The organism is Caballeronia arationis (genome assembly GCF_001544975.2).
Classification (GTDB): Bacteria; Pseudomonadota; Gammaproteobacteria; order Burkholderiales; family Burkholderiaceae; genus Caballeronia; species Caballeronia arationis.
The window spans coordinates 112,126-167,087 of the sequence record NZ_FCOG02000007.1 but is presented as its reverse complement, the minus strand read 5'-3'; the positions used below and the strand labels follow the sequence as shown (position 1 = coordinate 167,087).

Annotated in this window: 48 protein-coding genes and 2 pseudogenes (1 of these 50 running past the window's edge); 31 read left to right on the top strand and 19 right to left on the bottom strand. The window is 64.9% G+C overall.

The window, feature by feature from the left end:
• Positions 1-229: 229 nt before the first annotated feature.
• The 9 genes from AWB81_RS44570 (at position 230) to AWB81_RS06520 (ending at position 9,800) form a co-directional block, all read left to right on the top strand.
• Positions 230-709: a hypothetical protein gene (locus AWB81_RS44570; RefSeq protein WP_143753557.1), complete on the top strand. Its 480-nt coding sequence runs from the start codon at positions 230-232 to the stop codon at positions 707-709.
• A gap of 236 nt (positions 710-945) precedes the next feature.
• Positions 946-2,340, top strand: a complete 1,395-nt coding sequence (locus AWB81_RS06555) for an L-serine ammonia-lyase (protein ID WP_062633400.1) — start codon at positions 946-948, stop codon at positions 2,338-2,340.
• Between the two features lie 40 nt (positions 2,341-2,380).
• A complete protein-coding gene (locus AWB81_RS06550; protein ID WP_062633399.1) occupies positions 2,381-3,625 on the top strand; it encodes a sarcosine oxidase subunit beta family protein in 1,245 nt (414 codons plus the stop codon).
• A 22-nt stretch (positions 3,626-3,647) separates the two neighbouring features.
• Entirely contained in the window at positions 3,648-3,947 is a 300-nt protein-coding gene (locus AWB81_RS06545; RefSeq protein ID WP_062633396.1) for a sarcosine oxidase subunit delta, read from the top strand.
• Positions 3,944-6,946: a sarcosine oxidase subunit alpha family protein gene (locus AWB81_RS06540; RefSeq protein ID WP_062633394.1), complete on the top strand. Its 3,003-nt coding sequence runs from the start codon at positions 3,944-3,946 to the stop codon at positions 6,944-6,946. Before AWB81_RS06545 ends, AWB81_RS06540 begins: the two co-directional genes overlap by 4 nt.
• Positions 6,936-7,589: a sarcosine oxidase subunit gamma gene (locus AWB81_RS46795; RefSeq protein WP_062633392.1), complete on the top strand. Its 654-nt coding sequence runs from the start codon at positions 6,936-6,938 to the stop codon at positions 7,587-7,589. The genes AWB81_RS06540 and AWB81_RS46795 overlap by 11 nt, the downstream gene beginning before the upstream one ends.
• 14 nt (positions 7,590-7,603) lie before the next feature.
• Positions 7,604-8,026: a dihydroneopterin aldolase gene (locus AWB81_RS06530; protein WP_062633390.1), complete on the top strand. Its 423-nt coding sequence runs from the start codon at positions 7,604-7,606 to the stop codon at positions 8,024-8,026.
• Positions 8,007-8,267 (top strand): hypothetical protein, encoded by a 261-nt coding sequence (locus AWB81_RS06525; protein ID WP_062633388.1) that lies wholly within the window; start codon positions 8,007-8,009, stop codon positions 8,265-8,267. The genes AWB81_RS06530 and AWB81_RS06525 overlap by 20 nt, the downstream gene beginning before the upstream one ends.
• Before the next feature lie 114 nt (positions 8,268-8,381).
• Complete coding sequence (locus AWB81_RS06520; RefSeq protein ID WP_062633385.1) at positions 8,382-9,800, top strand: MFS transporter; 1,419 nt, start codon at positions 8,382-8,384, stop codon at positions 9,798-9,800.
• 35 nt (positions 9,801-9,835) lie between these two features.
• On the opposite strand, the gene betA is transcribed toward AWB81_RS06520, so the two are convergent.
• From betA to AWB81_RS06500, 4 genes are all read right to left on the bottom strand, one after another.
• On the bottom strand, positions 9,836-11,521 hold the full coding sequence (gene betA / locus AWB81_RS06515) for a choline dehydrogenase (protein ID WP_062633383.1): 1,686 nt from the start codon (positions 11,519-11,521) through the stop codon (positions 9,836-9,838).
• An 11-nt stretch (positions 11,522-11,532) separates the two neighbouring features.
• Entirely contained in the window at positions 11,533-13,002 is a 1,470-nt protein-coding gene (gene betB, locus AWB81_RS06510; protein WP_062633381.1) for a betaine-aldehyde dehydrogenase, read from the bottom strand.
• Positions 13,003-13,037: 35 nt separating this feature from the next.
• Positions 13,038-13,625 carry a transcriptional regulator BetI gene (betI, locus tag AWB81_RS06505; RefSeq protein WP_062633379.1) on the bottom strand — a complete coding sequence of 196 codons (588 nt, stop codon included), beginning with the start codon at positions 13,623-13,625 and terminating at the stop codon, positions 13,038-13,040.
• Between the two features lie 88 nt (positions 13,626-13,713).
• Positions 13,714-13,938, bottom strand: coding sequence for a hypothetical protein (locus AWB81_RS06500; protein ID WP_062633377.1), 225 nt, complete (start codon positions 13,936-13,938; stop codon positions 13,714-13,716).
• A 71-nt stretch (positions 13,939-14,009) separates the two neighbouring features.
• Here AWB81_RS06500 and AWB81_RS06495 point away from each other — a divergent pair, with 71 nt between their 5' ends.
• Positions 14,010-15,674, top strand: a complete 1,665-nt coding sequence (locus AWB81_RS06495) for a trimethylamine N-oxide permease (protein ID WP_062633374.1) — start codon at positions 14,010-14,012, stop codon at positions 15,672-15,674.
• Between the two features lie 127 nt (positions 15,675-15,801).
• Positions 15,802-17,001 carry a formaldehyde dehydrogenase, glutathione-independent gene (gene fdhA / locus AWB81_RS06490; RefSeq protein WP_062633373.1) on the top strand — a complete coding sequence of 400 codons (1,200 nt, stop codon included), beginning with the start codon at positions 15,802-15,804 and terminating at the stop codon, positions 16,999-17,001.
• 48 nt (positions 17,002-17,049) lie between these two features.
• Here fdhA and AWB81_RS06485 read toward each other — a convergent pair whose 3' ends face one another.
• Positions 17,050-17,511 (bottom strand): hypothetical protein, encoded by a 462-nt coding sequence (locus AWB81_RS06485; RefSeq protein ID WP_062633371.1) that lies wholly within the window; start codon positions 17,509-17,511, stop codon positions 17,050-17,052.
• 361 nt (positions 17,512-17,872) lie between these two features.
• Here AWB81_RS06485 and AWB81_RS06480 point away from each other — a divergent pair, with 361 nt between their 5' ends.
• Both AWB81_RS06480 and AWB81_RS06475 read left to right on the top strand, forming a co-directional pair.
• Positions 17,873-18,859 carry a glycosyltransferase family 2 protein gene (locus tag AWB81_RS06480; protein WP_087134832.1) on the top strand — a complete coding sequence of 329 codons (987 nt, stop codon included), beginning with the start codon at positions 17,873-17,875 and terminating at the stop codon, positions 18,857-18,859.
• 238 nt (positions 18,860-19,097) lie between these two features.
• Positions 19,098-21,170, top strand: coding sequence for a tetratricopeptide repeat-containing protein (locus AWB81_RS06475; RefSeq protein WP_062633369.1), 2,073 nt, complete (start codon positions 19,098-19,100; stop codon positions 21,168-21,170).
• A gap of 17 nt (positions 21,171-21,187) precedes the next feature.
• On the opposite strand, the gene hpnA is transcribed toward AWB81_RS06475, so the two are convergent.
• Entirely contained in the window at positions 21,188-22,198 is a 1,011-nt protein-coding gene (hpnA, locus tag AWB81_RS06470) for a hopanoid-associated sugar epimerase (RefSeq protein WP_062633366.1), read from the bottom strand.
• A 173-nt stretch (positions 22,199-22,371) separates the two neighbouring features.
• Here hpnA and AWB81_RS06465 point away from each other — a divergent pair, with 173 nt between their 5' ends.
• The 5 genes from AWB81_RS06465 (at position 22,372) to AWB81_RS06445 (ending at position 28,658) form a co-directional block, all read left to right on the top strand.
• Entirely contained in the window at positions 22,372-25,560 is a 3,189-nt protein-coding gene (locus AWB81_RS06465) for a response regulator (RefSeq protein WP_062633365.1), read from the top strand.
• Positions 25,561-25,658: 98 nt separating this feature from the next.
• Positions 25,659-26,507, top strand: a complete 849-nt coding sequence (locus tag AWB81_RS06460; RefSeq protein WP_087134837.1) for a CheR family methyltransferase — start codon at positions 25,659-25,661, stop codon at positions 26,505-26,507.
• 2 nt (positions 26,508-26,509) lie between these two features.
• Positions 26,510-27,133, top strand: coding sequence for a chemotaxis protein CheB (locus AWB81_RS06455; protein WP_062633364.1), 624 nt, complete (start codon positions 26,510-26,512; stop codon positions 27,131-27,133).
• A complete protein-coding gene (locus AWB81_RS06450; RefSeq protein ID WP_062633363.1) occupies positions 27,130-28,269 on the top strand; it encodes a hybrid sensor histidine kinase/response regulator in 1,140 nt (379 codons plus the stop codon). Before AWB81_RS06455 ends, AWB81_RS06450 begins: the two co-directional genes overlap by 4 nt.
• A 95-nt stretch (positions 28,270-28,364) precedes the next feature.
• The gene (locus tag AWB81_RS06445; RefSeq protein ID WP_062633362.1) at positions 28,365-28,658 is read left to right on the top strand and encodes an acylphosphatase; all 294 of its coding nucleotides are present in this window, start codon (positions 28,365-28,367) and stop codon (positions 28,656-28,658) included.
• A 13-nt stretch (positions 28,659-28,671) separates the two neighbouring features.
• On the opposite strand, the gene egtD is transcribed toward AWB81_RS06445, so the two are convergent.
• Entirely contained in the window at positions 28,672-29,643 is a 972-nt protein-coding gene (gene egtD / locus AWB81_RS06440) for an L-histidine N(alpha)-methyltransferase (RefSeq protein ID WP_062633361.1), read from the bottom strand.
• Between the two features lie 342 nt (positions 29,644-29,985).
• On the opposite strand from egtD, the gene rarD reads away from it, so the two are divergent.
• Complete coding sequence (rarD, locus tag AWB81_RS06435) at positions 29,986-30,957, top strand: EamA family transporter RarD (RefSeq protein ID WP_062633360.1); 972 nt, start codon at positions 29,986-29,988, stop codon at positions 30,955-30,957.
• A gap of 13 nt (positions 30,958-30,970) precedes the next feature.
• Here rarD and AWB81_RS06430 read toward each other — a convergent pair whose 3' ends face one another.
• Positions 30,971-31,489: an Mpo1 family 2-hydroxy fatty acid dioxygenase gene (locus AWB81_RS06430; RefSeq protein ID WP_062633357.1), complete on the bottom strand. Its 519-nt coding sequence runs from the start codon at positions 31,487-31,489 to the stop codon at positions 30,971-30,973.
• A gap of 22 nt (positions 31,490-31,511) precedes the next feature.
• On the bottom strand, positions 31,512-31,691 hold the full coding sequence (locus AWB81_RS44565) for a hypothetical protein (protein ID WP_143753556.1): 180 nt from the start codon (positions 31,689-31,691) through the stop codon (positions 31,512-31,514).
• A 72-nt stretch (positions 31,692-31,763) separates the two neighbouring features.
• Here AWB81_RS44565 and AWB81_RS06425 point away from each other — a divergent pair, with 72 nt between their 5' ends.
• On the top strand, positions 31,764-33,878 hold the full coding sequence (locus tag AWB81_RS06425; RefSeq protein ID WP_062633355.1) for a response regulator: 2,115 nt from the start codon (positions 31,764-31,766) through the stop codon (positions 33,876-33,878).
• Positions 33,879-33,982: 104 nt separating this feature from the next.
• Here AWB81_RS06425 and AWB81_RS06420 read toward each other — a convergent pair whose 3' ends face one another.
• On the bottom strand, positions 33,983-34,603 hold the full coding sequence (locus tag AWB81_RS06420) for a hypothetical protein (protein ID WP_235025730.1): 621 nt from the start codon (positions 34,601-34,603) through the stop codon (positions 33,983-33,985).
• Positions 34,604-34,864: 261 nt separating this feature from the next.
• Between AWB81_RS06420 and AWB81_RS06415 the strand changes: the two genes are divergently transcribed.
• Both AWB81_RS06415 and AWB81_RS06410 read left to right on the top strand, forming a co-directional pair.
• Positions 34,865-35,185 (top strand): hypothetical protein, encoded by a 321-nt coding sequence (locus AWB81_RS06415; RefSeq protein WP_062633352.1) that lies wholly within the window; start codon positions 34,865-34,867, stop codon positions 35,183-35,185.
• A 136-nt stretch (positions 35,186-35,321) separates the two neighbouring features.
• Positions 35,322-35,693 (top strand): hypothetical protein, encoded by a 372-nt coding sequence (locus AWB81_RS06410; RefSeq protein ID WP_062633349.1) that lies wholly within the window; start codon positions 35,322-35,324, stop codon positions 35,691-35,693.
• Between the two features lie 134 nt (positions 35,694-35,827).
• Here the strand turns inward: AWB81_RS06410 and AWB81_RS06405 are convergent, their stop codons facing one another.
• Complete coding sequence (locus AWB81_RS06405) at positions 35,828-36,367, bottom strand: transglycosylase SLT domain-containing protein (RefSeq protein WP_062633427.1); 540 nt, start codon at positions 36,365-36,367, stop codon at positions 35,828-35,830.
• 143 nt (positions 36,368-36,510) lie between these two features.
• Positions 36,511-37,874, bottom strand: a pseudogene (locus AWB81_RS48485) (MFS transporter).
• Between the two features lie 180 nt (positions 37,875-38,054).
• Between AWB81_RS48485 and AWB81_RS06395 the strand changes: the two are divergent.
• From AWB81_RS06395 to AWB81_RS06375, 5 genes are all read left to right on the top strand, one after another.
• Complete coding sequence (locus tag AWB81_RS06395) at positions 38,055-39,059, top strand: GlxA family transcriptional regulator (protein WP_062633347.1); 1,005 nt, start codon at positions 38,055-38,057, stop codon at positions 39,057-39,059.
• Between the two features lie 135 nt (positions 39,060-39,194).
• Positions 39,195-40,406 (top strand): M24 family metallopeptidase, encoded by a 1,212-nt coding sequence (locus AWB81_RS06390; protein ID WP_062633345.1) that lies wholly within the window; start codon positions 39,195-39,197, stop codon positions 40,404-40,406.
• Between the two features lie 61 nt (positions 40,407-40,467).
• Positions 40,468-41,727: a serine hydroxymethyltransferase gene (glyA, locus tag AWB81_RS06385; protein WP_062633344.1), complete on the top strand. Its 1,260-nt coding sequence runs from the start codon at positions 40,468-40,470 to the stop codon at positions 41,725-41,727.
• Between the two features lie 93 nt (positions 41,728-41,820).
• Positions 41,821-43,068, top strand: a complete 1,248-nt coding sequence (locus tag AWB81_RS06380; RefSeq protein ID WP_087134831.1) for a YbfB/YjiJ family MFS transporter — start codon at positions 41,821-41,823, stop codon at positions 43,066-43,068.
• A gap of 814 nt (positions 43,069-43,882) precedes the next feature.
• Complete coding sequence (locus AWB81_RS06375; RefSeq protein ID WP_235025736.1) at positions 43,883-45,127, top strand: MFS transporter; 1,245 nt, start codon at positions 43,883-43,885, stop codon at positions 45,125-45,127.
• Positions 45,128-45,198: 71 nt separating this feature from the next.
• Here the strand turns inward: AWB81_RS06375 and AWB81_RS06370 are convergent, their stop codons facing one another.
• From AWB81_RS06370 to AWB81_RS06355, 4 genes are all read right to left on the bottom strand, one after another.
• Positions 45,199-46,584: an MFS transporter gene (locus AWB81_RS06370; RefSeq protein WP_062633342.1), complete on the bottom strand. Its 1,386-nt coding sequence runs from the start codon at positions 46,582-46,584 to the stop codon at positions 45,199-45,201.
• Positions 46,585-46,689: 105 nt separating this feature from the next.
• Positions 46,690-47,022, bottom strand: a complete 333-nt coding sequence (locus AWB81_RS06365) for an NIPSNAP family protein (protein WP_062633341.1) — start codon at positions 47,020-47,022, stop codon at positions 46,690-46,692.
• Positions 47,019-48,779 carry an FAD-dependent oxidoreductase gene (locus AWB81_RS06360; RefSeq protein ID WP_062633340.1) on the bottom strand — a complete coding sequence of 587 codons (1,761 nt, stop codon included), beginning with the start codon at positions 48,777-48,779 and terminating at the stop codon, positions 47,019-47,021. The genes AWB81_RS06365 and AWB81_RS06360 overlap by 4 nt, the downstream gene beginning before the upstream one ends.
• 47 nt (positions 48,780-48,826) lie before the next feature.
• Positions 48,827-49,657, bottom strand: coding sequence for an SDR family NAD(P)-dependent oxidoreductase (locus tag AWB81_RS06355; protein ID WP_062633338.1), 831 nt, complete (start codon positions 49,655-49,657; stop codon positions 48,827-48,829).
• A 139-nt stretch (positions 49,658-49,796) separates the two neighbouring features.
• Between AWB81_RS06355 and AWB81_RS06350 the strand changes: the two genes are divergently transcribed.
• A complete protein-coding gene (locus AWB81_RS06350; protein ID WP_062633336.1) occupies positions 49,797-50,693 on the top strand; it encodes a helix-turn-helix domain-containing protein in 897 nt (298 codons plus the stop codon).
• Positions 50,694-50,877: 184 nt separating this feature from the next.
• Positions 50,878-52,497 (top strand): annotated as a pseudogene (gene treA, locus AWB81_RS06345) (alpha,alpha-trehalase TreA).
• Here treA and AWB81_RS06340 read toward each other — a convergent pair.
• Positions 52,485-53,090, bottom strand: a complete 606-nt coding sequence (locus tag AWB81_RS06340; RefSeq protein WP_087134830.1) for a phosphonate degradation HD-domain oxygenase — start codon at positions 53,088-53,090, stop codon at positions 52,485-52,487. The pseudogene treA and the gene AWB81_RS06340 overlap by 13 nt on opposite strands.
• A gap of 128 nt (positions 53,091-53,218) precedes the next feature.
• On the opposite strand from AWB81_RS06340, the gene AWB81_RS06335 reads away from it, so the two are divergent.
• Positions 53,219-53,551, top strand: a complete 333-nt coding sequence (locus tag AWB81_RS06335; protein ID WP_062633334.1) for a hypothetical protein — start codon at positions 53,219-53,221, stop codon at positions 53,549-53,551.
• 85 nt (positions 53,552-53,636) lie between these two features.
• On the top strand, positions 53,637-54,248 hold the full coding sequence (locus tag AWB81_RS06330) for a J domain-containing protein (protein WP_062633332.1): 612 nt from the start codon (positions 53,637-53,639) through the stop codon (positions 54,246-54,248).
• A gap of 9 nt (positions 54,249-54,257) precedes the next feature.
• Here the strand turns inward: AWB81_RS06330 and AWB81_RS06325 are convergent, their stop codons facing one another.
• A complete protein-coding gene (locus AWB81_RS06325; RefSeq protein ID WP_062633330.1) occupies positions 54,258-54,509 on the bottom strand; it encodes a hypothetical protein in 252 nt (83 codons plus the stop codon).
• Positions 54,510-54,805: 296 nt separating this feature from the next.
• On the bottom strand, positions 54,806-54,962 hold the end of the coding sequence (locus tag AWB81_RS06320; RefSeq protein WP_062633328.1) for a VOC family protein. It continues 218 nt past the right edge of the window; 157 of the gene's 375 nt are visible here — the last part of the coding sequence; its start codon lies beyond the right edge, outside the window; its stop codon occupies positions 54,806-54,808.

Genomic DNA, 54,962 nt, shown 5'->3' with positions numbered 1-54,962 from the left:
AGGAACCTTGCTCGCACCTCCTACAACTGCCTGAGTTCGAAAAGTACAAGGCCACCTGATGAACGCCCCGAGGCGTCCACGAACAAAACCCAATTTTGCAGGTCCGACTATATAACGGCTTGCATGGCTTGTCACCGCAATGCGGGCCGCACGACGTTCGCGATCTTCATTATCATTCCCGCGCTTTAAATAAACACCCGTCGAGGTGAATCAACCAAAGAGGCCGGTAATGAGAGAGAAACCAGAATTAGAAGAAAAGGACGTCCAGATGCTTTGCGATCGTGCCAAAGCGATAATCATGTCGCACTCCGCTCCGATAGTCCGTTTGTCCCGCGATATCGAGAATGTCGGCCGATTCGACACTCGGTCCGGACCGACGACTCCGCAATTTGACCTGTTGTGTGCCTCGCCGCCTTTCATGGCGGCATCGGCGCAGATCGTGGAAAGGTTCGTGCGCGATTTCGGAGCGGGGCTGTTTCGGCCGCCGTTCAGCTTTCTGCTGCTCGCGCTGGCCGCGACGGGTCCCGTCGCCGCAGCGGAGACGCTGGTGCTGCACGGTCCGTCCGGCCACCAGCACGATACGCTGCGCGGCTTGATCGCCGGACTGGAGACGGTTTTCGCAAGCCATCCGGAGGCATTGTCGATCCCGATACGCCGGGTTCTCGCCCCGTACATGCTTAATCCGCAGAGCCCGACCGGGACCCCCTGATCCTCCGTCGATCACGGCGCGACCAGCGCCTCGCAGGCGGCCCGCCCCCGCCTGCGCACCTTCGCATATGCGTCAATAACCACCGCAAATCCGTCGCCGCCCGCCTTGTACGGGCCGCCTGACGCCGCCATCCCATCCTCTTGCCGTTTTTGTTCTATCGGCCAAAACTCGCCTGCGGTGCAATGGCGTCGTACTGAAACGCAAACCCCAACGCATCGCAACCAGCAAAGGAAGCCATGAACGTCAGCGTCTTCGATCTGTTCAAGATCGGCATCGGACCGTCGAGTTCGCATACTGTCGGTCCGATGATCGCCGCGTGCCGCTTCGCGTCGCACATCGAGGACGCCAACCTGCTCGCGTTCGTGCGCCGCGTCAAGGTCGATCTGTTCGGCTCGCTCGGCGCGACGGGCAAGGGCCACGGCACCGACAAGGCGCTCCTTCTCGGCCTCGAAGGCAACCTGCCCAACCTGATCGATCCTGACCTGATCGAACCGCGCCTTCAGGCCATCCGCGAGACGAAGCAGCTTTCGCTGCTCGGCAAGCATGTCGTGAAGTTCGAGGAGCGCGAGCACATCGGCTTCTTCCGCAAGCTGATGCCGGGCGCACCCGGTTCGAGCGTCGTGCATCCGAACGGCATGCGCTTTCAGGCTTTCGACGAGAACGGCCAGTTGCTCGTCGAGAAAGAGTATTACTCGGTCGGCGGCGGCTTCGTGATCAATCGCGAGGGCGATCGCGTGAACGGCCTGCGCGCGGGCGCAGAAGTGCCGCATCCTTTTCGCACCGGCGACGACCTGATGCGCGTGTGCCGCGAAACCGGCCTCTCGATCGCACAGGTCACGATGAAGAACGAATGCGCATCGCGCACCGAACAGGAAGTGCGCGACGGCATGCTCGCGATCTGGCGCACGATGGCAGCCTGCGTCGAGCGCGGCTGCAAGGTGCGCGGCGAATTGCCCGGCCCGATGAAGGTGAAGCGCCGTGCCGCTGACCTCAGCACGCAATTGCGCTCGCGTTCGGAAGAGTCGCTGCGCGATCCGCTCTCGATGCTCGACTGGGTCAACCTCTACGCGATGGCCGTCAACGAAGAAAACGCGGCGGGCGGGCGCGTCGTCACGGCGCCGACCAACGGCGCGGCGGGCGTGATCCCGGCGGTGCTGCACTACTACGTGAAGTTCATGCACAACGCGAACGACGAAGGCATCGTCACGTTCCTGCTGACCGCCGCTGCGATCGGCATCATCTACAAGGAAACGGCGTCGATCTCGGGCGCGGAAGTCGGCTGCCAGGGCGAGGTCGGGGTTGCGTGCTCGATGGCCGCCGCCGCGCTCGCCGCTGTGATGGGCGGCACGCCGACGCAAGTCGAGAACGCCGCGGAAATCGGCATGGAGCACAACCTCGGCATGACCTGCGATCCGGTCGGCGGGCTCGTGCAGATTCCGTGCATCGAGCGCAACGCAATGGGCGCGATCAAGGCGCTGAACGCCGCGCGCATGGCGATGAAGGGCGACGGCCAGCATTACGTCTCGCTCGACAACGTCATCAAGACGATGCGCGAGACCGGTGCAGACATGAAGACGAAATACAAGGAGACGTCGCGCGGTGGCCTCGCCGTGAACGTCATCGAGTGCTGAAAACGTTGCTACGAAAGTCACGAAGGAAAAGGGAAACATCATGAGCCGCTATTCGATATTCAGCCTGTTGCGCAACGGGATGTCGTATCACGAGAACTGGGAGCGCCAGTGGAAGAGCCCGGAGCCCAAGCGTGAATACGACGTCGTGATCGTCGGCGGCGGCGGGCACGGCCTCGCCACCGCGTATTACCTCGCGAAGGAGCACGGCGTGCGCAACGTCGCGGTGCTGGAGAAGGGCTGGATCGGCGGCGGCAATACGGCGCGCAACACGACCATCGTGCGCTCGAACTACCTGTGGGACGAATCGGCCGCGCTCTACGAGAAGGCGATGAAGCTGTGGGAAGGGCTTTCGCAGGACCTCAACTACAACGTGATGTTCAGCCAGCGCGGCGTGATGAATCTCGCGCATACGCTGCAGGACGTGCGCGATACCGAGCGCCGCGTGAATGCGAACCGGCTGAACGGCGTCGATGCCGAATTCCTCACGCCCGCGCAGATCAAGGAACTCGAACCGACCATCAACCTGAATAGCCGCTATCCGGTGCTCGGCGCGTCGATCCAGCGACGCGGCGGCGTGGCGCGTCACGATGCGGTCGCGTGGGGCTTCGCGCGCGGCGCGGACCAGGCGGGTGTCGATATCGTGCAGAACTGCCAGGTCACGGGCATCCGCCGCGACGGCAGCCAGGTGACGGGCGTCGATACGACGAAGGGTTTCATCAAGGCGAAGAAGGTCGCGATCGTCGCGGCGGGCAATACGTCCACGCTCGCGGACATGGCGGGCATCCGCTTGCCGCTCGAAAGTCATCCGCTGCAGGCGCTCGTCTCCGAGCCGATCAAGCCGGTGGTCAACACGGTCGTGATGTCGAACGCGGTGCACGCTTACATCAGCCAGTCCGACAAGGGCGATCTCGTGATCGGCGCGGGCGTCGATCAGTACACGGGGTTCGGCCAGCGCGGCAGCTTCCAGACCATCGAAGGGACGCTCGAAGCGATCGTCGAAATGTTTCCGGTGTTCTCGCGCGTGCGCATGAACCGCCAGTGGGGCGGCATCGTCGATCTGTCGCCGGACGCCTGCCCGATCATCAGCAAGACCGACGTGAAGGGCCTCTACTTCAACTGCGGCTGGGGCACGGGCGGCTTCAAGGCGACGCCGGGTTCAGGCTGGGCCTATGCGCACACCATCGCGAAGGACGAGCCGCATGCGCTGAACGCGGCCTTCTCGCTCGACCGCTTCTACACCGGTCATCTGATCGACGAGCACGGCGCCGCTGCCGTGGCCCACTGACGCGAACGCACTGGAGATACACATGCTGCTGATCGAATGCCCCTGGTGCGGACCGCGCGCAGAAACCGAATTCTCGTGCGGCGGCGAAGCCGACATCGTACGGCCGCTCGACACCGACAAGCTCACCGACCGCGAATGGGGCGACTACCTTTTCATGCGCAAGAATCCGCGCAGCGTGCATCGCGAGCAATGGATGCACGCACAGGGCTGCCGCCGTTGGTTCAAGGCGCAGCGCGACACGGTGAGCTACGAGATTCAGGGCTACGAGACGTTCGACCGTCCGCTGGCCGTCATGGATAGCAACGAGGGCACGACGAAATGAGCCAGAAAGACCGACTCGCCACGGGCGGACGCATCAACCGCGCAATCCCGCTGACCTTCACGTTCAACGGCCGCACCTATCAGGGCTTTCAGGGCGACACGCTCGCGTCCGCGCTGCTCGCGAACGGGCAGCACTTCGTCGCGCGCAGCTGGAAGTATCACCGGCCGCGCGGCATCGTGACGGCGGGTGTCGAGGAGCCGAACGCCGTCGTCCAGCTGGAAACCGGCGCCTACACGGTGCCGAATGCGCGCGCGACCGAGATCGAGCTGTATCAGGGACTCGTCGCAACGAGCGTGAACGCGAAGCCGAATATCGAGAACGACCGCATGGCGGTCAACCAGAAGATCGCGCGCTTCATTCCCGCGGGCTTCTACTACAAGACCTTCATGTGGCCGCGCAAGTTCTGGCCGAAGTACGAAGAAGTGATCCGCGATGCGGCGGGTCTCGGCCGTGCGCCCGAGCATCTCGATGCGGATCGCTACGACAAGTGCTTCGCGCATTGCGACGTGATGGTGGTTGGCGGCGGCCCGTCAGGGCTGGCGGCGGCGCATGCGGCGGGATTGTCCGGCGCGCGCGTGATTCTCGTCGACGACCAGCCGGAACTCGGCGGTTCGCTCCTGTCCTGCCGCGCGGAGATCGACGGCAAGCCCGCGCTGCAATGGGTGCAACGCATCGAAGCCGAATTGCGCAAGATGCCGGAGGTCAAGATTCTCTCGCGCAGTAACGCTTTTGGTTATCAGGACCACAACCTCGTGACGATCACGCAAAAGCTCACCGAACATCTGCCGGTGTCGCTGCGAAAAGGCACGCGCGAGCTGATGTGGAAGGTGCGCGCAAAGCGCGTGATCCTCGCGACGGGCGCGCACGAGCGGCCCATCGTCTTCGGCAACAACGATCTGCCGGGCATCATGCTGGCGTCCGCCGTGTCCACATACCTGCATCGCTATGCAGTGTTGCCGGGGCGCAATGTCGTCGTGTTCGCAAACAACGACGACGGCTATCAATGCGCGCTCGACCTGAAGGCGGCAGGCGCGCAGGTGACGGTCGTCGATCCGCGCGCTGGCGAGTCGAAGGGCACGCTGCCCGCGCTCGCACGGCGCCACGGCGTCAAGGTGATGACGGGGGCGGTCGTGACGGCGGCGCATGGCAAGCTGCGGGTCGCATCGGTCGACGTGGCCGCGTATTCGAACGGCACGGTCGGCGCGAAACAGGCCGAACTGAATTGCGATCTGGTCGCGATGTCGGGCGGCTGGAGCCCGGTGCTGCATCTGTTCGCGCAGTCGGGCGGCAAGGCACACTGGCACGACGAGAAGGCGTGCTTCGTGCCCGGCAAGGCCATGCAGGCGGAGAGCAGCGTCGGCGCATGTGCGGGTGAATTCACGCTGGCGCGCGGCATCCGCTTTTCGGTCGATGCGGGCGTCGAGGCGGCGCGCGCGGCGGGCTTCATCGTCGCGCGTCCGAATCCGGTGCACGTCGCCGAGATCAGCGAAGCGCCGATGCAGCCGCTGTGGCTCGTCGGCGGACGCGAACTCGCGACGCGCGGTCCGAAGCAGTTCATCGACTACCAGAACGACGTTTCCGCCGCCGATATCTTCCTCGCCGCGCGCGAGGGCTTCGAATCGGTCGAGCACGTGAAGCGCTACACGGCGATGGGCTTCGGCACCGATCAGGGCAAGCTCGGCAACATCAACGGCATGGCGATTCTCGCGCAGGCGCTCGGCAAGACGATTCCCGAGACCGGCACGACGACCTTCCGGCCGAACTACACGCCGGTCACGTTCGGCACGTTCGCGGGCCGCGAACTCGGCGAGTTCCTCGATCCGGTGCGCAAGACGGCGGTCCACGAATGGCACGTCGAGAACGGCGCGGCGTTCGAGGACGTCGGCAACTGGAAGCGTCCGTGGTATTACCCGAAGGCGGGCGAAGACATGCACGCGGCGGTCGCGCGCGAATCGCTCGCGGTGCGGCAGAGCGTCGGCATCCTCGATGCATCGACGCTCGGCAAGATCGACATCCAGGGCCCGGACTCCGCGAAGCTCCTGAACTGGGTCTACACGAATCCGTGGAGCAAGCTGGAAGTCGGCAAGTGCCGCTACGGCCTGATGCTCGACGAGAACGGCATGATCTTCGACGATGGCGTGACCGTGCGCCTCGCCGACCAGCACTACATGATGACGACCACCACGGGCGGCGCGGCGCGCGTCCTGACGTGGCTCGAACGCTGGCTGCAGACGGAATGGCCCGACATGCGCGTGCGTCTCGCCTCGGTGACGGACCACTGGGCCACGTTCGCGGTCGTCGGTCCGAACAGCCGCAAGGTGCTGCAAAAGGTCTGCCGCGACATCGATTTCGCCAATGCCGCCTTTCCGTTCATGAGCTATCGCGAAGGCACGGTCGCGGGTGCGGCATCGCGCGTGATGCGTATCAGCTTCTCGGGCGAACTCGCTTATGAAGTGAACGTGCCGGCGAACGTCGGACGCGCGGTGTGGGAAGCGATCATGGCCGCGGGCGCCGAATTCGACATCACGCCGTACGGCACGGAAACGATGCACGTGCTGCGTGCGGAGAAGGGTTACATCATCGTCGGTCAGGATACGGACGGCTCGATGACGCCTTACGACCTCGGCATGGGCGGGCTCGTCGCGAAGTCGAAGGACTTTCTCGGCAAGCGTTCGCTCACGCGTTCGGACACGTCGAAGGCGGGGCGCAAGCAGTTTGTCGGCCTGCTTACCGACGATCCGGCTCTCGTGGTCCCGGAAGGCTCGCAGATCATCGCGGGTCCCTTGCAGGGCGAGACCGCGCCGATGCTCGGGCACGTCACGTCGAGTTACTACAGCCCGATCCTGAAGCGCTCGATCGCGCTCGCCGTCGTGAAGGGCGGCCTCGACAAGATCGGCGAATCGGTCACGATCCCGCTTGCGAGCGGCAAGCAGATTGCAGCAAAAATCACCAGCTCGGTGTTCTACGACAGCGAAGGAGCACGTCAACATGTGGAATGAAACTAGAGGTTCGTCGACGGTCGTGGACCGCGCCATCGCGGGTCAGGGTGTGTGGCAGGAGTCGCCGCTCGTCGGTACCGATGCGCTCCTGAAGAAGCATCAGGCGACTGCATCGAAAGCGTTTCGTCTGTCCGAGCGGCCGTTTCTCGAACTGGTGATCGTGCGTGGCGACACGCGCGATGCCGCGTTCATGAGCGCGGTGGAAAGCGTGATCGGCTGCCGTCCGCCGGAAAGGCCGAACACGATCGCGCAAGGCAACGGCTACGACGCGCTGTGGCTCGGACCCGACGAGTGGCTCGTGCGTTCGGCGACGGCGCATGACGCGTCGCGGACCGCGCCGCTGCAAGGCAAGCTGATCGCTGCGTTCAAGGGCGTCTTCGCGTCGGCGGTGGATATCGGCAGCGGCTATACGGTGCTCGAAATCGCCGGCACGCGCACGCGCGAAGTGCTGTCGCGCGGCTGTCCGCTCGACCTGCATCCGAAGCTGTTCGGCCGGGGCCAATGCGCGCAGAGCCATTACTTCAAAGCGTCGCTGACGCTCCTGCCCACCGGCGACGATTCGTTCGAACTGGTCGTGCGCCGCAGCTTCGCGGACTACTTCGTGAAGATCATGCTCGACGCGGCCGAGCCGCTGATGTCGTGAAGCCGTTCGAGCCTATGTCGCCGGGGGGACGCGGCTGGCGCATCGTGGTCGATGAGCTGGTCGTGGACACGCGCATCGGTCTTCACGCGCATGAGCATCGTGCGCCTCAGCCGGTTGCGATCGATGCGAGCCTGATCTATCGTGGCGTGCCCGACGAGGCGTGTTCGCATCTGCTCGACTATGAGGCGTGGTGCGAGCGCGTGAGCGCGTTTCTGACTTCCAAGCCGCATACTCGTTTGCTGGAGATGCTGGCCGTGGAGATCGCGGCGCTGTCGTTCGACGAATGGCCCGCGCTCGATGCGATCACGCTGTTGCTCTACAAGCCGAAGATTCGCGAAGGCACGCGGCGGCTGGGTATCGAACTCGACTGGCGGCGGGCGGATTTCGACGCGTGGTCGATGCGGGAGCGTTCACGTCATGCTGTCGACGCGGGTTGAAACTACGAGGCTTTCCGAGCTTGCCTGCAAACAGCGCGATGTGCGTGCGGCGGTGGCTTTGCTCGAACAGAGCATTGCGTTGAAGCATCGGAAGATCGCGCTGATCCGGTATCTTCATGCGCAGTATCTCGGGGCGCCGCTGGAGGAGCGGCATCACGAATATGTGCACAGGGTTGCCGCGCGGCTCAGTCATGAGGCGCTGGCGCGGGTGGCGCGTGCCGCGCGGGCCCGAGTCAGGTGATGTCGCCTGGATACAAGCCGGACGACGCATTTCTTCTATAACCCCCTTTTATGTCGGCATCTACTGAACAGGCCCAACTTGTCCGCGGCGACAGCCCGCAAAAAGGAAAAAGCCATGTCCATTGCCGTACAGCCGCGCGCGAGCGCCGCCGCCCGCCTCGAACGCCTGCCGTTCTCGGGCTATCACCGCACCATCTTCATCATCATCGCCATCGCGTTCTTCTTCGACTCGGTCGACCTCGGCACGATGACCTTCGTCCTCGGTTCGATCAAGACGGAGTTCGGCTTGTCTACCGCGACAGCCGGCCTTGTCGCGAGCGCCAGCTTCTTCGGCATGGTGCTCGGCGCGGCCGTCGCCGGCCTGCTCGCTGATCGCTTCGGACGCCGCCCGGTGTTCCAGTGGAGCATGGTCCTGTGGGGACTTGCGTCGTATCTCTGTTCGACCGCGCACAGCGTCGAATCGCTGATCTTCTTTCGCGTATTGCTCGGCGTCGGAATGGGCATGGAGTTTCCGATCGCGCAGACACTCCTCTCCGAGTTCGTTCCCGCTGCCTCGCGCGGACGACTCATCGCGCTGATGGACGGCTTCTGGCCGCTCGGCTTCATCGCGTCGGGCGTGGTGTCGTACTTCGTGCTGCCGCAGTTCGGCTGGCGCACCGAGTTCGCGCTGCTCGCCATCCCCGCTGTGTTCGTGCTGATCGTGCGGCGGGTCGTGCCGGAATCGCCGCGCTGGCTCGAACATCGCGGACGTCTCGCCGAAGCGGACAAGGTGCTCGCTGAAGTCGAAGCGAAGGTGATGAAAGCGCGCGGCCTGCGCGAACTGCCCGCGCCCGCGATGCTGAGCGAGCCGCCCGCGCCGAAAGGCACCGGCGCGTTCCGCGAGATCTGGAGCGCGGCATACAGGCGGCGCACCGTCATGGTGTGGATGCTGTGGTTCTTCGCGCTGCTCGGCTTCTATGGCCTCACGTCCTGGCTCGGTGCGCTGATGCAACAGGCCGGCTTCGCCGTGACCAAGTCGGTGCTCTACACGGTCCTGATCTCGCTCGGCGGCGTGCCCGGGTTTCTCTGCGCGGCGTGGCTCGTCGAACGCTGGGGACGCAAGCCGACCTGTATCGCGTCGCTCGTCGGCAGCGGCGTGATGGCCTACGTGTACGGACAGACCGCCTTGCACGCGGAAACGCCGACGCTCCTCATCTGCGCGGGCCTCGCGATGCAGTTCTTCCTCTTCGCGATGTGGGCCGTGCTCTACACCTACACGCCGGAGTTGTACGGCACCGGCGCACGCGCGACGGGGTCCGGGTTCGCATCGGCGATCGGGCGCGTGGGTTCGCTGATCGGACCGTATGTGGTGGGGGTCGTGCTGCCCGCGTTCGGGCAGGGCGGCGTGTTCTCGCTCGGCGCGTTGTGCTTCGTGATCGCGGCGGCGGCGGTGTGGGTGCTCGGCATCGAGACACGCGGACTCGCGCTGGAGACGCTCGTATCGGAAGCGGTAGAGTCTGATGGGAACGGCGTGCTGAGTCCGGTGCGCGAATGAAAAAAGAGCCGCTTGGTTAGCGGCTCTTTTCGCATTCAAACTATCGCAAACTCCTTCTTCCTCGCCTTCGCTCCATTCGCGACGAAGTAGGGCGTATCGACGCGGACCAGCGCTTCGCGTCCGCGAATGCAGTCCGCGATCTTCTCGGCGAGCATGATAGTCGGTGCGTTCAGATTGCCCGTGGTGATCTGCGGCATGATCGACGCATCGACGACACGCAGCGCTTCCAGTCCGTGCACGCGCCCTTCGGCATCGACGACGGCCATGTCGTCGTAGCCCATCTTGCACGAGCACGAAGGATGGAAAGCCGTTTCCGCGCGCGCGCGGACAAAGGCGTCGAGCTGATCGTCGCTCGTGAGTTCGGCGCCCGGATGCAGTTCGCGTCCGCGATACTTGTCGAGCGCCGGCTGTCGCATGATCTCGCGCGTGATGCGGATCGCGTCGCGGAATTCGCGCCAGTCGAGCGGGTCGGACATGTAGTTGAACAGGATGCTGGGATGCGCATTCGGATCACGTGACTTGAGCTTCACGCGTCCGCGGCTCGGCGAGCGCATCGAGCCGACATGCGCCTGGAAGCCGTGCATCCTGATCGGATTCGAGCCGTTGTAGTTGATCGCGACCGGCAGGAAGTGATACTGGATGTTCGGCCACGGATCGTCGTCGCGCGTGCGGATGAAGCCGCCCGCCTCGAACTGGTTGCTCGCGCCTGTTCCCGTGCCGTTCAGCATCCATTCAAGGCCGATTGCCGGCTGGTTCCAACATTGCAGCGCCGGATAAAGCGACACCGGTTCCTTGCATTCGTACTGCATGTACATCTCGAGGTGATCCTGCAAGTTCTCACCTACGCCCGGCAAGTCGAGCACGAGCGGGATGTCGAACTCGCGCAGCCACGTCGAGCGTCCGACGCCCGAGCGCTGCAACAGTTGCGGCGAGGCGATCGCGCCGCTGCACACCAGCACTTCGCGCCGAACGTGCGCGGTGATGCGCTCGCCGCCATGCAGGTACGCGACGCCGATGGCGCGCTTGCCCGAGAACAGCACGCGATCCGTGACCGCGTGCGTGACGATGGTGAGGTTCGGCCGCGTTTTCGCGCGATCCAGATAGCCGCGCGCAGTGCTCGCGCGGCGGCCCCTGGCGGTCACGGTGCGGTCCATCGGGCCGAAGCCTTCCTGCTGATAGCCGTTGAGGTCTTCGGTGCGCGGATAGCCCGCCTGCACACCCGCCTCCACCATCGCGGCGAAGAGCGGGTTGTTGCCGGGCTTGCTCGTCGTCACGTGCACGGGGCCGTCGCCGCCGTGATACGCATTCGCACCGACATCGCGCGTCTCCGCCTTGCGGAAATACGGCAGGCAATCCAGATAGGTCCAGTCTTCCAGCCCTTTCTGTTCGGCCCAGTTGTCGTAGTCGAGCGCATTGCCGCGGATATAGCACATGCCGTTGATCAGCGACGATCCGCCAAGCCCCTTGCCGCGCCCGCACTCCATGCGACGGTTGTCCATGTGCGGTTCCGGGTCGGTTTCGTAGGCCCAGTTGTAACGGCGTCCCTGCAGCGGATATGCGAGTGCCGCCGGCATCTGCGTGCGGAAGTCGAAGCGATAGTCGGGGCCGCCGGCTTCGAGCAGCAGCACGGTGACGTCTGCGTCTTCCGTCAGGCGCGTGGCGAGCACGTTGCCCGCCGATCCCGCACCGACGACGATGTAGTCGTATTCGTTCGCGCTCATCGGAAACTCCTTCAGAACACCGGTTGATAAGGGCCGAGCTCGACCTGCACGGACTTGATGCGCGTGTAGTGTTCGAGCGTCGTGATGCCGTTCTCGCGCCCCACGCCCGACTGCTTGTAGCCGCCGACCGGCATCTCCGCGGGCGATTCGCCCCATGTGTTGATCCAGCAGATGCCCGCTTCGAGACGATGAATCACGCGATGCGCACGCGACAGGTTCTCCGTCACGACGCCGGCCGCAAGGCCGTATTCCGTATCGTTGGCGCGCGCGATGGCTTCGTCTTCGTCGTCGAACGCGAGGATGCTCATCACCGGGCCGAAGATCTCTTCGCGCACGATGCGCATGTCGTCGCGGCAATCGGTGAAGACGGTCGGCGCGACGAACTGGCCGCGCGCGAAATCGCCTTCCGTCATGCGTGCGCCGCCCGCGATGAGACGCGCGCCTTCCTGCTTGCCGCTTTCGTTGTAGCCGAGCACCTTCTGCAACTGCGCGGCGCTTGCGAGCGGGCCGAAGTTGGTGGAAGGCTCGGCAGGCGAGCCGACGCGAATGCGCTTCACGCGCTCGACGATCAGCGCTTCGAATCGTGCGAGCACGGAACGTTGCACGAACACGCGCGTGCCGTTGGTGCAGACCTGGCCCGAGCTGAAGAAGTTGGCGCTCATCGCGATGTCGGCGGCGCGTTCGAGGTTCGCGTCGTCGAAGACGACGAGTGGCGACTTGCCGCCGAGTTCCATCGTCACTTCCTTGAGCGACGATCCGCCCGCGAGCGACATCACCTTCTTGCCGGTTTCGACGCCACCCGTGAACGACACCTTCGCGATGCCAGGGTGCGCCGCGAGCATCGCGCCGACGCGCCCGTCGCCCTGCACGACGTTGAAGACGCCGTCGGGTACGCCCGCTTCGGTATAGATTTCGGCGAGCTTGAGGGCCGTGAGCGGTGTGACTTCGCTCGGCTTGAAGATCATCGCGTTGCCGGCGGCGAGCGCTGGCGCGGACTTCCAGCACGCGATCTGGATCGGATAGTTCCACGCGCCGATGCCCGCGCACACGCCGAGCGGCTCGCGACGCGTATAGACGAACGACTCGGGGCGCAGCGGAATCTGCTGGCCTTCGATCGCTGTAGCAAGGCCCGCGTAGTACTCGATCACGTCGGCGCCCGTGACGATATCGACGGCCTTCGTTTCCGCGATCGGCTTGCCGGTGTCGCGCATTTCCAGTTCGGCGAGTTCGTCGTTACGCTCGCGAAGCAGTTCGACCGCGCGCCGCAGGATGCGCGAGCGCTGCATCGCGGTCATCGCGGCCCAGACGCGCTGGCCTTCGCGCGCGGACTGAACCGCGCGATCGATGTCCGCCGCCGATGCCTGCTGCACGGTCGCGAGCGTTTCGCCGGTGGCGGGATCGAGCGTGTCGAAGGTCTCGTTGCTCGTGGCGTCGACATGAGCGCCGCCGAGGTAGAGGCGTTGCAGTTCGTATGCGGGCATCGCGTGCTCCTTGCAGAGGGATTCGGTTGCTCGACTCAGTTGCGTGCTTCGAGCACGAGGTCGATGTATTCGTTGGCGAGACGCATCGCCGCTTTGGTGTCGAACGGCTCGCCGGACAGTGCGCCGCGCAGCCACAGGCCGTCGATCAGCGCGGCAAGGCCGCTTGCGGCCCGCCGTGCGGCGGCGCGCGGCAGCGCCTTCGAAAATTCCGCGCACAGGTTCGAATTGAGGCGCCGCGTGTTCACGTACTGAAGCCGGCGCAATTGCGGCCTGTGCATGCTTTCCGACCAGAACGCGAGCCACGTCTTCATGACAGGGCCGCTCACTTGCGCCGCATCGAAATTCGCCGCGACGACGGCGCGCAGCTTCGAGCGCGGATCGGACTTCGCCGCGCGGCGCCGGCTCGACGTCGCGTTCCACAGGTCGCGCAACACATGGCGCATGGTGGCTTCGAGCAGGCCGTCCTTGTCACCGAAATAGTGGCTGACGATGCCCGTCGAAATGCTCGCGCGCTGCGCCACCGAGGCGAGCGTCGCGCCGCCGAGACCGGCCTGGTCGATGGTCAGGAGCGTGGCGTCGATCAACTGAGCGCGGCGTATCTCGCGCATTCCAAGCTTGGGCATGACGTCGTCCTCCGGCGCGTTTCGTGGTTTCGGGCGGAACAATTTTGCAAATTCGAGATGGCCATGTTAAGGTTTTTATATTGAACGGTCAATCAATAAAAACCGCCGCGGACACCTGCGGCGGCTCGGCCAAAACGAACGACCGGTCAGCGCAGGGAAGGAGACGTCCTCGCGCTCGGCCAATGAGAAGAGCAACCACGCGGATGCACGCCGTCCGCGACAGGCACGTCGGGCCTTCGCGCCAAGCGAAAACCGAATGCGAATCCGGCGGCACTCCTGCCGCACGCTGCACGGGCAATGCATCGATGCCCATGCGGCATTCCTTCGAACTGCCTGCCACGCCACGCACCCCACGCGCGGCGCGCGCCTGAATGGAGACGACCGATGGAGCAAGCGGAACTGCGTGCACGCAGCGACATGATCGAGCACGCTGCGCATCACACCGATCAACCGAGCGGCGCGCTGCGTCGCGGCCTGACATGGAAGGATGCGTTCTGGGTCACGAGCGGCGTGCCGGCCGGCGTGCTGTTCACCATCGGCGGCGTCTGCGCGACGATCGGCCAGCCCGCCTGGGCGATATGGATCGCGTCGATATCGATGGGTCTCATCCAGAGCGCCACTTACGCCGAGATTTCCGGGCTCTTTCCGCACAAGTCCGGCGGCGCGTCGGTGTATGGCGCGATTGGCTGGGTGCGCTACAGCAAGCTGCTCGCGCCGGTCTCGGTGTGGTGCAACTGGCTCGCGTGGTCGCCGATGCTCGCGCTCGGCACGGGTCTTGCCGCGAATTACGCGCTCTCCGCGCTCTTTCCCGCCGATGCCGCGATCAACACCTGGCATCTCAAGCTCGCCGATCTCTCTTTCGTGAAGCAGGGCCTGACGCTGCGCATCAACGCAACGTTCCTGCTGGCCGCCGCGCTCCTCTTGATCACGTTCAGGCTGCAGCACAGCGGCGCATCCAAGGCTGCGAAGACGCAGCGCATTCTTGGCATCGCGTCGCTCACGCCGCTTCTGGTCGTCGGCATCGTGCCGTTCGTGACTGGCGACGTGCCGCTCTCGCATCTATTTCCGCTCCTGCCGCTCGGATACGACGCCGCGGGCAACGCGAGCGCCTCGACCTTTGGCGCATGGAACGGCACCGGCATCACGATGGCGATGGGCGCGATGTTCATGGCGGGCTGGGCGTCGTACGGCTTCGAGACGTCCGTGTGCTACACGCGCGAATTCCGCGATCCGAAGCGCGATACCGCGAAGGCGATCTTCTGGTCGGGTGCGTTGTGTCTCGTCGTGATGACGCTCGTGCCGCTCGCGTTCCAGGGCGTGCTGGGAACGCACGGCATGCTGGACCCGCGCATCGTCGATGGAACCGGGGTCGGCGCGGCGATGGCGCACATGATCGGCGGCGGCGCGTGGGTGGCGAATGCGATCGTCGTGATGCTGATGCTTTCCGTGCTGCTGATCGTGATGACTTCGATGATGGGTTCGTCGCGCACGTTGTACCAGGCGTCCGTCGATGGCTGGCTGCCGCGCTTTCTCTCGCATGTGAACGAGCACGGCGCGCCCACGCGCGCGATGTGGACCGACCTCGGCTTCAACCTCGTCCTCCTGATGATGTCCGATTACATGACGGTCCTGTCGATTTCGAACGTCTGCTACATGATCTTCGTGTTCCTCAATCTGCAGTCGGGCTGGATTCACCGGATGGATCGCGGCAACTGGTCGCGGCCGTTTCGCTGTCCGACGTGGCTGCTCGCGGCGGGCGCGCTGTGCGGCTACGCGAACCTCGCGTTCATCGGCGCGGGCGCGGACCTGCAGGGAGAAGGGACGATGAGGAACGGCCTGATCGCCATGCTGCTGATCGTGCAGGTGTTCGCCTATCGCCACTTCTGGCAGGACAAGGGGCGCTTTCCCGCGCGCATGAAGGAGGACATGGAGCTTGAACCGTCTGCGTCGCGGCGGCGCGGCGTGCGCGACTTGCTGCCTTATGGCGCGCTCGTGCTGGCGGTCGCGGTCGTGTGGATCGCGCATCGGCTCGCGTACGGTTCCCACTGAGCGTGTCGCAATCGTTCAAACCGGTGTCGCGTTGTGCGTGCCTCACAGGGTGCCCGCGGCGCTACGCTCGATAGACGGGGCGTGACGTGCAGTCATGCCAGCCGTCCACGAGACATGGAGACGAACAATGAGCAGCAATCGCGGCGTCGTGTATCTAGGGCAGGGCAAGGTGGAAGTGCAGTCGATCGACTATCCGAAGATGGTCGATCCGCGTGGCCGCGACATCGGCCACGGCGTGATTCTCAAGGTGGTCAGCACCAATATCTGCGGGTCCGACCAGCACATGGTGCGCGGCCGGACCACGGCGGAAGTCGGCCTCGTGCTCGGGCACGAGATCACCGGCGAAGTGATCGAGATCGGGCGCGACGTCGAAACGCTCGCCATCGGCGATCTGGTTTCGGTGCCGTTCAACGTCGCCTGCGGGCGCTGCCCGACGTGCAAGGCGCAGCACACCGGCGTGTGCCTGAACGTGAATCCGTCGCGCGCGGGCGGCGCGTACGGCTATGTCGACATGGGCGGCTGGATCGGCGGGCAGGCCGAATACGTGATGGTTCCGTACGCCGACTTCAATCTGCTGAAGTTTCCCGACCACGCGCAGGCGATGTCGAAGATCCGCGACCTGACGTGCCTCTCCGACATCCTGCCGACGGGCTACCACGGCGCCGTGATGGCGGGCGTCAAGCCGGGCGCGACCGTGTATGTCGCGGGCGCGGGACCGGTCGGGATGGCGGCGGCTGCTTCGGCGCGCCTGCTCGGCGCGGCGTGCACGATCGTCGGCGACATGAACGAGGAGCGTCTCGCGCATGCGCGCAAGATGGGCTTCGAGACCATCGATCTCTCAATGGACGCCACGCTCGGTGAGCAGATCGAGCAGATTCTCGGCAAACCGGAAGTGGACTGCGCGGTGGATTGCGTCGGCTTCGAGGCGCATGGCCACGGCAGCAGCGGACACAACGAGGAAGCGCCGGCGACCGTGCTCAATTCGCTGATGGAAATCACGCGCGCAGCGGGCGCGATCGGCATTCCGGGCCTTTACGTGACCGACGATCCGGGCGCCGCCGACGCCGCCGCGCGTAAAGGAAGCCTGAGCATTCGCTTCGGACTCGGCTGGGCCAAGTCGCATTCGTTCCATACGGGACAGACGCCCGTGATGAAGTACAACCGCAACCTGATGCAGGCGATCCTGTGGGACCGGCTGCCGATCGCGGATATCGTGAACGTTTCGGTGGTGTCGCTCGATGAAGCACCGGAAGGGTACCGGAAGTTCGATGGCGGTGCGCCGCGCAAGTTCGTCATCGATCCGCACGGGCTCCTGAAAGCCGCCTGAGCGGCGCGCGGGCGGCCGCATTCGCGGCGGTCCGCTTGAACGCGCGTCTTAGCGCTTGGTCAGCATCGCGTACATCTCGATGACCGTATCGGGCGAGAACGTAAACGGCACCCAGCCGTGGCCCGTATGACGCAGCACGAGCAGGCGGTCGCCGTTCGACTGCTTCTGCGTCGCCATCGTCGGATTGCGCGTGGCGGCGAAACGCCAGCCCGGCGGCAGGCCGCCGGGCTGTTCCACCGTCATCGAAGCGCGCGCGTTCGAGAGTTCCTCGATCAGCCGCGAAACGCCCTCGGGATTGAGCAGCACCGACTGTCCGCCGATCGACATTTCGATCGCGTCGCGGTCCGGGCGCGACACATTCAGCATCGGCTTTTCGTCGGCGGCAGCTTCGGCCTGTTGTGGCGCGGCTCCGGTTTCTGCGGCGGGTTCGGTATCGAAAGGAGTGTTGGCGGCCTGGAGGAGCTCATCGAGGCTCAACTCCAGCGCGCCGAGCTGGTCTTCTAGTTTCATGCGATTGCCTTGCGTCTCGTGTGCCTTGCTATCCAAGGCCGCGATTTTACCCGCTGCACCCCCGCGCCGTCCCTACACCTTGTGACAAAATGCTCGTAGTGCGTTGATCCGATGCAGTCCTTACACGTAGTCAGGGCAGAACTACCGACCGTCCGCAGCGGCGGTCGCACAATCGGTCGGGCCCCGGATTTGCCTCGCGCGAAGTCGGGGTGTCTGTGCGAAGTCGCACAATGGACGACATACTGATCCGTTAGCCTTTTCTGGTCATCAACCTGCATGCTTCCCTGGTGCAGCCCTGCACGAAGCACGTGGCACGAAAAAGGGCGGCCGGACGGGAAGCTGCGTCGACCGGAGACCGAGATTGCCCAAGCTCATGTCAGTTGTCGTGCCGGCATATAACGTCGAGGGATTCATCACCGCCGCTCTCGATTCGCTTCTGTCGCAACCGAGGGCGGCGGAGGTCGAACTCATCATCGTCGACGACGGCGCCACCGATTCGACCTTCGAGCGCATCGAGGAAGTGCGTTCCCGACATGCCGACAAGGACATCAAGGTAATCCGGCAGAAGAATGGCGGCCTGAGCGTCGCGCGCAATGTCGGCATCGCGGCGGTGACGACGCCCTACATCGGCTATCTCGATGCCGACGACCTGCTGCACCCCGACTTCTGCGAGATCATCCTGCCCCTCGTCGAGCGGCAGGCTGCTGACATCATCGAATTCGATGTCCGCGTGATGAATCTCGCCGGCGAACTCGTCGATCACCTCAAGTTGCTGCCGCCGGGCGCCAAGGGCTTTACGCCCGGCGGCATGCCCGCGCTGATGGAATTCGCGAACGTCTTCCAGAACTTCGCGTTTGCGCGCGTGTATCGCAGCGAACTTTGGGACGGCGTGCCGTTTCCACCCGGCCGTGTGTATGAGGATGTTGCGGTCATTCCTGGCATTTACTCGAAGGCGCGCAGCCTTTATCGCGTGCCGGAAGAGCTTTATGTCTACCGGCGCCGGCGAGACAGCATTACGTATCGGGCGAGCAGTTTCACCGTGCACTGCCTCGGCCTGTGCGCGGAAGAAGCCCTCGAACGCAGCGACGAAGATACGGCGAACGAAGCGTACTGGATGACGATCTTCGACAAGGCGTTTCGCTACATGTGCCTCGAGGCGTCGAAGACGCCGAGCAAGGATCATCGGGAGGCGGAAGCGCGCGTGCGCAGTGTAGCGGACAAGTATCGCGAGCATGCGGCGGGGCGGACGTTGCCGCCGGTCGTCAAGTATCGCCGCCAGTTGTTTCTGGACCGGCGCGTGTTTCAGGCGAAGCAGATCGTGAAGCGCTTCGTGCTGCGGGCTGCGTGAGGGTGCGCGGGGCGCGGGGGCGATTTGTCCAGGGCGGGCGGAACGAGCGACGGGATTTCCGCGCGGCACACGCGTTTTGACGAACAATCAGCCACCCAAAGGCGCATCGCGCATAACAATTGTCTGAGACGACAGGTATTCCTTTACTAGATTACTGCCGAGGCGAGTCGCTCGCCCGCCGCAACGATCGAACCGGCCGATCCCGACACCGGGCGTCAGCGGGGCAAAGGAGTACGACATGCGCGCATTCATCGTTCGCCCCTTCGGCACGAAGCGGGGAATGGACTTCGACCATGTCGGCGAGACGCTGATCGACGCCGCGCTGACCCAATGCGGCATAGAAGGCCGGACGACCTCGGAAATCATGAGCCCCGGCAATATCCGCGAGTCGATGTTCGAGCTGCTCCTGACCGCCGACATCGTCATCGCGGACATGACGCTGCACAACGCGAACGTCTACTACGAACTCGGCATCCGCCACGCGTTGCGCGACCGGATCACGGTCCTGCTGCGCGGCGTCGGCGGCGAGCTTGCCGAGCTGGCGCCCGACGCCGTGCCCTTCGACCTGCTGACCGACCGCTACGTGGCGTACCCGATCGGCAATCCGGCCGAGGCGCTCGACAAACTCGTCGCGGCAATCAGCCAAGGGTCGGCCTCGTCGGTGTCGGACAGCCCCGTCTTCAAGCTCCTGCCGAAACTTCGCGCTCCCTCGCCGGACGACTTCCTTGCGGTGCCGGTCGGCTTCAAGGAATGCGCCGATCGCGCCATCGAGCGGGCGAGCAAGTACGCTGCGACCGGGACGCGCGACCTCTACTGGGGCGACCTCGCGCTGCTGGCCCGCGAAGCGCGTTCGTTTCCGTGGGCGAGGGCGGGCCTGCGCCTGATTGGCCGCAAGCAGTTCGACCATCAGCGGCACGTGGGCGCGAGGGCGACCTGGGAGGCGATTCTTCGCAACGACGAATCCGACCTCGAAGCGAACCTGAAGCTGAGCACTATCTATCAGAAGCTCGGCAACTTCAACGAGTCGAACGATGCAGTCGAGCGCATTCGCTCGCGCACCGACCTGCCGCCTTCGCTGCGTGCCGAAAAGCAGGCGCTGCTCGGCAGCAACCTGAAGGCGCAATGGCTGGAATCGCTCAAGGCTTCGCCGCCCGAATCCACGCTGGAGTCCGGGCTCTTCGCCGATTCGCTCGCCGCGTACGAGGAAGGCTTCAGGGCGGACCGCAACCATTACTACTCGGCGATCAACGCGGTTGCGCTCAGGGTGATCCAGCGCGAACTCGCGCAGCTCTATCCGCAGCAGTGGGAACTCAGTCAACCCGACGACGATAGCCTCGAACCGGCCGAGATGGCCTCCCGCGAACTCAATCGCGTGAAGGAGCGGATCGATAGCCTGAAGGCAGGCGTGGCGCTCGCGCTAGAAAGCGCGGACCAGACTGAAAAGGAGAAAAACGCGGTCTGGCGAGCTTTTACGGCAGCCGATCTGCGCTGCCTCGTGAGCAGCGATCCGAGAAAGGTCGGACTGGGGTACCGGCAGGTCGTCGAGAAGTACAAGGACGTGTCGCCGATCGCGATCAATTCCGCACGGGCGCAACTCATCCTGTTGCAGACGGTCGGCGTGCTGAGGGACAACGTCGCCGCGGGCCTCGCCGCGTTTCCCCCGGTCGATACGGCTCAGGCCGAGGCGCCGGCCGGCGCACGCAGCCGGATCGTCCTGTTCGCGGGACATTGCGTCGACGACGCCGGCCGGAAGAATCCGCGCTTCCCGCGCACGCCCGAAGCGCGCCAGGCGGCGGCGCAAGCCATCGGCAAGCGATTGCAGCGCGTGTGCGAGCGGCCGGGCGGCGTGGAACTGGGAATGGCAAGCGGGCGCAGCGGCGGCGACATCCTCTTCCACGAGGCCTGCAAGGCGAGCGGTGTCGCGACGTGGATGTATCTCGCCCGGCCACGGGCGTCCTTCACGAATCTGGCCGTGCGCCCCGCCGACGACGACTGGCTCGACCGCTTCGACACCTTGTACGACGAACTCGGCGCGACGTGCCGCGTGCTGCTGGACCTCGATCCGGACGCCGACCCGCAGGTGGGCTTGCCCAAATGGTTCGCACAACAGCCGCCCTATGACGTCTGGCATCGGAACAGCGTGTGGATGCTGTTCAACGCGCTAGCTTTCGGCCCCGATCGCGTGACGCTGATCCTGCTCTGGGACAAGGACCCCGCAGGCGACGACCCCGGCGTCACGAAGAAGCTCGTCGATCTTGCGGAGGAGATCGGGGTCGAGGTGGACATCATCGACAGCAAGACCGTGTTCTGATGCGCCCGAGGCCCGCGTCAGCGGGTGAGATAGCCGTTGGCCCGGAACCAGTCGAGCGCGTCGCGCAGGCCTTCGCGGTACGGCCGCGCGCGATAGCCCAGATCGCGCTCCGCTTTCGCGGACGTGAAGTACATCTTGTTCTTCGACATGCGCAGCGCGTCGACGGTCACGAACGGCTCGCGCCCGGTGAACTTCGCCACCAGTTCCGCGCCGACGGCGAGCGGATAGAGCGGGCCGCGCGGCAGCCTGATCGTCGGCGGCTTGCGGCCTGACAGCGCGGCGATGTCGGCGAGCATCTGCTGGAGCGGCAGGTTCTCGCCGCCGAGGATGTAGCGCTCGCCGATCGCCCCGCGTTCGAGGGCAAGGAAATGGCCGGCCGCGACGTCGTCGACGTGCACGAGATTCAGGCCCGTGTCGACGAACGCGGGAATCTTGCCGGTCGCGGCCTCGACGATGATGCGCCCGGTCGGCGTCGGCTTGACGTCGCGCGGGCCGATCGGCGTCGACGGATTCACGATCACCGCCGGCAGCCGGTCGTTCGCGACCATCCGCTCGACGGCGCGCTCGGCAAGCACCTTGCTGCGCTTATACGCGCCGATGGTCTGGCTCGGGTCGGCGGGCTTCGTCTCGTCGACGATCACGCCCGCGCTCGTCACCTTCAGCGTCGCGACGCTGCTCGTGTACACGATCCGCTCGACGCCCTCGGCGAGCGCCGCGCGCATCGTCGCTTCGGTGCCGGTGAGGTTCGAGCGCTCGATCTCGCCCGGGTCCGGCGCCCAGATGCGGTAGTCGGCGGCGACGTGAAACAGGAAGCGCACGCCCTTTAGCGCGGCGCGCATCGACGCTTCGTCGCGCATGTCGCCGAGCACGACTTCGGCGTCGAGCGCTTCGATGTTCTGCCGCGAACTGGTTGTGCGCATCAGCACGCGCACGTCGAAGCCGCGTTCGACGGCGATACGCGCGACCGCCGATCCGACGAACCCGGACGCGCCGGTGACGAGCACGCGGCCCCTTGAAAAATCGGTCATTATTTCCTCTTTTGTGCCTTCGACGAATCGTCTGCGGGTAACATGTGCGGGCCTCCAGTGCGTGTTGAAACGCCCGCGGACCTAGGTGTGACAAGGACTTGCGGGACGTGCTAAGGTCCGTGCCTGCCGCTTCCGAGCCATGCGCGCGGTCCTAAACAAAAAGCCAACAGCCAATGTCCAAAGACAGTCGAAACCTATCCGTCTGGCTCTACTTCGCCATTTCGATCCTGCTCGTCACGGTGTTCCTGATCGACTGGCTCACGCCGATGCGCGTCGCGATCTGGGTGTTTTACGTGCTGCCGGTCGTGATGTGCATGTGGACCGACCGCCCGATCGTGCCGGTCGCGACCGCGAGCGCCGCTTCGGTGCTGATCGTCGCGGGCTATGTGCTCTCGAACAGCAGTGCCGCGGCCAACACCGACGTGCTGTCGATCAACCGCGCGATGGGCATTTTCGTGCTGCTCGTGCTGGGCGCGGTGGCCTACCTCTATATCAAATCGCGGCTGAGCGTACAACGCATCGCGTGGCTCCAGCAAGGCGTCGCGCAGATCGGTCTGCAGATGCGCGGCGAGCAGTCGCCTGCTTCGATCGGCGCGAGCATCCTGCGTTCCCTCGTGCCTTACGTCAATGCGAAAGTCGGCGTGATCTACGGGCTCGACGGCGACGAGCTCACGCGCATCGCGTCCTGGGCGCTGCCGGGCGAAGACGTCGCGCCGCGCACGATCAAGCGGGGCGTCGGGCTCACGGGGCAGATGATCGACGACAAGCGCGCGCTCGAACTGCGCGACGCGTCGGGCCATTATCTCAAGGCGGGTTCGGCGCTCGGCTCGGCGAGCGCGTCGAAGGTCGTGATGGCGCCGCTCTTCGCGGATGGCGAACTGGCGGGCGTGATCGAAGTGGGCTTTCTCGGCGAAGACAACCGTTTCGACGACACGCGCGAAGTGCTGGAAATGGCCTCCGAAGGCATGGGCATGGCGCTGCGCTCCGCGCGCTACCGCTCGCGGCTCGTCGAGCTGCTTGAAGAAACGCAGCGTCAGAGCGAGGAACTGCAGGTTCAGCAGGAAGAACTGCGCGTATCGAACGAGGAACTGGAAGAGCGCGGCCGCGCGCTGATGGACTCGCAGGCTCGGCTCGAAACGCAGGCCGCGGAACTCGAACAGACCAACGTGCAGCTTGAGGAGCACACGCAGCATCTGGAGCGGCAGAAGGCGGAACTGCTGCGGGCGCAGCAGGAACTCTCCGCGAACGCGCTCTCGCTCAAGCGCGCGAGCCAGTACAAGTCCGAGTTTCTCGCGAACATGTCGCACGAGCTGCGCACGCCGCTCAACAGTTCGCTGATTCTCGCGAAGCTCCTGCAGGACAACAAGCACGGCAACCTGAGCGACGAGCAGGTGCGCTACGCCGCGACGATCCATTCGTCGAACAGCGATTTGCTCGCGCTCATCAACGACATCCTCGATCTTTCGAAGGTGGAAGCCGGGCAGATGGACGTGCAGTTCGCGCCCGTCGCCGTCGATTCGATCCTGCAGTCGCTCAGGCAGTCGTTTGCGCCGGTCGCGCAGAACAAGGGCGTCGAATTCGTGACCGAGCACGGCGCGGGCGTGCCGCAGTACTTCGTCACCGACAACCAGCGCCTCTTGCAGGTGCTGCGCAATCTGCTGTCGAATGCGTTCAAGTTCACCGAGCGCGGGCAGGTGACGGTGGCGGTCGAGATGGCCGGCGATGACGCCTTGCGCTTCGACGTGCGCGATACGGGTATCGGCATCGCGCCCGACAAGCAGGACCTGATCTTCCAGGCATTCCAGCAGGCCGACGGCACCACGAGCCGCAAATACGGCGGCAGCGGCCTCGGGCTTTCCATCTCGCGCGAGTTCTCGCGGCTCCTGGGCGGTTCGGTGAAGGTGTCGAGCGAAGTCGGCAAGGGCAGCGTGTTTTCCGTGACGCTGCCGATCGAGGCGCGCGAAGGCATCGTGACCGCGAAGGTCGAATCGATCGGCAATTCGATGCAGCCGGCAGCCGGCGTCACGCAGTCCGCGTCCATCTCGGCGCTCGCGGCCATGGCGCCTCTGCAGGCTCAGGCCGCGCCGGTCCGCGATGCGTCGGCGTGGACGGCGCCGCCGGCGAACGTGGCCGCACCGGCGATGCCCGCGCCGAGCCCCATCGCCGACGACCGCGCGAACCTCAAGCGTCCGGACCGCGTGATCCTCGTGATCGAGGACGACCTGCCGTTCGCGAACATCCTCTACGATCTGGCGCACGAGCTCGACTTCGACTGCGTGCACGCGACCACGGCGACGCAGGGCGTCGAACTCGCGCGCGACCTGCAGCCGAGCGGCATCCTGCTCGACGTCGGCCTGCCGGACCAGTCGGGCCTGACGGTGCTCGAATGGCTGAAGCACGATCCGCTCACGCGCCACATTCCGATCCACATCGTGTCCTCAACCGATCACGCCGACGTCGCGCTGCATCTCGGCGCAATCGGCTATACGCTCAAGCCGAGCGCGCGCGAGACGCTCGCGGGCGCGATCCGCAAGCTGGAGGCGCGCTCGGCGCAGGGCATGCGGCGCGTGCTGGTCGTCGAGGACGATCCGGTGCTGCGCGAGAGCATCCACGCGCTGCTCGCGAGCGAGACGGTGGAGATCGTGGAAGCGGGCACAGTTGCTGGCGCGCTCGACGAAATGGCGCGCGCGGCCTTCGATTGCGTGGTGATGGACCTGGCGCTGCCGGACGGCTCGGGCTACGAGTTGCTGGAGCGTGTGTCGACGAGCGGCGAGCACGCGTCGCCGCCGGTGATCGTCTATACGGGGAGGATGCTTTCGCAGGAAGAGGAGCAGCGTCTGCGGCGATATTCGAAATCGATCATCATCAAGGGTGCGAAGTCGCCGGAGCGTTTGCTCGACGAGGTGACGCTGTTCCTGCACAGCGTCGAGAGCGCCCTGCCGCCGGAGCAGCAGCGGATGCTGCGGGCGGCGCGCCAGCGCGACGACGTCTTCGAGGGGCGCACGATCCTTCTGGCCGAAGACGACGTGCGCAATATTTTTGCGCTGTCGCATGTGATCGAACCGCTGGGCGCGAAGCTGGAAATCGCGCGCAACGGACAGGAGGCGCTCGATTCGCTCGCGCGGCATCCGGATGTCGATCTGGTGCTGATGGATATCATGATGCCGGAAATGGACGGCCTCACCGCGATGACCGAGATCCGCAAGCAGCCGGAGCATGCACGTTTGCCCATCATTGCGCTGACCGCGAAGGCGATGCCTTCGGATCGGCAGAAGTGCCTGGAGGCCGGCGCCGATGACTATATTTCCAAACCTATCGATGTCGACAAGCTGGTTTCGCTATGCCGGGTCTGGCTACGCTGATGCTCGGGAGGATCTGTTGAACACCGTTTGATGTTTCTGCGCATCAAACGATGTTGGACAATCAACCCAATCCCAACCCGAACGCAGCGATCAATCCCGTGTCAGAAAGCCCCCCGTCCGAAGGAACGACGACCTCGTCCACATTCGACATCGAGTTGAAACTCGTGCTGGAAGCCATATACCTTCGCTATCAGCACGATTTCCGGCACTACTCGGTCAGTTCGTTGCGGCGTCGCCTCACGCAGGCTCTCGCGGACCTCGGCATTCCCACGCTCTCGCAACTGCAGGAGCGCATCCTGCGCGATCCGGCGCTCTTCGCGCGCCTGTTCCAGTACCTCACGGTGCAGGTGAGCGAGATGTTTCGCGACCCGCACTACTTCCGCGCCATCCGCGAGCAAGTCGTACCGATTCTGCAGACCTATCCGTCGATCAAGGTCTGGGTCGCGGGCTGCAGCAGCGGCGAGGAACTGTGGTCGCTCGCGGTGCTCTTCGCCGAAGAGAAGATCGCCGATCGCACCGTGTTCTACGCAACCGACATCAACGCCGACGCCCTGCGCCAGGCCGAAAGCGGCATCTATCCGCTCGATCGCCTGGCCCGCTTCAGTCAGAACTATCTGGCCGCAGGCGGCAAGCGCTCGCTGTCGGACTACTATCACGCCGCATACGGAGCCGCGAAGTTCTCGCAGACACTCAAGTCGCGCGTCGTGTTCGCGGACCACAGCCTCGCCACGGACAGCGTGTTCCTCGAAGCGCATCTGGTGTCGTGCCGCAACGTGCTGATCTATTTCGATCGCGCGCTGCAGGACCGCGCGCTCGGGCTCTTCAGCGATTCGCTCGTGCGGCGCGGCTTTCTCGGCCTCGGCAGCAAGGAAAGCCTGCGCTTTTCCAAGCACGCCGCGAACTTCGCGGAGTTCAACGCCCGCGAGCGCATTTACCAGAAGGTGTAGCGATGAGCCCGACATCCGAAGCTTCCGCTTTCGATCCCGCCTCCGTCGAGGCCGTGGTGATCGGCGCATCGGCGGGCGGCATCGACGCGCTCAACCGCCTGCTGCCCGAACTGCCGGCGGGCTTTGGCGCCGCGATGCTCGTCGTCGTGCACATGCGCGCGGACCTGCCGAGCCTCCTGCCGGAACTCTTCGCCTCGCGCTGCAGGCTCACGGTGGTCGAGCCGAACGACAAGGACGCGATCGAACCGGGCACCGTCTACGTGGCACCGCCCGGCTACCACATGCTGGTCGAGCCCGACCGGACGATCGCGCTGTCCATCGATCCGCCCGTGCGCTTTTCGCGGCCGTCGGTGGACGTGCTGTTCGAATCGGCCGCGTATGCCTATAAAGGCGCGCTGCTCGGCATCGTGCTGTCCGGCGCGAACGACGACGGCGCGCGCGGCGCACTCGCCATCCGCGAAGCCGGCGGCCATTGCTGGGTGCAGGACCCCGCGACGGCGGGCGCCCCGGCCATGCCGAACGCCGCGATCGCGAACGGCGCAGCAAACCAAATAATGACGCTCGATGACATGGCGGCGCTTCTTTCCGCCAGCGTCGGGCGCACGCGACCTGGAGCCAACCGATGACGCAACCCATCCACGTCCTGATCGTCGACGACATCCGGAACAACATCACCGCGCTGGAGGCGTCGCTGGCGCGGCCGGACGTTTCGGTGCTCAAGGCGGAATCCGGACCCGCCGCGCTCGAGCTGCTGCTCAAGCACGAAGTCGCGCTCGCGATCCTCGACGTGAACATGCCCGGCATGGACGGCTTCGAACTCGCCGAACTGATGCGCGGCAGCCCGCGCACCGCGCACGTGCCGATCATCTTCCTGACCGCGACCGCGCAGGACACGGGCCGCACGTTCCGCGGCTACGAAGCGGGCGCGGTGGACTTCCTCTACAAGCCCTTCGATTCGCGCATCCTCAATTCGAAGGTCGACGTGTTCATCCAGCTCGAACGCCAGAAACAGCAGCTCGCCACCCAGCTCTCGACCGTGCAGCAACTGCTCGATGCGAACGAAATGCTGATGGCCGTGCTCGGCCACGATCTGCGCACGCCGCTGTCGGCCGTGATCGCGTCGGCGGAGTATCTGTCGCGTTTCGTGCAGGACGAAAACGTCGCGAGCATCGGCACGCGTATCAAGTCGAGCGGCATGCGCATGGTGCGCATGGTCGATCAGCTGCTCAATCTCGCGCGCCTGCGCGGCGGCCGCGTGACGCTGCAGCCGCGGCCGGTGGAACTGATGACGCTCGCGCGGAACATCGTCGACGAATACGAGGCGCGTGTCGGCAAGGGGCGCATCTTCATTTTTCGCGACGGCGACACGCTCCTGCAAGGCGACGGCGACCTGCTCTCGCAAGTGTTTTCGAACCTGATCGGCAACGCGTTGCAGCACGGCCGCGATGGCTCGGCGATCCAGGTGCGGCTCGACGGAAGTGCGGCCGACGAACTCGTGATCAGCGTGCAGAACGCGGGCGAAATCCCCGCCGACGTCCTGCCGACGATCTTCGTGCCGTTTCGCTCGGGGCGTTCGCAGCAGGAATCGGGCGGCCTCGGGCTCGGTCTGTACATCACGCACGAGATCGCGATGATGCACGGCGGCAGCGTGCAGGTCCGCTCGACGAGCGACGCCGGAACGACCTTCGACGTCACGCTGCCACGCGCGCCTCGTCCGCGCACGGGACGCACGGAGCCGGCGCAGCCGTTCAGGCTCAGTTGAGATTGTCAGCGGGGCTGTTGCACGCGGTTGCGCGCCTTGTCTAAAATGCCGCGTTAAAGCGTGACTACGCGACGCAACGACTTGGAGAACGCACTATGCCCCCCGATCTCGACACGAAAATCGAAACCTACTATGTGCACGTGCGCGGTATCGTGCAGGGCGTCGGTTTCCGGCACTACACAGTCCGGCGCGCGCACGCGCTCGGCGTGCGCGGCTGGGTGGTCAACCTCGACGACGGTTCGGTTGAAGCGATGGTCCAGGGACCCGCCAACCAGGTCGACCTGATGCTCGAATGGCTGCGCCGCGGGCCGCCGCATGCCCGCGTCACCGAATTCTTCAGCGAAGAGCGCTTCATCGAAAAGCGCTTCGAGCGCTTCGAGCAGCACTGACCCCGGCCGGCGATCAGGCTCGCGCCACCAGGAGGCTCTCCGCGAATCCCCAGGCGTCGTCGCGCCATTGATGCGCGCAATCGAAGCCCGCGTCGGCGGCAAATGGCGCGACTTCTTCAGCCGCGTACTTGTGGCTGCTTTCGGTCCAGATCGTCTCGCCTTCCCTGAATTCGACCCGCAGGTCCGCCGCCCGCACATGCGCCGTGAGCGGGCGCTTCGCGCGCAAGTGCATCTCGATGCTGCGCGCATCCGGATTGAAGCGCGCGACGTGCTCGAACGCATCGAGCGGGAAATCGCCGCCGAGTTCGCGATTGATCCGCGCGAGCAGGTTCAGGTTGAACGCTGCCGTGACACCGATCGGATCGTCGTAGGCGGAAATCAGCGTCGGCAGCGGCTTCATCAGGTCGGTGCCGAGCAGCAGCGCGTCGCCGGGCTTGAGCATGCCGCGAATCGAGCGCAGGAACCTGGTCGCCGCGAGCCGCGAGAAGTTGCCGATCGTGCTGCCGAGGAACAGCACGAGCAGCACTTCGCCCTCGCGCCGCTTCGCGCTCACTTCCGCGAGGCCGGCCAGATAATCGCGCTCGTAGCCGACGATCGAAATGCGCTCGATGTCGCCGAGTTCGCGATGGCACAACTGCAATGCGGTGCGCGAAATTTCAATCGGGTAGTAATGCGTGGGCTGCTTTTTACAAAGCGCCTCCAGGATGCGGCGCGTCTTGCGCCCGCTGCCGCTGCCGAGTTCCGCGACTTTCACATGCTGCGGCAACGCGGCGACGATGTCGGCGGCGTGGTCCTTCAGCACGCGTTCCTCGGCGCGCGTGACGCCGTATTCGGGCAGCGAAGTGATGACTTCGAAGAGTCCCGAACCGACTTCGTCATACAGATACATCGACGGCAGTTCTTTCTGCGGATGGTGCGTGAGTCCGTCGTGGACGGCTTCGGCAAAGGCGTTGGGGAAATGCGGGGATAGTGCGGGCTGGATCATGACGTCTCCATCGATGCTGCTTTTTTTTCCGGCCGGCGGGGCGAATCGTGGCGATTTGCCCGGCGCACGGCGCGGCGCGGCCTGGTGAACAAACGTGAGTGGCGGCCCGTAGGGCGCCGGCTCGCGGAACGCGGAAGCGGTGAAGCTGCCGCGCAGGACTGATGATTTCCGCCCGCGCTGCCGATGCGGCGGGCGGCCAAAGTCATCCGTTGAAGCAAGAAGCGGGCACGACTTAGCGACGGCTTACAGTTCTGCGCGAAAGACCTCGCGGGACCGTGTGAAGAGAGCGTTTAAAATGGCGGACCTTCGACCCTTCAACTTCCTTCCGGCAACCAACGCGCAATGAATCAACCTGTCCTCGGGCGCGGCATCGCGCTGTCGGTGGCCGCGTCCGCGCTTTTCGCGCTGATGTCCGGCTATTCGACATGGCTCACGCCGCTCGACGGCCTCGACATCTTTGCCTGGCGCATCGTGTGGACGCTGCCCGGCGCGCTCGCCCTTGTTGCGTTGACGAAGCGCTGGCCGACACTATGCGCGCTTCTCGCAAAGCTTGCTCGATCGCCGCTTTCGCTTGCCGGGTTCGGCGGGGCGGCGGCGCTCCTGGGCGTGCAACTGTGGATTTTCCTGTGGGCGCCGCTCCACGGACGCGCGCTCGAAGTCTCGCTCGGCTACTTTCTGCTGCCGCTCGTGATGGTGCTGATCGGGCGCTTCCACTATCGCGAGCCGCTCGACGGCTTCCAGTGGGCGGGCGTCGCCTTCGCTACTCTCGGCGTGATGCATGAACTTGTGATGACGCACGCGTTCTCCTGGCCGACGCTCGTCGTCGCGCTCGGCTATCCGCCGTACTTCATGCTCAGGCGCAAGCTCCACGCGGACCCGCTCGTGTCGTTCGCCATCGAGATGATGCTGCTCGCGCCTTTCGCGTTCGCGATGCTCGCCGTGCGCGATTCGCTGGCCGTCGTCGAGGCGCGGCCGGTGCTGTGGCTGCTGCTGCCGGGACTCGGCGTGTTGAGCACCGTCGCGCTCGGTTCCTATCTGCGTGCCAGCCGCTATCTGCCGATCGCGCTCTTCGGCGTGCTCGGCTATGTCGAGCCGGTGTTGCTGGTGGGCGTCGCGGTGCTGCTGCTCGGTGAGCCGTTCTCGATGCAGCAGATCGGCACCTATGTGCCGATCTGGATCTCGGTGGCGCTGACCGCCGTGCACAGCGCGCGTCTCGTGCGACGCGAACGCGCGCGGCGGCGCGAGCTGCCTGTCGCGGAACAGCACGCGAGCGCCGAACACGAAAGCGGTGCCGTGCTCGAACAGGTGGATTGAAAGGCGGCAGCCGTCAGTCGGAGACGTGCGTCTCGCGTGCGAGCTTCGCCTCGATCGCATCGCGCAACGGCCGCCGCATGCCGAAGCCGAACAGCGCTTCGGCCAGTACAAAGAGCGGCCCGATCAGCAGCCCGACGATATCGTCGACGAACGCGGGCTTGCGATGCTCGTAGCGAATATGTCCGACGAACTGGAGCACCCAGCCCACCACGAAAAGCCCGCTTCCGATGGCGAGCCACAAGGGCGTCGGCTGGGCTGCAGCCCATTGTCCGAACGCCGCGCAGCACGCGGCAAACACGCCCATGCCGATGCCGAGCGGCACGTCGAGCACTAGGTAGTAGAGCGACGCCGCGGCGAAGAGAAGCCACGCCGGCGTCAAGGCAAACGTGCCGCCGAGCGGCCACGACGGCCGCGAGAGCAGCGCGGCGAGCGCGAGCACGATCATCGGAATGCCGACGAAATGCGTCGCGACATTGCGTCGGTCGCGGTGATAGGCGGCGTATTGCGCGAGCTGGTCGGTGAGCGTTCGCATGAAGTCTCCATCCTCATTTTGATTATTTGCTCAGATCATAAGGCAGACGCGCGGCACCTTTAGAACCGTCGCTGCACCGGCGCGTTTTTACATTGTCTTTCCCGCTTTTGCCTGGCGCCGCGCTGCGCACGGACGCCGCGCCTGTTGCCGGCGCGCGGCGCGACAGTTTTCTGTAATGCTGGCGCAATGCTTGCTTGGACAATCGGTTACTCCTGCGGAGCGAAGTCGGAATGATTTCGCGCCGTCTGCCGCCACACCCTGATTCGACTGTTGAATGACCGATTCGTCCAATCCCGAACCCGCGATGGCGCGTCTCGACGCGGACTCGCTCAGCTATTCGCCGACCCAGACTCCGGACGAAGCCGCTTTCGCCGTTCTCGAACCGACTGCCAATACCTCCGTGCGACCGTCTCCGGGCTCGCCGGCGGACCCTGCATTCGACGCGTTCTTTCGCAGCATGCTCAACGGCAGCACCGACTGCATCGAGATATTGCGGCGGGATGGCACGCTGGACTCGATCAACCCGCGCGGCCTGCATCTGAAGGAAATCGACGATTTCACGCCGCTGCGCGGCAAGCCATGGGTATCGCAATGGCCCGACGAGGCGCGCGAACTGGCGCAGAATGCCGCCGATGCCGCGCTTGCCGGCCGTCATTCGCGCTTCGAGGCCGTCTGTCCGACCGCGCGAGGCAATCTGAAGCACTGGGAGGTGACGGTGTCGCCGGTGCCCGACGCGGAGGGCGAAGTCCAATGGCTCGTGTCGGTCGCGCGCGACGTGACGCCGCGCGTGGTCGCGGAGCGCTCGCTCGACGCCGCGGTGCGGGAGCGGGAAACGCAAGCGGGGAGGCGCGATACCCACACGGGGCTCGCGCAATCCGAGAAGATGGAAGCGATCGGCAAGCTCACGGGCGGCGTCGCGCACGACTTCAACAACGTGCTGCAAGTGATCGGCGGCAACCTGCAACTCGCGACGCAGCACGCGCATGACGACGCGAAGCTGATGCGCCGCCTGGAAAGCGCGCACGAAGCCGTCGAACGCGGCGCGATGATCTCCTCGCAGCTGCTCGCGTTCGCGCGGCGCCAGCCGCTTGAGCCGGTCGCCATCGACGTCGGCCGGCTGCTGCACACGAGCACCGATACGTTGCGGCGCGCGCTCGGCGAGTCCATCGAACTCGACATCGCGATTGCGGACGGGCTCTGGAACACGCTCGCCGACCGGAATCATCTGCAAAGCGTGATCGTGAATCTCGCGGTCAACGCGCGCGACGCGATCGACGGCGCCGGCAAGCTCGCGATCGCTGCGTCGAACGCGCATTTCGATGCGGATCGCGCGCTCGGCGACGAACTCATACCGGCGGGCGATTTCGTGATGCTCACCGTGTCGGACAACGGCGCTGGCATGACGCCCGCCGTGCTCGAACGCGCATTCGAGCCCTTCTTCACGACCAAGCCGGACGGACGCGGCACCGGCCTCGGCCTCAGCATGGCGTACGGCTTCCTTCGGCAGACTGGCGGCGCGATTCATCTGGAAAGCGCGATCGAGCGCGGCACGACGGTCACGCTCTATTTGCCGTGCACGCTGGAAGAAGAAACGCTCGCGCTCGATACCGCGAACGAGCCGGTCACGGGCGGCACGGAGACGATTCTCGTCGTCGAGGACGATCCCGACGTGCGCGCGACCGCCGTCGACATGCTCGCGCAGCTTGGCTATCACGTGCGGCAGGCATCCGATGCGCAGAGCGCGCTGACGATGCTCGAATCCGCCGATGCGCGAATCGACTTGCTGTTCTCCGACGTCGTCATGCCCGGACCGGTGACGAGCGTCGAACTCGCGCGGCGCGCGAAGCAAACGATCCCGTCGATCGAAGTGCTCTTCACGTCGGGCTACACGGAGAACGTGATCGTCCACAAGGGGCGGCTCGATCCGGGCGTCGCGCTGATCAGCAAGCCGTACCGGCGCGATGCGCTGGCGCGCAAGGTTCGCGCGATGTTCCGCGACAAGCACGCGCCGCGTGATGAAACGCCTGAGCCACTGCGCGTGCTGATCGTCGAAGACGATGTCAATACGCGCGATGCCACGCGCGAGCTTCTGCAATTGCTCGGCGCGCAGGTGTCGGCGGCGGATAATGCGCAGGCGGCGCTCGCGCTCTTCGATGCGCAGTCGTTCGACGTGCTGCTCACCGACGTGCGCATGCCCGGCATGTCGGGCATCGAACTCGCGCGCGCGGCGAAGCGCGTGCAGCCGGCGTTGCGCGTGGTGTTCGCGTCGGGCTATGGCGCAGGCATCGCAGCCGAACTCGACGACGACATGAGCGGCGCCACGCTGCTGCCCAAACCGTTCGATCTCGACTCGCTCGAAAAGGCCGTCTTCATTCGCGCCGACGCGTGAAAAAGGGCGAGTCGCGAGACTCGCCCCGAGAGGCACATCATGAGCCGCTTCGCGACGCGTGCGATAGCGGCCCGATGTGCGCGATGCGGGTGACGCTCACCCCATTACTTCTTTGCAGCGTCGACCTTCGCATCGGCGGCCGTCTTGTTCGCGTCGCTTTGAGCCTCGACTTTTTCCTTGTCGGCCTTTGCTTGTGCCACATTGGCGTCCTTGGCGGCTTCGTGCTTCTTCTTGTCGGCCTTGGCCTGAGCATCGTGCTTCTTCTTGTTCGCCTTAGTTTGCGCCTTAGCGGCGTCGCCTCGAGCGTCGGAGGCTTCCTCCGGCGTGGTCGCCTTCGCTACCTTCGCGGCTTTCTTGTCGGCGTCGGCCTGTGCCGATGCCTTGTCTTCATTCGCCGACGCCTGCGCCTTGGCGGCGTCGCCCTGCGCTTCGGCCTTCTTCTTGTTGGCCGTTGCCTGCGCTTCACTCATTTCACTGTTGGCCTTCATCTGAGCCTTGCCGGTCTCCGTCGTCGGAGCAGCCGTTTGTGCGAATACCGTAGTAACCAGCATGGCGGATGCGAGAGCAGCGACAATCTTCTTCATGGTTTTAGACTCCTTTGAATGTGCACTGCTTGTGTCAGTGCTGCCCGTATCAACGTCGAACGTTTGACAGGCGTTGACGGTGATCTGGTGACAAAGGGTAACCAGTCGCGACCAATTGAAACGCGGGTCCGGTAAGAACATCCAGCGGGGTGGGAGGGCATGGAACGCGCTTACCGATCGTCTGCCTTGATCATTGGAAAATGATACGGAATCCGAATATATGTCTTGCAGACGATTGGCTAAGACAACGAGTCGGTTTGGACGACATGGTTTCAGGGAAGAACGGACGCGCTTGCGAAATTGTTTCCGCTGAAATGTGCCGTTACCAACTGCTGCAGATATTTCTTCGCGGTCTGCTTAACATCCGCTCCATATCCCGAAGACCGGGATCTGGAGAACAACATGAAACGCGCAGCAGTTGCTTTGTTGATGATCGGGAGTTTGTCGGCGGGAGAGGCGTCCGCGCATGGCCACGGAGGCGGCGACGGTGGCGCTATCGTAGGTGCGCTCATCGGCGGCGCGGTGCTGGGTGCGATCGTCGGATCGGCGGCGAATGCGGCGCCGGTCTACGAGGCGCCCGTCTATGCCCAGCCGGTGTATACGCAACCTGTCTATGCGGAGCCGGCGTATGCGCAGCCTGCGCCGCCGCCGCCCGGGTACTGCTTCGATAACTATCGGCGCGCCTATGTGCCGTGCGGTCCTGCTTACGCGCCGGGCTGGTAAGGAAGCAGTCGTTCTTCATTGGATGCCGTCGGGCAAGCGACAATGCCCCGACGCGGTACGCCGTTTGCAAAGAAGCGAGTACGGGCGTTGCGCCGACCTGGTTGCCGCGCCTGACACGCACACTCTGGAGACTGCAATGAAAGCGACCACGAAGAAGATTCTGATTTCCGCACTCGTGCTGGGCCTGTCGGGCGGCGCCTATGCGCAGGCGGGCGGCGGTGGCGGCACCGGCACGGGCGCAGCAGGCGGCGCGAATACCGGCGGCACGGCGGGCAGCACCGGGGCTCCGGCCGCGGGGATGAACAACGGTGCCGGCATGAACGGCAACGGCATGGGCGGTTCGACGGATGGCACGAGCGGCACGGGATCGGCGAAGAGCGGGATGGGGAACGGCATGGGCAACGATTCGTCGTCGGGAACCATGCAAAGGAAGGCGCCCAATTCGAGCGGCGGGATGAACTCGAACGGAACGAGTGGCACTTCCGGCGGCATGCAGAAGGGCTACTAAGGCCTTAGCTTAGCGCCTTGGCGCTTGTAGAGTAGAAATGCGCGCGCCTTTACTATCCATCGCCGGGTCAAAGCGGCATCGATCTGGATCGGGTGCGCGGTGCAACACATCACGCGTTGGTGTCGACTAAGGCTTTAGTCGGGAGGCGTGCTGTCCGTCGATGCGTCAACGGAAGGGGCGACGGGCTCAAAGCTCTTCGCGCGCACGCTCACCTTCTCCGCATACGCCTTCGATCCGCCGTAGCTTTTCAGCGCGGAATCCACGTCGCCTTGTGCGGACCTCAGATAGCCGTGCAGTATTGCCGATCCCACCTCGATGTTTGCTTCCGGCTCCGTCAGATCGACGTTGTGCACGAGCCGCTTGTGCGCCGCCGGCACGACCTGCATCAGACCCGTGGCGCCGTTTGCGCCTTTGGCCTTCTCCTTGAAGCGCGATTCGATGGAGATGATCGCGAGAAGAAGCGCCGGCGGAAGCGAATATTTCGATGCCGACGACATTACGGCCGCCGAAATCTGCTCGGCCTTTTCCCGTGCCACGCCGAACTTTTGCGAAATGACGCGTGAGATGCGCTCGCTCGCTTTTTGTTCGGTTGGATCGACTTGCGCGTTCTCCTGCGCAGCGACGCCTTGCGTCAGGCTGAGCGAAATGAGCGAAATAAGGAGAAGACGGCGCATGACAATGGGACGGGAAAGCAAAAACGGCATTATACAGACAATAAAATTCCTTGCAAATCATGGGGTTGGTGAGCATCCACCGCTCGTTTTGCCCCGTTCGGCGCAGGGGCCTTCAGGCGCCCGCGCATCCGTTCCTCTAGCGGCTACCGCGTTTCCGTATGGCTCGCGGCCTTGCGGCCCGGCGCCGAGATCCCGGCGCCAGCTTCCGGCGAAAGCCGCGCGAACATCGGCAGTGAGCCGAGCACGATGGCCGCCGTGACCAGGAATCCGCACGCGAGCTGCCAGCGCTCGGCATGCGCGCTACCGGACAGCAGCATCGTGACCTGAATCGTGCCCGCCGCAACGGTTACGCCGACCGCCTTCATCAACTGCTGCGCTGTCCCCTGAAACGAGGTCGCGGCGGCGAGCTTCGGGCGCGGCACGTCGGCGAACGCGAGCGCGCCCATCGTCGCGAGCGACAGCGAGCGGCTAAGGCCGCCGAGCAACAGCAGCGCGAAGATCGCGGCGGCGGGCCACGCCTGCGACATCGTCGAGCAGACGGCGAGCACGACCGCGAAAGAGACGCTCCCCGCGCACAACACGGTTCGCACGGAAAAGCGGCGCAGCGCGAGCGCGGTCATCGGCCGCATGCAGAACGAGCCGAGCGCACTCGCGAACGTGATGAGGCCGCTTGCCGATGCGCTGTAGCCGAAGCCGGTCTGCAGCGTCAGCGGCACGAGAAAGGGCAACGCGCCGGCACCCGCGCGAAACAGGCTGCCCGCGATCGTCGCGGCGTGGAAGGTGGGAATCGAGAGCAGCGAGAAGTCGACTGCCGGGTCCTGCGCGCGTTTGCAATGCCGCACGGCGAGCCAGAAGAGCAGCGCGCCGCACGCGGAAGGAGCCACGGCAGGCCGCCGGGCATGAAGCCGCGTCCGGCGCTTTCGATGCCGATCATGAATAGCGTGAGCGACGCGCCGATCAGCACCATCCCGCGCACGTCGGGCGGCCGCTTGTGTTCGGGATGCGAGGGCGGCAGGAGTCGCCATGTCAGCAGCAATCCCGCGATTCCGACCGGCACGTTGACCCAGAAGATGCTGCGCCACGAAAGCGTATCGGTGAGAAAACCCCCGAGCGGCGGTCCGAGCAGCGGACCGATCAGCGCGGGCATCGTGAGCCAGGTCGTCGCTTGCAGCAGTTCTTCGCGCTTCACGCCGCGAAAGAGAATGAGCCGGCCGACCGGCACCATCATCGCGCCACCGAGGCCCTGCACGATGCGCGCGGCGATGAGCGTCGCGAGACTCGTCGACGCTGCACATGCGATCGATGCCAGCGTAAATGTGGCGATGGCCCACATGAAGACGCGACGCGCGCCGAAGCGGTCCGCGACCCAGCCGCTCGCCGGAATGAACACGGTCAGCGCGACGAGATATGCGGTGATCGCGCTCGACAGATGCACGGGATCGACGTTCAGGTCGCGTGCCATCGACGGGATGGCGGTAGCGACGATCGTGCCGTCCATGTTCTGCATGAAGAGCGCACTCGCGACGACGGCTGCGGTAATGCGGAAGTTTCCTGACTTGTTCACGAGCTTGTAAGTGCGTCGAGCCCATCGACGAATGACGGGCGAAGGCCAGTCTACTGGAACGGGGCGCGAGCCGTACTAGAATGCACGAACCTTTCATCCTCACTCATCCACGCGACCCGCACCGTGTCCCGAGCGCCCGACCTTCCCGCGACGACCGACGGCCTGCACGACCTGCGCGTGACCCGCTACGGCTTTCTGCTTCCCGACGGTTTCTCGCTGATCGCGCTCGCCGCAGCCGTCGATCCGTTGCGCATCGCAAACATGATCGTCGGGCGCAAGGTCTACGAGTACGAACTGATCGGCGTGGCTCACGAGCCCGTGCGTTCGAGCGACGGTATCCGCGTCGTGCCCGATACGGCGATGGCCGACGGCGGCAAGTTCGACGCAGTGTTTGTCGTCGGCCCGAACCCGATTCCGAAGAAGGGCATCGGTGCCGTGCTCGACTGGCTTCGCCTGCAGGCGCGCCATGGCGTGGCGCTCGGCGGACTCGACACGGGCAGCTACTTTCTCGCGCGCGCGGGCCTGCTCAACGGTTATCGCTGCACGATCCACTGGGAAGACCAGGACGCACTCGTCGAGCAGTTTCCGCGCCTGACGGTGTCGAACCGCCTGTATGAAGTCGATCGCGATCGCTATACGTGCAGCGGCGGCATCGCGCCGCTCGACCTGATGGTGCATCTGCTCGGCGCGGTGCCGGGCAGCCGGTCGCTCGCGGCGCGCGTGCTCGAACTGCTCGTCGCGGAGAGGCGCAGCCACGAGCAAAGGCAACGCACGTCGCTGCGCCAGTACATGGGCGCCGAGCACGCCAAGCTCGAAGAAGCGCTGCAGTACATGGAGAACAACGTCGAAGAGGCGATTCCGGTCGCGGAGATCGCGGCCTATCTTCAGGTATCGCAGCGGCAACTCGAACGCTGGTTCAGCGACCGGCTCGGCAAGACGCCCGCGCAGGCGTACATCGAGATTCGTCTGCTGCGCGCGCGGCAGTTGCTGTACCGCACGTCGAAGCCGCTCGAAGAAGTCTGCGCGCGCACGGGCTTCGCATCGACCACGCACTTCGCCACGCGCTACAAGGCCCAGTTCCAGATCTCTCCGAGCGCCGATCGCAGGCGCTACCAGAGCGCGCTTTAGGCTTGCGCACAGCTTCTCCGTAAAAACCCTCGCCGACGATTTCGCAAAGGATGCCGTCGATTCCGGAAATGTTCGGATTCGCCGAATCCCTAACATGGGCTCCATCGAAATCATCTTTTACCCAGGAGCGAGAGAATGAAAATGGAGAACCTGATCCGCATCGAGAACGGCGAGAAAGTCCAGCACACGTTCTCCGATGCCGAATACGCGAACCGCCAGACGAAGCTGCGCGAACTGATGGCGCGCGGCAACATCGATGCAGTGCTGTTCACGTCGTATCACAACATCAACTACTACGCCGATTTCCTGTACTGCTCGTTCGGGCGCAAGTACGGACTCGTCGTGACGCCGAAGAAGGTCGTCTCGATCAGCGCGAACATCGACGGCGGCCAGCCGTGGCGCCGCACGGTCGGCGACTACAACGTCGTCTACACCGACTGGCAGCGCGACAACTTCTTCCGCACGGTGCAAGGCGAGATCGAGAACCGCGGACGCGTGGGCGTCGAGTTCGACCAGATGCCCGTCGAAGTGCTGGCGAAGCTGAAGGCGGCGTTGCCGGATGCAGAGTTCGTCGACATCGGCGCAGACACGATGCGCATGCGCATGATCAAGTCGGCGGAAGAGATCGAGGTCATCAGGAACGGTGCGGCGGTGTGCGACGTCGGCGGCGCGGCGCTCGCGGCGGCCGTGCACGAAGGCGTGCCCGAACACGAGGTCGCGCTTGCATCGACGCAGGCGATGGTGCGCGAGATCGCGCGCCGCTATCCGCATTCCGAGTTGATGGATACGTGGACCTGGTTCCAGTCCGGCATCAACACCGATGGCGCGCACAACCCAGTGACGACGCGCAAGGTACAGAAGGGCGACATCCTGAGCCTGAACTGCTTCTCGATGATCGCGGGCTACTACACGGCGCTCGAGCGCACGATGTTCTTCGATCATTGTTCCGACGAGCATCTGCGTCTCTGGAAGATCAACGTCGAAGTGCACGAGGCGGGGCTGAAGCTCATCAAGCCGGGCGCGCGCTGCTGCGACATCGCGCACGAACTGAACAAGATCTACGCGGAGTATGGCCTGCTCAAGTACCGCACATTCGGCTACGGCCATTCGTTCGGCGTGCTCTCGCACTACTACGGCCGCGAAGCGGGGCTCGAGTTGCGCGAGGACATCGACACCGTGCTGGAAGAGAACATGGTCGTCTCGATGGAGCCGATGATCATGCTGCCGCACGGCTTGCCCGGAGCGGGCGGTTATCGCGAGCACGACATCCTCGTGATCGGCAAGAAGGACGCGACCAACATCACCGGTTTCCCTTATGGTCCGGGGAAGAACATCATCGCGGCCTGAGCCGTCGAACGAAACAGTCTTGCGGCCTCGTGCCGCAAGACGAACCAGCAGGAGACGTGCAATGTTTTCAGCGGGACAAACCATCGCGGGCTTCGATCCGGAACTCGCCGACGCCATGCGCCTCGAGCGACGGCGTCAGGAAGAACATATCGAACTGATCGCATCGGAAAACTACGCGAGCCCGCGCGTGCTCGAAGCGCAAGGCTCGGTGCTGACCAACAAGTACGCGGAGGGATATCCGGGCAAGCGCTACTACGGCGGATGCGAGCACGTGGACGTGGTGGAATCGCTTGCGATCGCGCGCGCCAGGCGCCTGTTCGCCGCCGGTTACGCCAACGTTCAGCCGCACAGCGGATCGCAGGCGAACGCGGCCGTCTACATGGCGCTGTTGAATCCCGGCGACACGATCCTCGGGATGAGCCTCGCGCACGGCGGCCATCTCACGCATGGCGCCAAGGTGTCGTTCTCGGGCAAGGTGTATCGCGCGGTGCAGTATGGCGTCGATACGGCGAGCGGCCTCATCGACTATGACGAAGTCGAGCGGCTGGCAGTGGGACACAAGCCGAAGATGATCGTCGCGGGCTTTTCGGCGTATTCGCGCGTGCTCGACTTCGCACACTTTCGCACAATCGCGGATCGCGTCGGCGCATATCTCTTCGTCGACATGGCGCATGTCGCGGGCCTCGTCGCGGCGGGGCTTTATCCGAATCCGCTGCCTTTCGCGGACGTCGTCACGACGACCACGCACAAGACCTTGCGCGGCCCGCGCGGCGGGCTGATTCTCGCGAAGCCGAACGAGGAGATCGAGAAGAAGCTCAACTCAATGGTCTTTCCCGGCACGCAGGGCGGACCGCTCATGCATGTGATCGCGGCGAAGGCGGTGGCGTTCAGGGAGGCACTCGGCGCGGAATTCGTCGAGTATCAGAAGGCGACGCTCGCCAATGCGCGCGCGATGGTCGCGGTGTTCATCGAACGCGGCTATGACATCGTGTCGGGCGGCACCGACGATCATCTGTTCCTCGTGAACCTGGTTGCGCGCGGGATCACGGGCAAGGATGCAGACGCCGCGCTCGGCTGCGCGCACATCACGGTCAACAAGAACACGGTGCCGAACGATCCGCAGTCGCCGTTCGTCACGAGCGGCATTCGCATCGGCACGCCCGCGATCACGACGCGCGGTTTCACGGAAGACGACGCGGCACTCACGGCGCGCCTCATCTGCGACGTGCTCGACGACATCGGCAACGATCGCGTTCAGCAGCGCGTGCGCGAACAGGTGTCGGCGCTTTGCGCGCGGTATCCGGTGTATGCGGGCCTGTAGCGCGGGACGGTCTTAACGGCGGCGGGTCCTCGCGATACCATAGGCGACAAATCCGCCGTCGCCACGGCGGCGCAACCGCCACCACAAGAACCGATGACCGACGACACCGGCAGCACCGCGCAACGACACGAATCGAAATGGACATCGTCGGATCGCGGGGCGCGTTCTCGCGGAGAGACGCTGGCGCTCGCCGTGTGCCTGTCGCTTGGCAGCGCGATCGCGCTTGGACTCACGCGCTTTTCCTACGCGCTCCTGCTTCCTTCGATGAAGGCCGACCTCGGCTGGACTTTCGCGCAGGCCGGCGCGATGAACACGGCCAACGCGCTCGGCTATCTGCTGGGCGCGCTCGTCTTTCCCCTTTGCTCGCGACGCTGGTCGGCGGGCGTTTCGTTCATTGCGGGCTGTGTCGTCACTGCGATCGTGATGGCGGTGAGCGGCGTGCTCGCCGATACCGGCGCGCTGCTCGCGCAGCGGGTCGCGACGGGCATCAGCAGCGCGTTCATCTTCATCGGCGGGGGCGTGCTGGCGGCGCGCCTCGCGTCGTCTCATCCGCGTGACGCCGGGCTCGTGCTCGGCCTGTACTACGGCGGCGCGGGGTGGGGCATCGTGGTCTCCGCGGTGCTCGTGCCATCGAGCATACGAAGCGGCGCGCATGGCTGGCAACTCGCGTGGTTCGCGCTTGCTCTTGCGTGCGCGGTGTTGTCGGTGTTCGCGGCCGGCGCGGCGCGGCGTATCGAGTCCGGCGATATCGCGCAGGCTGCGGGGCGGGGCGCTCCTCAGGCACCTGCCGATGCGCCTCGCTGGCCGAGTTTCTCTCGCATGCTCGGGGGCTATTTCTTCTTTGGCGTCGGCTATATCGGCTACATGACGTTCATCATCGCGATGCTGCGCAACGACGGCATGAGCGCTTCTGCCGTGACCGCTTTCTATGTGCTGCTCGGACTTGCGACGGTCGTGTCGGCGCGGCTGTGGTCCCGACTCCTCGACCGCATGCACGGCGGGCAGGCGCTTGCCACGCTCAACGGATTGCTCGCGCTGGCTACCATCATGCCCGTGGTTTTTGGCTCGACAGTCGTCGCGTTTTTATCTGGCGTTCTCTTCGGGGCGACCTTCCTGTCGGCCGTCGCATCGACGACGGCATTCGTTCGGCACAACCTGCCGGCGGCGCGCTGGGCCCAGGGGATCAGCGCTTTCACCATCGTGTTCGCGTTCGGGCAGATCGTCGGGCCGATGGTCATCGGGTTGATCTCCGATGGCGCCGGGCTCGCGCGAGGGCTCGTTTATTCCGCGGCGTTGCTCGCTGTGGGGGCGTTGGCTGCCGGGCGGCAGCGGGCGCTTTAGGGCTGCGGTCCGCTTGGAGGGCGTCGTTGTTTCCACCGTCTACGCTTCTGCGCTTTTCTTGAAACTTGCCTTCTTAGTGGTCTATTAGCTCTGCCCCTGTCCGGGGCGGGACTTACTTTCTTTGCTGCTGCAAAGAAAGTAAGCAAAGAAAGCAGCTTTTCTGGCAGCAGTCACAGCACGTCAACGCACTAGCATTACTGAGTGGTGCAGCGCCTAAGTGTCGCCCTCAAAGGACCGACCCGGCTTGGCGCGCGCGCGCACGCACTGACACCCCTCGCACTCCAACAGAGTGGTATGCACTGCGTTCCGGTTCGTCCGCGCTTCGCTCGGACGAAAGGCACAACCGTAAACCATCGCTTTGCTAACGCGCGGCAATGAAATGCCGCCCCGCACAAGGGCGCGCTAGCGACCGCAAACAAATCAGATTCCATCGAGCGCATCAACAGCACCCGGTGTTCAACCAGATCGCTCGGGACGCCAGTGGTAAACCCTTTTCGTCGATTTCGTGCACTCTCGTGTCGATTTCGAAAATTTTCCGATCCCCCGAGCTTCTACCATTTGCTCCATCGAATCCACCGATCGAACAGGAGCGACGTCAATGAACCGCACTAAATCCCGTTAGCGAACACTCGCCGCAAAGCACAACGAAGGCACAGCAATCGCGCACGATTCAAGTTTGGAGAAACGGATGAACTCAACGAAAGCGGTTTCCAGCCAGGCCTCGGGCGCTGGCATCCTCGCGCCATCGGCATACTCGAACCCCGCCTCAACAGCCACCCCAACCGCCGACCCGCGCCTGCTCAAACGCGCCGCCATGGCGAGCTTCATCGGCAACTTCGTCGAATGGTTCGACTACGCGTCCTACGGCTATCTCGCAACCATCATCGCCGTCGTCTTCTTCCCGAAGTCCGATGCCGCAACAGGCCTCCTTGCCGCCTACGCCGTGTTCGCAATCTCGTTCATCGTGCGCCCGATCGGCGGCATCGTCTGGGGACACTTCGGCGACAAGATCGGACGACGCACCGCGCTCTCGCTGTCGATCCTCATCATGTCGTGCTCGACCTTCCTGATCGCGTTCCTGCCCACCTACGCGCAAGTCGGCATCTTCGCGCCGATCCTGCTCCTCGTCGTGCGCCTTGTCCAAGGCTTCTCGGCATCGGGCGAATACGCGGGCGCGTCGGCGTTCCTCGCGGAATACGCCCCGGAAGGCAAGCGCGGCATCTACACGAGCATCGTGCCGGCGAGCACCGCAGCCGGTCTTCTCTTCGGCTCGATCTTCGTCGCGGTCATGCACGCGTTCCTCACGTCCGACCAGCTCCACTCGTTCGGCTGGCGCCTGCCGTTCCTGCTCGCGGCGCCGTTCGGCCTGATCGGACGCTACATCCGCGTGCGGCTGGAAGACACGCCTACCTTCAAGGCGCTCGAAACGTCGCATCAGGTAGCACGCGCCCCCGCCAAGGAACTCCTGATGATGCATCGCGGCAAGATGCTGATCGCGTTCGGCGTGACGTGCCTGAACGCCGTCGCGTTCTACCTCGTGCTGAGCTACATGCCGACGTACCTCTCGACCGAAATGGGCGTCAGCGAGACGGCATCGTTCATCGCGGCCACCATCTCGCTCACCGCGTACATCGGCTTCGTGTTCATCATGGGCGCGCTGTCGGACCGCGTGGGGCGCAAGACGATGCTGATCGGCGCTTCTATCCTCTTCGCGGCGTTGACGGTGCCGCTCTTCAAGGGACTCGTCGGTGCGAGCTTCATGACGATCGTGCTGATCCAGATCGCGTTCGGAGCGCTCCTGACGATGAACGACGGGACGCTGCCCTGCTTCCTCTCGGAGATCTTTCCGACGCGCGTGCGCTATAGCGGCTTCGCGTTCTGCTTCAACGCGGCCAACGCGCTTTTCGGCGGGACGGCGCCGTTTGTCGCGACCTGGCTGATCGGCGCGACCGGCAACAAGCTCGCGCCGGCGTGGTATCTGGTGGGCGCATCGGCCGTCGCGTTGATCGCGATGCTCGCGAGCCGCGAGACATCGCGCAAGCCGCTCGACAACAGCTGATCTCGGAGGCGGCAACGCAAAGGCCGACCGGCATCCGCCGGCCGGCCTTTGTCACGAACGGGCCGCCCCAATCACTCCACAGTAGGCTGCGTGACCGTCGCGACCGCGGCCCGTTGACCCGAAGCATCGCGCCGGCTGAGCGCGCCCAGTGCGAACGCTGCGACCAGAGCCGGCACGGCGAGGAACGTGAACACCGCGCCGAACTGCAGCCCCATGCTCATCATGAGGCCGCCGGTCATCGCCCCGGCGACGGCGCCCATGCGCCCGATGCCGAGCATCCACGCGACGCCGGTTGCCCGGCTGCGCGTCGGATAGAACGCCGCGGCAAGCGCGGACATCGACGTCACCGCGCTCGTCACTGCCGTGCCGGTCAGGAAGATCAAGACGGAGAGCCAGACCTGATCGCCGATGCCGCGTCCGATCGTGAGCACCAGGGCGGCCGCGAACACATAGGCGAATGCGTTCACGCGCCGTGCGTTGAAGCGGTCCATCACCCAGCCGAGACACAGGTTGCCGAGAATGCCGCCAAGCGGAAACAGCGACGTGGTGAGCGCGGCGCGCTCGGCGCTGAAGCCCGCGTCCTTGAAGAGCGTGGGCAGCCAGTTCGTCAGCAGATAGAAGATCATCAGGCCCATGAAATACGCGAGCCAGAGCATCGCGGTGCCGAACCGGTACGGCCGCGAGACGACCAGCGCGAGCGCGGATTTGTCGGCGACGCTGTCGCGCGAATCGGTTGAGCTGAAGACGCAGTCGACGAGACGCGGGTCCGCTGCAATGCGCCGCAGGATGCGCGCGATGCGCTCGGCCGGCCGCTTTCTGACGACCATGAACTGCGCGGACTCGGGCAGCAACAGGATCAGCAGCACCGAGAGCGCGAGCGGTCCGGCGCCGCCTGCGACCAGCACGCTCGGCCAGCCGAAATGCGGGATCATCCACGCCGCGCACAACCCGCCGAGCGACAGACCGACCGAGAAGCCGCAGAACATCGCATTGACTGCGATGGCGCGGATGCGTGCGGGCGCATATTCGGACATCAGCGTGACGGCGTTCGGCATCGCCGCGCCGAGCCCGAGGCCGGTGAGAAAGCGCAGCACGGTAAGCGATTCGATGGACCCCGCATGCGCCGAAGCCAGGCTCCACGCGCCGAAGAAGAACACGGAGAGCACGAGCACGGTTTTGCGTCCGAGCCGGTCCGCGACGGGGCCGGCCGCGAGCGCACCGATGCCGAGTCCGACGAGCGCGGCGCTCATCACGGGGCCGAGCGCGGCGCGGCTCACGCCCCAGTCGCCGATCAGCGACGGCGCAATGAAGCCGACCGCGGCCGTATCGAAGCCATCGGCGGCGACGACAAGAAAGCAGAGAACGAGGATCGTCCATTGATAAAGCGAAAAGCGCTGATCGTCGATGAAGCTCTGGACGTCGATCGTGCGCGGCGGGAGTTTGCGATGCGGGTTCATAACGGTTGTCTCCTGTCGAACCGAGTTAGCGCTTGCTCTGATCCCATGCGCTTATTCGGGTCCCATGCAAGATGGGGGCTGAATGAAGTGCGTGCGCGTTCGCGTCTATCGCACGGTGGCCGAAAGGCTTTTGAACTCCACGCGGCGGATGATGCGGCTCTCCTGAGCCACGATCAGATGCGCCGACGCGTGCAGGTAAGCGGGCCATTCGGGATCGGCGTCGCGGGCGGTGCGGCGCTGCTCGTAATCCGCGATGCTCTCGTAGCCCCAAAGGTGCACGACCTGGTTCAACGCGCCGATGTCGCTCTGATAGAAGCCGACGGGCGCGCTAAGATACTTGAGCTGGATCGGCATTGCGAGGCGGTCGAACACATCGATGAACTCGGCCATGCCGCGCGGTTTGATCGTGTAGATGCGGTGATCGATGAAGGACTTCATGCTGCGCTCCTGAGTTCGGCGCGCTGTCTCTCATGCACATTTCCGCTCTGCGCGATGTGCAACGCGGTGAGATAACCGAAGGTCATGATCGGGCCGAGCGTGATGCCGGCGCCGGGATAGTTGCCGCCCATGATGCTGGCGCGGTCGTTGCCGACGGCGTAGAGGCCGGGGACAGGATCGGCATTCGCGAGAACCTGTCCGGCCGTGTTGGTCGCGATGCCGTCGAAGGTTCCGAGATCGCCCATCACGACCTTCAGCGCGTAGTACGGGCCGTCGCCGACTGGCGCCACGCATGGATTCGGCGTGTGCGCCGGATCGCCGAGATAGCGATTGAACGAAGTCGTGCCGCGGCCGAACTGCGCGTCTTCGTTGCGTTGCGCGCCCGCGTTGTACTCACGCACCGTCGCTTCGAGCGCGGCGGCGTCGATACCGGCGTTGCGCGCGAGTTCGGCGAGCGTGCGGCCCTTCACGAGATAGCCGTTGCGAAGGTGCGACCCGAGCGGCAACGGCGCCGGCTTCGCGAAGCCGAGGCCGTAGCGGCGGATCGTCGCGTGATCGCAGACGAGCCACATCGCCGTCTCGCGTTCGTTCCTGCATGCGTCGATCATCGCGGCGCCGACGTCGTGATAGGAATTCGATTCGTTGGTGAAGCGCCGCCCGTTGCGCGTCACGCCGATGATGCCCGGCTTGTAGCGGTCGAGCAGATGCGGGAACACGCCGAAGCTGCCATCCTTCAGCGGCACGCGCGACACGGGCATCCACGCGGCCGGCTGCGGATAGCGGATCGGCACGCGGCCGCCGGCGCGCTCGGCCATCCTCGCGCCGTCGCCGGTGATGCCTCGCGGCACCGGCGAGACGTGCTCGCCGCCGCGTTGCAGATGCGGATACGCTGCCTTGATCCGGGCGATGTCATGCGAGAAGCCGCCGCACGCGAGCACGACGGCGCGTCGCGCGGTAATGCGCATCTCGCCCCGGTTGCCATTCACGACGGCACCGCACACGCGTCCCTTCTCGACGATCAGTTCCTTCGCGCCGGTATGGGTGTGAATCGGAATGCCGAGATCGAGCGCCGACTTGGCGAGCCGCGCGGCGAGTGCATTGCCGCTCGTCACCTGCACGCCGCGCTTGTAGAGCGCGAGTTCGCGCAGATGGCTCGCGAGGCGCTTCGCCACATACCACGCCGAAGCCAGCGATTTGGTCGCGTTGAAGAAGTGCTTGAGATCCGCGCTCGACGAATTGAACATCATGCCGATGAACGTGATGGTCTTGAGCGGCGGACGCAGGCGCACGAGATCGGCACCGAGCGCGGTTGCGTCGAAGGGCGCGGCGACCACCGAGCGGCCCACGTCTACGCCGCCCGGCGCGTCCGGGTGATAGTCGGGATAGAGCGTCGGCAGGAATTTGACGTCGGTCTCGCGCTCGAAGAAATCGAGCATGCGCGGGCCGGCATCGAGGAACGCTTCGACGGCCGCTTCGTCGTAGAGCGCGCCGGTCTCGTGGTGCATGTAGGTGCGCACGGCGTCGCGATCGTCGGCGATGCCGGCGTCCTTCGCGTGCCGGTTGCCCGGAATCCACAGCACGCCGCCGGAGAAGGCGGTCGTGCCGCCGAAGAACGCTTCCTTCTCGACGACGATCACGTCGAGCCCCTGCTTCTTTGCCGTGATGGCGGTGGAGAGGCCGCCTGCGCCCGAGCCGATCACGAGCAGATCGCAGACGAGGTCGCAGGCATCCCCTGACGACCGGTTGACGGTAGTCATGTCGATACTCCTTTCGAGTGGAGAAGGCGCAGTGGTGCGCCGGAAAATCAGGCGGCCTTCGCGGGCGCCTCGAAGCCGGGACGCGGCACGAGATCCATCAGCATGCTTTCGAGCCCGCCATCGACGACGATCTCCGCGCCATTCACATACGCGGCGCGCTCGCTCGCGAGAAAGGCGGCGACGTTCGCGATATCGTCGGGACGACCGATGCGCCGGCTCGCGGTCATCGCGCTGCGGCGGGCTTCGACGTCTCCTTGCGCGTAGAACGCCTGCGAGAGCGGCGTGCGGATCATGCCGGGGCATACGGTGTTGCTGCGCACGCCACGCGGACCCCATTCGGCGGCGATCTGGCGCGAGAGCATCGCGATGGCCGCCTTGCTCGGGCTGTAGGCGCCGCTATAGGTCTGCGGGTGGTGCGCGGCCACCGAGGCCACATGCACGATGCTGCCCGAGCCGCGCGCGAGCATGCCGCGCGCGAACGCCTGCGAGCAGAGCATGTAGCCGGTGAGGTTCACCGCGAGCATCGCGTTCCAGGCATCGAGCCCGATATCTTCGATCCCGCCCGCGCGCAGAAGTCCCGCGTTGTTGACGAGCACGTCGGCGTGGCCGAGCTTGCGCTCCACCTGCTCGGCGGCGCGATTGACGCTCGCCGGATCGCTGATGTCGCACGCGATCGCGATCGCTTCGATGCCTCGTTCGCGCAGGGCGTTCGCGGCGTCATTGCAGCCAGCTTCATCGCGATCGAGCAGCGCGAGCCGCGCGCCCGCCGAGGCCAGCGTCTCGCCGATCGCGCGTCCGATGCCGCCCGCCGCGCCCGTGACCACGCAAACCCGCGATTCGAGCCCGAGCCAGTGAGGATGTATTGAGTCATGAGTCATGCCTGTCTCCTTGTCCGTGTTTTTGAAGGTCTGCAAAGACGACCTCCGATGTGAAAGCAGTCTATCGACGGCGACTCACGAAAAATTGGACAAAGACCGCAGACGACAGGACAATTTGTGCAGGAGGAGGCGCGACGGCATGAGGAAAATCCCTAACTACAGCCTGTACGGCGAATCGGCGCGGCCGCCTTGGTACGACGCGTTCAACTTCGAATGGATTCCGGAACGCAGCCGTCCGAACGACTGGCACATCGATGCGCATCGTCACGACGCGTTGTTGCAGTTTCTGTTCATCCGCGGCGGAAGCGGGCAGGTGGTGATCGAGAACACCAGGATCCCGATCGAGCCGCCCTGCATTGTGTTACTGCCTGCGCAGACCGTGCATGGCTTCGTGTTTTCGCCGGACGTCGACGGGCTCGTCATCACGGCCGCGCAGCGTTCGCTCGAATCGATATCGAGTGTCGTGTCGCCGGGGCTGATTCCGGTGCTGCAGCGCGCGGCGGTCATTCCGGTGACGGCGCAGGCCGTCGCCGAAAGCGACCTGATGTCGCTGTTCGGTTTGCTCGAACGCGAATTCCGTGCGAACGACCGCGGGCATATCGCGGCGGGCATGTCGCTTCTGATTGCACTTTTCGTGCATGTCGCGCGCTTCGGCGAAAAGGCCGCTGCAGCGCCCGCGGTCGCCACGACCGAGCGGCGCCTGCTACAGATCAAGCGGTTTCGAGAACTCGTGACGGCGCACTTTCGCGAGCACCGGCCGGTCGAGTTCTATGCCGAACAACTCGGTACGACCGTCGCGCAACTCGGGCGCATCTGCCGCGAGGAGCTCGGGAGTTCGCCGCTTGCGATCGTGAACGAGCATCTCGTGCGCGAGGCGCAGCGCGATCTCGTGTACTCGGGGATGTCGGTCAAGCAGATCGCGCATGGACTCGGCTTCGCCGACATCGCGTATTTCAGCCGCTACTTTCGCAAGCAGACGGGCGTCACGCCGACCGATTTCCAGACGCAGGCACACAAGGCGCTGACGCTGGAATAGCGCGCCTGGTGCGTCGCAGCGGCGCACGAGTCGTGCCCGATCCGATCCCGATTTGAAGGTTGCGAACCCCGACGCGCTCATGCGATCCTTCGCCGTCGAACACCGAGAGCGCCCTTGAGGTGCCCGAGCGCCGCGCGCCATGAGCGAGACCAGTCCGGTTCGTGATCCCTTACGAGGAGGAGACATGGTCGTTCCGTCGATGCAACATCACAGGCAAGCCGCGGCGCGCATTCTTGGCGCGCTGATACTGTTTGGAGCAGTGGCGTACGAGGCGCAAGCCGATACGCAGGTCGGCGCGACCTTGCCGCCGCCCCCGAGCGTGCTCTACGGCGATTTGTTCGTCGCCGTGCAGACCGCGCAGGTCTATCCCGACCAGAAGACGTTCGTCGACGCGACACCGAAGGCCGACCCGGCCACCATCGTCGCGTACTACGAGCAGCAGAAGAACAACCCGGGCTTCTCGCTCTCCGCGTTCGTCGCGCAGTACTTCACACCGCCGACGGACCAGGTCATCACGCCGCCGCCGAACCAGACGCTGCGCGAGCATATCGACTGGCTCTGGCCCAGGCTCACGCGCGAGACGACGGCGGCGACCGTGCCCGCCAACAGTTCGCTGATCCCGATGCCGAAGCCCTATGTTGTGCCGGGCGGCCGGTTTCGCGAAGGCTACTACTGGGACACCTATTTCACGATGCTCGGCTTGCAGGAAGCGGGCCGCGAGGATCTCGTCGACAACGTGCTCGACAACTTCGCGTATCTGATCGATACCATCGGCCACATTCCGAACGGCAACCGCACGTATTACGTGAGCCGCTCGCAGCCGCCGTTCTTCTCGTACATGGTGGAACTCGCCGCACAGAAGGAAGGCGGGCGCGTCTATTAAAAGTATCTGCCGCAACTGCGCCGCGAGTACGCGTACTGGATGCAGGGCGCGGGCGCACTCAAGCCGGGCGACGCCGCGCGCAACGTCGTGATGCTGCTGGACCATACGGTGCTCAACCGCTACTGGGACGCTTCCGACACACCGCGCGACGAGTCGTATCTGGAAGACGTGACGACGGCGAAGCAGGTGCCGGGCCGCGCGCCGAACGAGGTCTATCGCGACCTGCGCGCGGCGGCCGAGAGCGGCTGGGACTTCAGTTCGCGCTGGTTCGGCGACAACATGACGCTCGCGACCATCCGCACGACGTCGATCATCCCCGTCGATCTGAACAGCCTGATGTTCCACCTCGAAACGACGATCGCGCGCGGCTGCGGCGAAGCGCGCGACTTCGGCTGCGTGGCGCAGTTCATCGGTCACGCGGCGAAGCGGGCGGTCGGCATCAACAAGTATCTGTGGAACGACAAGGGCTACTACGGCGACTACGACTGGCGGCTCGCGAAGCCGCGCGACAACGTCTCGGCGGCGGCGCTCTATCCGCTCTTCGCGGGCGCGGCATGGCCCGAGCGCGCACACCGCACGGCACGCGCGGTCGAGGCGCAACTGCTCAAGCCCGGCGGCCTCGCGACCACGACCTACACGACGACCCAGCAATGGGACGCACCCAACGGCTGGGCGCCGCTGCACTGGATCGCGATCGAAGGGCTGAAGCGCTACGGACGCAGCGAACTGTCGCAGCCGATCGGCATGCGCTTTCTCGCGGATGTGAAGAACGTCTATGCGAAGCAGCAGAAGCTCGTCGAGAAGTATGTCGTCGAAGGTGCGGGCACGGGTGGCGGCGGTGGCGGCGAATATCCGTTGCAGGACGGCTTCGGCTGGACCAACGGCGTGACGCTCAAGCTGCTCGATCTTTATGGCGAGTGACTGCTCGTTCCGGCCGACGCAGAGCCGGGCGACAGCATCGCTTCGCCTGGCTTCGTGACGCTTTCGGCGATCGCGAGGAAATGCGCGAGCGTGGGTGTCGAACGCGATGCGTCTTTCGCGAGATCGTCCCAGCGGCGCAGGGACAGCGCGTCTTCGGCATAGGGCTGCGAGAGGAATGACTGCGCTTCGTGTTCGCTGAAGACGCCGCCTTGCAACCGGAGACTGCGCACCGAGTCCGCGGAGAGTTTCGCGCGATACGTCGGGTCGATCGCGCACAGGCAGCGCTTCGCATCGACGTGCAGGCGGATCGGTTCGAGCACTGCGTCCGCAAAGAGCGGGCGCAGAAAGGGCAGGGCGTAGTACTGGTGCAGGTCGTCGATGCCGCGTTCGGTCGGCGTCTCGCCCTGCCGGTTCAGCAGATGCCCGAGGTCGTGCAGCAGCGACGCCGTCACGAGTTCTGCGCGTGCGCCCGAGTCTTGCGCGAGCGTCGCTGTCTGCAGGGCATGCTGGAGTTGCGTGACGGGTTCGCCGCTGTAGGCGAGGCCGCCGTATGTATCGAAGAGATGCCGGATGTCGGCGATCGAAAGTGCCATCGTGTCGTCGCGAGATAGGAGCGGGCTGCGGCGCTTGAAGGTCGAGCCGGCTGCGCGGCATCATAACGCTGGCGTGTGTCGATCACGTGTCGCCCGGGCGGCACGGTCAACCGAAGCTGGAGAATTCGATGCCCCCTGCATCCGACGGCAAGCACGCACCGCTCGCGGGCCTCGACCGGGCGTCCAGGCGCACGGTGCGGCGCCTTGCGTGGCATTTCGCGCAACGACACTGGGGACTGCATCTGCCCGCCATCGTGTGGATTGCGCTCGTCGTCGCGCACACGTGGTACGGCGTGCTGCCGGAGCGCCACGAGTATCTCGTCGCGACTGTCGCGCTGTTCGCGGTGGCGGTGCTCAACATCAGGCTGCATATCCGCCGCCAGCTTCCGGCGGCGCGCGCCGTGTTCGACCGGCTCGGTGCCGAGGGCGTTCGCAACATCACGGGGCGTCGGATGCCGTGACGCGCGGTCATGCGTCGCCCCGTCGCGAGACTGCACTTTTCGCATGTTACGATGGTCCGCGACCCGAACACGAACCGAATGCACGATGGCAACGCTATACGAAACGCTGGGCGTCGACGAGCACGCCTCCGACGAAGAAATCAAACGCGCCTACCGCAAGGCCGCAATGCGCTGTCACCCGGATCGCAACGTCGGAAGCGAGGACACCGCGCGCGCTGCGTTCCAGGAGATAAAGGAAGCGTACGCGATCCTTTCCGACCCGGCGCAGCGGCAGGTCTACGATTCGATCTTCGCGGAAGAGATGCGCCGCTGGGAAGAGCAGCGGCAGCAGGAAGAGGCCGAGGAAGCCGAGCGCCGCGCGGCCGCGCAGGCGGCGGCCCAGGGGGAATATGCGGAGCGCGTGGCGCTCGCGATGCACTTTGCCACGCAAGGCTACAACCGCGATGTAGTTTTCGGCGTGCTGCTCGGCCAGCGATGCGACGCGCAAACCGCAGGCCATATCGCCGACAGCGCAATTGCGCTGCATGCCTCGCGGCAGGAACAGATGGCAGGAGAACAGAAAGAAGCGCAGACGGTGACGGAAGAGGCCGTCCGGTCAGACGAGAAGGATACGGAAAAGGAGAAGGAGCCGTCGTCTGCGCACGCCCATCATCTGGGCGCGCTGTGGTTCCAGTTTCTCAACGGCCTGAAATTCTAGCCGGGCAATTCAGGCAGCGAGCCTTTCGACATGCATCTTCGCGCGATCACTGTCGGGCGGGAAGACGCACCAGTAGCCGTCGTCGTGGCGAAAGAAAAAGAGTGAGCGCGTGCCGGTGGGCTGCGAAGTCTCGACGCGCACGTACCGCCTGTGGCCGACCCGCGTACGGCTGAATTCCATCACGTGAACCGGCGCAGTAGACCCGGGCGCAAGCCACTTTTCGACCTGGTACCGCAGGGACTGCTCACTCGTGCTTTTCATTTCCACTCTCCGTCTCACCGGTTGCTGCCGCCTTGCGCGGACTGCGCGCATCGCGTAACCGAACCGGCTGCCGCGTCGCACCACACACTTGAGAAAGCACTTTAACTCTACGCTTCGAAAGCTTCGGTGTGCGGTTTTTGGCGAAATAGCAACAGCCGGATACTTTCTTTCGATGCGTGCCTTCAGCGTGCGCGCGGGCGCAGCGAGGGTCTGTGCGCCATCGTTCATATGAATCGAGAACGTCGCGGGAAAGATCCTTGACGGAGATGAAGCGAAACTCGTGCCCGGGAAGTTTGCTATGAACCGAGCGGACGCGCGAAGCTGAGTTCGTGGCCGTCCGGATCGCTGACGTGGAAGTAGCGCTCGTTCCAGGGCGCATCGCGCGGAGCGAACGAAGGCTTGATTCCCGCCGCCATCAGCTTCCTATAGAGCGCGTCCACGTCGGACACATAG

What these genes read in the sequence shown, in the direction of transcription:
- AWB81_RS06380 (WP_087134831.1), top strand. Translation starts at nt 41,821, where the DNA reads ATGACCGACGACACCGGCAGCACCGCGCAACGACACGAATCGAAATGG.
- egtD (WP_062633361.1), bottom strand. Translation starts at nt 29,643, where the DNA reads ATGATCCAGCCCGCACTATCCCCGCATTTCCCCAACGCCTTTGCCGAA.
- betI (WP_062633379.1), bottom strand. Translation starts at nt 13,625, where the DNA reads ATGCCCAAGCTTGGAATGCGCGAGATACGCCGCGCTCAGTTGATCGAC.
- AWB81_RS06355 (WP_062633338.1), bottom strand. Translation starts at nt 49,657, where the DNA reads ATGACTCATGACTCAATACATCCTCACTGGCTCGGGCTCGAATCGCGG.
- AWB81_RS06330 (WP_062633332.1), top strand. Translation starts at nt 53,637, where the DNA reads ATGGCAACGCTATACGAAACGCTGGGCGTCGACGAGCACGCCTCCGAC.
- AWB81_RS06525 (WP_062633388.1), top strand. Translation starts at nt 8,007, where the DNA reads ATGCTGTCGACGCGGGTTGAAACTACGAGGCTTTCCGAGCTTGCCTGC.
- AWB81_RS06360 (WP_062633340.1), bottom strand. Translation starts at nt 48,779, where the DNA reads ATGACTACCGTCAACCGGTCGTCAGGGGATGCCTGCGACCTCGTCTGC.
- AWB81_RS06455 (WP_062633364.1), top strand. Translation starts at nt 26,510, where the DNA reads ATGAGCCCGACATCCGAAGCTTCCGCTTTCGATCCCGCCTCCGTCGAG.
- AWB81_RS06495 (WP_062633374.1), top strand. Translation starts at nt 14,010, where the DNA reads ATGGAGCAAGCGGAACTGCGTGCACGCAGCGACATGATCGAGCACGCT.
- AWB81_RS06370 (WP_062633342.1), bottom strand. Translation starts at nt 46,584, where the DNA reads ATGAACCCGCATCGCAAACTCCCGCCGCGCACGATCGACGTCCAGAGC.
- AWB81_RS06325 (WP_062633330.1), bottom strand. Translation starts at nt 54,509, where the DNA reads ATGAAAAGCACGAGTGAGCAGTCCCTGCGGTACCAGGTCGAAAAGTGG.
- AWB81_RS06465 (WP_062633365.1), top strand. Translation starts at nt 22,372, where the DNA reads ATGTCCAAAGACAGTCGAAACCTATCCGTCTGGCTCTACTTCGCCATT.
- AWB81_RS06425 (WP_062633355.1), top strand. Translation starts at nt 31,764, where the DNA reads ATGACCGATTCGTCCAATCCCGAACCCGCGATGGCGCGTCTCGACGCG.
- glyA (WP_062633344.1), top strand. Translation starts at nt 40,468, where the DNA reads ATGTTTTCAGCGGGACAAACCATCGCGGGCTTCGATCCGGAACTCGCC.
- AWB81_RS06540 (WP_062633394.1), top strand. Translation starts at nt 3,944, where the DNA reads ATGAGCCAGAAAGACCGACTCGCCACGGGCGGACGCATCAACCGCGCA.
- AWB81_RS06420 (WP_235025730.1), bottom strand. Translation starts at nt 34,603, where the DNA reads ATGTTCTTACCGGACCCGCGTTTCAATTGGTCGCGACTGGTTACCCTT.
- AWB81_RS06350 (WP_062633336.1), top strand. Translation starts at nt 49,797, where the DNA reads ATGAGGAAAATCCCTAACTACAGCCTGTACGGCGAATCGGCGCGGCCG.
- betA (WP_062633383.1), bottom strand. Translation starts at nt 11,521, where the DNA reads ATGAGCGCGAACGAATACGACTACATCGTCGTCGGTGCGGGATCGGCG.
- AWB81_RS06485 (WP_062633371.1), bottom strand. Translation starts at nt 17,511, where the DNA reads ATGAAACTAGAAGACCAGCTCGGCGCGCTGGAGTTGAGCCTCGATGAG.
- fdhA (WP_062633373.1), top strand. Translation starts at nt 15,802, where the DNA reads ATGAGCAGCAATCGCGGCGTCGTGTATCTAGGGCAGGGCAAGGTGGAA.
- AWB81_RS06340 (WP_087134830.1), bottom strand. Translation starts at nt 53,090, where the DNA reads ATGGCACTTTCGATCGCCGACATCCGGCATCTCTTCGATACATACGGC.
- AWB81_RS06415 (WP_062633352.1), top strand. Translation starts at nt 34,865, where the DNA reads ATGAAACGCGCAGCAGTTGCTTTGTTGATGATCGGGAGTTTGTCGGCG.
- AWB81_RS06365 (WP_062633341.1), bottom strand. Translation starts at nt 47,022, where the DNA reads ATGAAGTCCTTCATCGATCACCGCATCTACACGATCAAACCGCGCGGC.
- AWB81_RS06390 (WP_062633345.1), top strand. Translation starts at nt 39,195, where the DNA reads ATGAAAATGGAGAACCTGATCCGCATCGAGAACGGCGAGAAAGTCCAG.
- AWB81_RS44570 (WP_143753557.1), top strand. Translation starts at nt 230, where the DNA reads ATGAGAGAGAAACCAGAATTAGAAGAAAAGGACGTCCAGATGCTTTGC.
- AWB81_RS06450 (WP_062633363.1), top strand. Translation starts at nt 27,130, where the DNA reads ATGACGCAACCCATCCACGTCCTGATCGTCGACGACATCCGGAACAAC.
- AWB81_RS06550 (WP_062633399.1), top strand. Translation starts at nt 2,381, where the DNA reads ATGAGCCGCTATTCGATATTCAGCCTGTTGCGCAACGGGATGTCGTAT.
- AWB81_RS06520 (WP_062633385.1), top strand. Translation starts at nt 8,382, where the DNA reads ATGTCCATTGCCGTACAGCCGCGCGCGAGCGCCGCCGCCCGCCTCGAA.
- AWB81_RS06410 (WP_062633349.1), top strand. Translation starts at nt 35,322, where the DNA reads ATGAAAGCGACCACGAAGAAGATTCTGATTTCCGCACTCGTGCTGGGC.
- AWB81_RS06545 (WP_062633396.1), top strand. Translation starts at nt 3,648, where the DNA reads ATGCTGCTGATCGAATGCCCCTGGTGCGGACCGCGCGCAGAAACCGAA.
- AWB81_RS06430 (WP_062633357.1), bottom strand. Translation starts at nt 31,489, where the DNA reads ATGCGAACGCTCACCGACCAGCTCGCGCAATACGCCGCCTATCACCGC.
- AWB81_RS06335 (WP_062633334.1), top strand. Translation starts at nt 53,219, where the DNA reads ATGCCCCCTGCATCCGACGGCAAGCACGCACCGCTCGCGGGCCTCGAC.
- AWB81_RS06445 (WP_062633362.1), top strand. Translation starts at nt 28,365, where the DNA reads ATGCCCCCCGATCTCGACACGAAAATCGAAACCTACTATGTGCACGTG.
- AWB81_RS06530 (WP_062633390.1), top strand. Translation starts at nt 7,604, where the DNA reads ATGTCGCCGGGGGGACGCGGCTGGCGCATCGTGGTCGATGAGCTGGTC.
- AWB81_RS06500 (WP_062633377.1), bottom strand. Translation starts at nt 13,938, where the DNA reads ATGGGCATCGATGCATTGCCCGTGCAGCGTGCGGCAGGAGTGCCGCCG.
- AWB81_RS06555 (WP_062633400.1), top strand. Translation starts at nt 946, where the DNA reads ATGAACGTCAGCGTCTTCGATCTGTTCAAGATCGGCATCGGACCGTCG.
- rarD (WP_062633360.1), top strand. Translation starts at nt 29,986, where the DNA reads ATGAATCAACCTGTCCTCGGGCGCGGCATCGCGCTGTCGGTGGCCGCG.
- AWB81_RS46795 (WP_062633392.1), top strand. Translation starts at nt 6,936, where the DNA reads ATGTGGAATGAAACTAGAGGTTCGTCGACGGTCGTGGACCGCGCCATC.
- AWB81_RS06405 (WP_062633427.1), bottom strand. Translation starts at nt 36,367, where the DNA reads ATGCGCCGTCTTCTCCTTATTTCGCTCATTTCGCTCAGCCTGACGCAA.
- AWB81_RS06375 (WP_235025736.1), top strand. Translation starts at nt 43,883, where the DNA reads ATGGCGAGCTTCATCGGCAACTTCGTCGAATGGTTCGACTACGCGTCC.
- hpnA (WP_062633366.1), bottom strand. Translation starts at nt 22,198, where the DNA reads ATGACCGATTTTTCAAGGGGCCGCGTGCTCGTCACCGGCGCGTCCGGG.
- AWB81_RS06475 (WP_062633369.1), top strand. Translation starts at nt 19,098, where the DNA reads ATGCGCGCATTCATCGTTCGCCCCTTCGGCACGAAGCGGGGAATGGAC.
- betB (WP_062633381.1), bottom strand. Translation starts at nt 13,002, where the DNA reads ATGCCCGCATACGAACTGCAACGCCTCTACCTCGGCGGCGCTCATGTC.